Origin of the sequence: Halosimplex halophilum, assembly GCF_004698125.1 — an archaeon.
Lineage (GTDB): Archaea > Halobacteriota > Halobacteria > Halobacteriales > Haloarculaceae > Halosimplex > Halosimplex halophilum.
Genome location: NZ_SRHV01000006.1, coordinates 224,073 through 268,102, shown reverse-complemented (window position 1 = coordinate 268,102; position 44,030 = coordinate 224,073). Strand labels below are relative to the sequence as shown.

Sequence of the window (44,030 nt, the reverse complement as noted above, 5' to 3'; positions counted from 1 at the left end):
TGCTGTCCTTCGCGTCGCGCGTCGTGCTGTCCTTCGCGTCGCGCGTCGTGCTGTCCTTCGTGGACTTCACGGACCTGTTCGGGTCCGGGCCCGGTCCCGAACCCCCGTTTCAACTGCACCCCTCCCCCACCCCGATCCCCCGTTTCACCGGAAACCCGGTGTGTGTGTCTCACCACTCTCCTCACCCATCCCCCACCGAATTTCCGCGCTCTAGGAAAGAATAAAGTGATTTCACCGGAAACACGGTGTCACAATCGCATGTCAGGCTCCGACGATCTGTTCATCAGGGAAGACCCGATTTTCGTCCAGAAGGAACTGCTCGAGATCAACCACCTTCCGGACGAGGGCCGGATCGTCGGCCGCGACGAGGAGATCCAGAACCTCGCGAACGCCGTCAATCCCGCCATCTTCGGACAGAGCCCGAGCAACGTACTCATCTACGGCAAGACGGGCACCGGGAAATCCCTCTGTGCGAAACACGTCTCGCGACGGCTCACGTCGACGGCGAACGACGAGGGAGTGGCCGCGACGTTCGCCTACGTCGACTGCGCCCAGGACTCCACGGAGACGCAGGCGGTCCAGACCATCGCCGCGACGCTCAACGACCGGTCGCGGACCGACATCAAGATCCCCGACAAGGGGATCGCCACCTCGACGTACTACAAGCGGCTCTGGCGGATCCTCGACGAGTGCTACGACGTGGTCCTCGTCATCCTCGACGAGATCGACAAACTGGAGGACGACGACATTCTGATGCAGCTCTCCCGCGCCGGCGAGGCCGGCAAGATCGAGGGCTGCAAGATCGGCGTCATCGGCATCAGCAACAAGATCAAGTACAAGGAAGAGCAGCTCAACGAGCGGGTCAAGTCGAGCCTCTGCGAGCGGGAGTTCGTCTTCCCGCCGTACGACGGCACCCAGCTCAACCGGATCATGGAGGCCCGGCGGGACGCCTTCCGGGACGGCGTCCTCGAGGACGGCGTCATCCCGAAGGCGTCGGCGCTCGCCGCCCGCGAGCACGGTGACGCCCGGCAGGCTATCGATATCCTGCGGTACGCCGGCGAGATCGCACAGTCACGCGGGGCCGACCGCGTCACCGAGGAGTTCGTCGTCGACGCCCGCGAACGGGCCGAGACCGACCGGTTCCGCGAGCTCATCCGCGGCTCGACGCCCCACTCCCGGTACGTCCTCCAGGCGCTGACGGTCCTCTCGCTCAACGAGGACAACCAGGACGGGTTCCGAACGACCGAAGTCTACGACGTCTACAAGGAGATCTGCCGCCAGGAGAGCTCGGACACGCTCTCGCTGCGGCGAGTTCGCGACCTGCTGAAGGAACACGCCTTCCTCGACATCATCGAGCAGTCCCGCCACAGCGGCGGGAGTGCGGAAGGCAGTTACACGAACCACAAACTCCTGGAGGACCCCGAGGTCGTTCGCGACGTGCTGGCCGACACGATCGAGTGAGGCACCGGCTGTCTCTGTGCACCCGTCCTGTCCCGTCGGCTCCCCTCCTTGGTCCCGTCCACTGACTGTCCGGCCTACCACCCGTTCGTTCCACTAATCCCACATTACTGCCCGATTCACCGGAAATCCGGTGTGTTTCGGTCGAGTAACGGGCTGTTACTCGGGTTTCACCGGAAATCCGGTGTCCCCGAACGGCGGTTCGACTATCCTCACCCTCGGTTCACCGGAAACACGGTGTCCGTGAAGTTGGCGTCGGTCCTCCGGAGCGGTCTGGCGATTCCCCCCGGGGGCCGACAACTGCACGGACGGCTGTCGAGCTAAGAGTCGATGTCGGGTGACCGGTCAGGTGTTCGACGGGCCGTGATCCCTGCGCGTCGGGTCCTTCCTACTCGTCGCCGGAGTCAGCCCTGAGCACACGCACGTCCGTTCGCTGGCGGATCGCGAGAAACCAGGAGGCCTGTGCACACGCCGGATCGTAACCGTCGGAATCTTGCGCCTCGTCGGCGCGGGAGGACTGCAACCGGGCGATCTCCGAGGGGAGTCCCGAGGAAGGAGCCGACGAACGGTCGGTCGAAGACCGTCCCATCTGGGACTGCATTCCGATGCTCTCCCGGGCGCCGTCCGGTTTCGAACGCTCGTACTCCTCGAGCGGATGGACGTACGCGACGGGTTCCGTCGGGCCCGCGTCGGCGGAGCGTCCCTCGGCGGTCGCCGGTCCGGGCTCCCGCTCGTCGGCCGCGTCGGGAGTCGCTCGTTCGCCGGCGCTGACGGTAGACTCCCCGGTGTCGGCTCCGGTCGATCCGTCGGGTCCACCGCTCGATGGCGACCGGTGGCTGGCCGCTTCCGGAGCGGCGGCGCGGTCGCTCTGACCGCTCGCCTCCGGGCTGTCCCGAGGGAAATCGTTGCGTTCGCGATTCGAATCCCGTCCGCCCGAGATTTCGTGTAAACTCATGGTGTGTCTCGCTGGGGCGCGTCGCCTGCGTCGCGGTCCATCCTACGAGGCGGGTCGTGATAAACCGGCGATACCGTTCTTTCGCTCCCGACGGGGAAAGTCACCGTTACTCGCAACAGCGGAGCACACGGTCCGATTACTCGCTCCGAGACTCCGGTTACCCACTGTCGTCGAGCGTTCGTCCCCGTCGCATTCGCCCCTTCTCCTTCGCGCGAACTCCCCGAGCGATCCGCCGGTACCCGAGCGACCGGTCGCCCGGATCGCGGAGAGACGACCGTAAATTACAGAGATACGACTGTAAGGGGGGCGATGCCGGGCAGGGAACGGCTCTCGGAGGATCACCCGGTCGTGACTGTCGCGTATCCGATCCCTGTCTGATACTATATTCAGATACCGACAGACATCTATCCGGCGTGGTGACCTAGATCGGCAGCTATCGAGGGAAGAAAACCGCAAATCGACGGGGAGAGTGCCGATCGGAGGGTTCGGGTCGAGTGATCGCGTGTGAACCGACTGTATCGGCCGCAGCTGGTCAGACCCGGACATTCTCGTCCTTACAGCCCGAACACGGGTCGATCGCTCGCCGACGAACCGATCGGATCGTCGGCCGGAACAAACGATGCGTTTCCCTTCATTTCGAAGGACAGAAATCTGATATATAGTTCCCGGAACGATCGTCGGAGCCCCGGTTCGAGGAGGTGTCCCGTCGCTCCGTTCGCGACACCACAGATTTCATGCCGGTCCGCGGAGAGGGCCGGGCATGGAGTACGTCTGGATCGCCGCCGGGACGGGCCTCGTGGTGGTGTCGCTCGCCGCGATCGCGGTTCGGCGTCGTCGGTCGTCGGAGAGTCGAGCGTCCGAGCGGGCCCACGAGGCGGCACAGGAGCGGGAGCCACCCGTCGAGATCGGTGAGTCATACACGGTCGGGGTGACCGAGTTCTCGGACCACCACTCGGGCGGGACGGTCGCGGTCGGCAAAGTCGAGGGGTTCGTCCTGTTCGTCGAGGACGTTCCCTCCGGGGTTTCCGTCGGCGACCCCATCCGCGCGAAGGTGGTGTCGTTCAACAGGGGACACACGTCGGCCGACGCGGTGTTCGTCGAGCGCGGCTGAGGCCCGTTTCCCGACGGGTCGTCCGGTTCGGTCGGTGTCGACCCCGTCTTCACTGGCGCTCGGTCTCGGTCCGGACCCGGGGGTCGAGCGAGCCGTAGAGCACGTCCTGGAGGAAGTTGCCGGTGATCCCGATGAAGACGACGACCAGCGTCGTCCAGATGACCAGGGCGGTGTCGCTCTCGCGGATGGCGCGCAGGCTCGCCTCGGCGAGGCCGGGGATCCCGACGACCGCCTCGATGATGTAGATGTTCAACACGAGGACGGCCAGCAGCTCCGTCATCGACAGCGAGACGATCGGGATCGCCGCGTTCCGGAGGACGTGACGCGCCAGGCGGAGGCGGTCGGCGCCTTTCGCGCGGAGCATCTTCACGAACGCCCGACCGGTCTGTTCGAGCGCGGACGCGCGAGCGAACCTGACCTGTCCGGCCAGCAGGCTCGCCGCGACGGCGGTCGTCGCGAGCGCCCAGCGGCCGAGGCCGACGGGGATGATCCCCTCGCCGGAGAGGTACCGGAGGTAGATCACGAACATGAACACCGGGACGCCGAACAGCGCGTAGGCGACCAGGCGGACCGACCAGTCGAAGGCGCCGTCCTTCGCGAGCGCGGCGAACAGCCCCAGCAGCACGCCCGCCAGGACCGCGACGGCGACGCCCGGGAGGACGTAGCCGAGCGTCGCCTGGACGCGGCCGTCGAGGACCGCGATCACCGGGCGGCCGTAGGCGAACGAATACCCCCAGTCGAGGGTGGTCACGTCGACCAGCCAGCCGACGTAGCGCTCGTGCATCGGCGTGTCGAGGTCCCGCGCGGCGACGAACCCCTCCCGGATCGATTCGAGTTCCTCCTCGGTCGCCCCTCCCCACGACGCGAGCGCGAGGCGCTGTTGCAGCCGCAGCCTGACCGTACTCGCGATGACGAAGAAGGTGATCGTCACGACCAGATACGCGGACAGGACGGCGAAGGCGGCGCGCCGGAGGAGATACCGTGCGTAGCTCATCGGACCCGTCCCTCCTCCGAGGGGAACACCGGGGGGACGGGCCGATTCGCGGCGAAACCGGGGCAGGAGGGACCGTTGCGTGCGGACGGTAGCGGGGCCATCTGTCGTGCCGTGTTTTGTCATCACACGGTATAAAATTTGATTTGGCCGGGTGTGCCATGAGTGGGCATGCCCTCCAGCGATTCCGATCCCCCGGAGTTCGCGCGGGTCGACTGGGACGCGACGGCGCCCGGCCGGCGGCGGCCGTCCGCGAGGACGACCGGGTTCGCGCTCGCGTTGCTGGCGGTTGTCGGCCTGCTCGCCTACGACCTGGTGGTCGAACCCGAGAAGACGATCCCGTTGGTCGGGTGGGACGTGAACCGGTCGGGCTGGCTGGTCGTCGCCGCGCTGGTCGTCCTCGCCCGGTACGTCCTCGTCCCGCTGGTGGCCGACCGCGACCGGACCGCCCGGCACGTCCGGGCGTTCCTCGCCCGGCCCGCGGGCGTCCTCGCGCTCGGGTACCTCGTCCTGTTCGCCCTGCTCGGCGTGCTCGGGCCGGAACTGTTCCAGTTCACCTACGCGAAGCTCGACGCGCGGCTCCAGCCGCCGGTGTTCGCCGGTGTAAACATGGGCGCCACCGACGGCTACTCCTGCGTCGGCCCGGTCGTCGACGGCGTCTGTCGGGGCACCTGGCAGTACCCGCTCGGGACGAACCGCATCGGCGAGAACGTCGTCGAGGGACTCATCGGCGGGATGCACGTCGCGGTCAAGGTCGGCGTCGCAACCGCGGTGGTGATGGCCGCCGTTGCGACGACGGTGGGGACGGTCGCCGGCTACTACGGCGGGTGGGTCGACGACCTGGTGATGCGCTACGTCGACGTCCAGCAGACGATCCCGGCGATCGTCGTCTACATCGTCCTCGCGACGCTGTTTTTCGGCAACGTCGAGGGCATCTCCGACGGCGGCGCGTTCGCGTTCGTGCTCGTGTTCGGGCTGCTCGACTGGGGCGGGATCGCCCGGCTGGTCCGCGGCGAGGCGATGCAGCGGCGGAGCGAGGGGTACGTCCGCGCCGCGAGGGCGGCCGGCGCGAGCGACCTGCACGTGGTCCGCCGCCACGTCGTCCCGAACTCGACGGCCACCATCGTCACCGCGCTCACGCGGCGGATCCCCCTGCTCGTGCTCGCGCAGGTCGGCCTCGCGTACCTCGCGCTCAACTCGACGCGGCCGGCCTCGTTCGGCGAACTGCTCCGGGTCAGCCTGCAGGGCCGGCACATGCCCTGGCACGTCCAGTGGTGGACCTCGGTCCCCGCCGTCCTCCTGCTGGTCGGGCTGGTCGTCTCGTTCAACGTCTTCGGCGACACGGTCCGGGACGTGCTCGATCCCCGGGAGGAGGTGCGGTAGATGGCCGACCCGCTCCTCGACGTCCGCGACCTGCGGGTCCGCTTCGACACCGACGAGGGCGTCGTCCGCGCGGTCGACGGCGTCGACTTCGACGTGGGCGAGGGCGAGACGGTGTGTCTCGTCGGCGAGTCCGGGTCGGGCAAGACCGTCGCCTGCGAGTCGATCACCCGGTTGCTCCCCGACTCCGCCGCCGTCGACGGGGAGATCCGCTTCGACGGGACCGACCTCACCGACTGCTCGGTCTCGGAGCTCGAATCCTACCGCGGCGGGCGCATCGGCCACGTCTTCCAGAACCCCCAGGACGCCCTGGACCCCGTCTACACCGTGGGGGAGCAGGTCGTCGAGGCGATCCGCATCCACCGCGACGTGTCGAAGGCGGCCGCCCGCGAGGAGGCCGTCGCGCTGCTCGACCGCGTCGGGATCGGCGAGGCCGCGGCGCGGTTCGACGACTACCCCCACCAGTTCTCCGGCGGGATGAAACAGCGGGTCGTCGTCGCGATGGCCCTGGCGGCCGACCCCGACCTGCTGATCGCCGACGAGCCGACGACGGCGCTGGACGTGACCATCCAGCGCCAGGTATTGAACCTCCTCGCGGACCTGCAGGCCGAGCGCGGGATGGCGCTTCTGTTCGTCACCCACGACCTGGGCGTCGTCGCGGAGATCGCCGACCGCGTCGTCGTCACGTACGCCGGGAAGGTGATGGAGACGGCCGGCGTCCACGACCTGTTCGACGACCCGGCCCATCCGTACACGCGGGCGCTGCTGGCCTGTCTCCCGGGGCGCGGCGCGGCGCTGGAGACCATCGGCGGGTCGATCCCGGAGCCGACCGACCCGCCCGACGGCTGCCGGTTCCACCCGCGCTGTCCGCACGCGGTCGACGACTGTATCGGGGGCAACCAGCCCGCGTTCCGGGCCGTCGACGGGGGCCGTGCCGACACCGACAGCGGAGGGCAGGGAGGTCCGGAGGGGGACACCGATGCGGGTGCGACCGACCACGGGGTCGCCTGTCTGCTCTACGGCGAGGACCACGCGCTCCCCCCGGAGCTGGGGGTGAGCGATGACTGACGCGCCGCTCCTCGAAGTCCGGGACCTCGAGAAGCACTACCCGGTCCGGTCGGGGCTGCTCCGGCGGGTGACCGGCCACGTCGAGGCCGTCGACGGCGTGAGCTTCGAGGTGCGCGCGGGGGAGACGGTCGGGCTCGTCGGGGAGTCGGGCTGCGGCAAGTCCACGACCGCGACGACGCTGCTGGGCCTTGAGGAGCCGACGGGCGGCGAGGTGCGCTTCGACGGCCGGCCGGTCGCCGACCTCGCGGGCGACGACCGCGACCGCTTCCGCCGGCGCGCCCAGGTCGTCTTCCAGGACCCAAACTCGGCGTTCGACCCGCGGCTCACCGTCGGCGAGTCGGTCGCCGAGCCGCTGGCGATCCACGGTCTGCGCGACGCCGACCGTCGCCGGGAGATCGTCGCCGACACGCTCGAACGCGTCGGACTGACGGCGGCCGACGCCGACCGCTACCCCCACGAGTTCTCCGGCGGGCAGAAACAGCGGATCGCCCTCGCCCGGGCGCTCGTGCTCGACCCCGACCTGCTGGTCGTCGACGAGCCCGTCTCCGCGCTGGACGTGAGCGTCCAGGCGGAGATCCTCTCGCTCCTCTCGGACCTGCAGGACGACCTGGGCCTCGCGATGGTGCTCATCAGCCACGACCTGGGGGTCGTCCGCCAGGTCTGCGACCGCGTCTGCGTCATGTACCTCGGCGAGGTCGTCGAGCGCGGGTCGGCCGAGGCGCTGTTCGCCGACCCGCGCCACCCCTACACCGAGGCGCTGCTGTCGGCCATCCCCGAGCCGGACCCGGACGCCCGCGACGCGGCCGTCGAGCTGACCGGCGACGTGCCCGACCCGTCGAACCCGCCCGCCGGCTGCTCGTTCCACCCGCGGTGTCACCGCGTGATACCCCCCGAGGGGTTCGAGTTCCGGGACGGCGAGTTCCGGGGGGTGCTCGACCTCCGGCTCGCCGTCGAGCGCGGTGACGTGGGCGCCGACGAGTTCGACGACCCCGAGGCCGTCCGCGAGGCGTTCGGCGTCCCGGACCCGCTCTCCGACGGCGAGGCCGAGCGGCTCCTCGACGATGCGGTCGACGCGGCCGCGGCCGGTCGGACCGACGAGGCGGCCGACCGGCTCGACGCCTTCGAGAGCGTCTGCGAGCGCGAGGACCCCGCGCTCGAACCGACCGACGGAGACGGGGGCGGGGACGAGCGCGCGGATCACCCTGCGGCGTGTCTACGGAACGGCGAGTCGGCCGAGTCGGCACCACCGACGACCGAGTGATCGACTGTTCGTGTGGCCCCCGCCGCGGGTCGAGGCGCCGTCAGAACGGGAGCCGTCCTTTCACACGTCCGTCCGCCTCGTCGGACAGTGTTTGAGCTCTCGAAACGAGGTAAGTACCACGAAGCCAGTCGTTCTGTGCTCGGATTCCAGTCGGATCTATCGAACGGTCGCTCACTCCACTATCTCTCCCAGCGCAGACCGCAGTGCCTGCTCGACGATGCGCTCTTTGACCGTCGCGCGCTCGCCCTCGAAGCGGTGGTGTTCGACGGTCGCGTAGGGGTCACGGCCGTCGCCGCCGGCGTACGCGATGCCGATGTAGACGGTGCCGACCGGGGTGTCGGCGTCGCCGCCGCCCGGGCCCGCGTAGCCGGTCGTGGAGACGCCCCAGTCGGCGCCGGTCTCGTCGCGGATGTGCCGCGCCATCGCGCTGGCGACCGTCTCGCTCACCGCGCCGTGGCGCTCCAGGCTCTCCCGGGAGACCGCGAGCAACTGGCGCTTTGTCCGCTCCGTGTAGGCGACGACGCCGCCGACGAAGTAGTCGCTCGACCCGGCGACGCCCGTGATCGTCGACCCGAGCAGTCCCCCGGTACAGGACTCGGCGACGGCCAGCGTCTCTCCGCGCTCGCCCAGTATGTCGCCGATCCGCGCGGCGGGTGCGTCGTCGTTCATGCGAGCGAGTACGACGCCGGGCGGGAAAACACTCTCCCCGCTCCGATCCCCGCGTGCGGGCCGAGGGCCGATCCCACGACTCGGATGCCGGATCCCCTCCAGACGACTTGACCGTCCCGGCGCGGGTCTTATGTAACACTAGCCCGGAGCACGCCTCCGATTGTTACATAAGATCAGCCCGTGAGCAGTGCGGGCCGAACCGGGCTTCCGAGTACTACTCCGCGCTCGGCCGCTCACATCGCTGGACCCTGCGGTAGCCGCGATGACCCGGACGACGGGGATCAGACGAGGAGCTGGATGTCGGCGTCGGCCATGTCCTGGAGGGCGGTGGCGGCGCCGACGCCCGCGGTGACGCCGTCGTAGAAGTCGTCCTCGTCGTAGTCCATCAGGTCGATGGTCATCTGACAGGCCTGGAACTCCACGCCCATGTCCAGGCTCGTCTCGACGAGCTCTTCGATGGTTGCGGTGTCGTTGTCGTCGATCTTCTTCTCCATCAGCTTCGTCGTCACCCGATCCATCCCGGGCAGGGCGGCGACCGCGTTGGGCACGGGCATGTTGGGGTTGCCGACGGAGCTCAGCTTGAGGTCCTTCGAGCGCTCCTCGTGGAGGATATCCAGGCCCCAGAACGTGTGGAAGACCGTCACGTCGTAGCCGAACGCGGCCGCGGTGCTGGCGAGGATCAGCGGCGGGTAGGCCATGTCCAGCGTCCCTTTCGTCGCAATGATCGACATCTTCTTCGGGTCGTCGTCGTCCTCCGACTCGGCGAGCGACTCCTCCAGCTCGGCGACGCGTGCGGCCAGCTCCGCGCGGGAGGGGGCGTCACCCTCGGCCGCGTCGGGGGCGTCCTCGGCTGTCGTGTCTGAGGTGTCCGTGCTCATTTTCACTCCGTCTTGCGCACGTAGTGTTTGTACACGTCACCGCTCTCCTCCTGTGCGAGCAGTTCCACGCCGTCCGTGCCGTCGGCCCAGCCGTCGATGTCGCTCATGCTGCCCGAGTCGGTCGCGAGTACCTCCAGAACCTCGTCGGCGGCGAGGTCGTCGATGGCCGATTTGGTCTTGACGACCGGCATCGGGCACGATGCGCCTTTCACGTCGAGCGTCTCCGCGATGTCGTATTCTGCACTCATTGTTGTGTCCGCTCCGTTGATTTGTCTTGGAGCTAACGCACAATATTGACTCCGTAGTTAAAAGATTGCTGGTTCTTGTGACTGACGCCAACTACTGGTCAGTGGCGAAATCGTAATTTCCCTCAGTATCGGGTATGTAGTCGTATACACCGCTCCAGACAGAGTCGCAGGGGGATACTATATTGTGCATAAGATGGAATACTATGCAAACCCTTTAGTACGTCCATCCGATAGACGGGGGTGCACGACATGAACGCGGAAGACTTCCCAACTCCGGACGCCGACGTGGAGACGGTCGCCCCGGAGACGCTAAAAGAGCGCATCGACGCGGGCGAGGACGTGACACTGCTCGACGCGCGAATGAACTCGGACTACGAGGAGTGGCGCATCGACGGCGAGAACGTCACGTCGATCAACGTCCCGTACTTCCAGTTCCTCGAGGACGACATCGACGAGGACGTGCTCGACCGGATCCCCGACGACCGCGAGGTAACCGTCCTGTGCGCGAAGGGCGGCGCCAGCGAGTTCGTCGCGGGGACGCTCGCCGAGCGCGGCTACGACGTGAACCACCTCGAAGACGGCATGAACGGCTGGGCGCGCATCTACGAGGCCGTCAAGGTCGAGAACTACGACGGCGCGGGGACGCTCGTCCAGTACCAGCGCCCCTCCTCGGGCTGTCTCGGCTATCTGCTCTACGACGACGGCGAAGCCGCAATCATCGACCCGCTGCGGGCGTTCACCGACCGCTATCTCGCCGACACCGACGACCTCGGCGTCGACCTGCAGTACGCGCTCGACACGCACATCCACGCCGACCACATCTCGGGCGTGCGCGACCTCGACGACGAGGGCGTCGAGGGCGTCGTTCCCGAGGCCGCGGTCGACCGCGGCGTGACGTACGCTGACGAGCTGACCACGGCCGCGGACGGCGACACCTTCGAGGTCGGAGACGCGACCGTCGAGGCGGTGTACACGCCCGGCCACACGACCGGAATGACCTCGTACCTCGTCGACGACAGTCTGCTCGCGACCGGCGACGGACTCTTCGTCGAGAGCGTCGCCCGCCCCGACCTCGAAGAGGGCGACGAGGGCGCGCCGGACGCCGCGCGCATGCTCTACGAGTCGCTGCAGGACCGCGTCCTACCGCTGCCCGACGACACGCTCGTCGGTGGCGCGCACTTCAGCGACGCCGCCGAGCCCGCTGCGGACGGTACCTACACCGCGCCCATCGGCGAGCTCGTCGATGAGATGGACGCACTCACGATGGACGAGGACGACTTCGTCGAGCTGATCCTCTCGGACATGCCGCCGCGGCCGGCCAACTACGAGGACATCATCGCGACGAACCTCGGGCAGAACGCCGTCGACGACGACGAGGCGTTCACGCTGGAGCTCGGGCCGAACAACTGCGCCGCCAGTCAGGACTCGCTCGCGGGTGACTGACGACGCCGATGGTCACTGACCCAGTACTGCTCCAGGCGGCCGCCGACCTGTTCCCGAACGGGATCAGTCGCTACGCCGTCGGCGGCCTGCTCGTCGGCCTCGGGACCGTCCTGATCTACGTCGGGACGGGTATCCCGGCCGGGGCGAGCACGTTCCTGGAGTCGACGCTGTCGTACGTCTCCGACCAGTCGCGGTTCCAGCAGTACGTCGCCTCGCGGGACTGGCGGCTCGTGTTCACGGCCGGCATCGTGCTGGGCGGGCTAGCGTTCGCGGCGACGGTTCAGTCCGGCCTGGTCACGAGTTCGCTGTACGAGCCCGGAACGACCGGCCAGCTCTACGAGGTCGCCGGCGTGACGCTCTGGCAGACCGACGTCCAGCCGTGGCGGCTGTTCGTCGGCGGTATCCTGGTCGGCATCGGAACCCGGATCGGCAAGGGCTGTACGTCCGGCCACGGCGTCTGCGGCGTCGGTTCGGCGTCGAAGACGTCGCTGGCCGGCGTCCTGACGTTCCTGACCGTCGCCATCGGGACGGCACAGGTCGTCGCCGCGCTGGGGGTGAGCCCATGAGCGACCGGCACCCGCTGTTCAAGCCGCTAGTCTTCGTCGGCGGCATCGTGTTCGGGTTCGGGCTCGGGTTCAGCCACATGGCGCGCCCGGAGGTGGTGCTGAACTTCCTCCAGTTCGAGGATCTGGGCCTCCCGTTCGTGATGTTCGGGGCCGCCATCGTCTCCGGGATCGCGTTCGCCCTGTTGCCCCGTATTCGGGACGCGGCACCCCTCACGGGCGACCCCTACGAGCGCCGCCTGAAGCCCTTCGACCGGAACGTCCTGGTCGGCGGCGCCGTCTTCGGCGTCGGCTGGGGCCTCTCGGGCATCTGCCCGGGCGCGGCGTACGCGAGCCTCGGCGTCGGCAACGTCACGATCCTCTGGGCGCTCGCCGGGATGTTCCTCGGCGCGTACGCCCAGGGCTACTGGCGGAGTCGGAACCACGCGCGAGATACCGCCCCCACGGGCGCGGACTGACCCGCTTCAATGGACCCCGCTCTCGTCGTCCTCTTCGCCGGTGCAGCGCTCGCCAGCCTGTTCATGGCGTGGGTGATCGGCGCCGGGTCGAGCGGCGCGACCCCCTTCGCTCCCGCCGTCGGCGCGAACGCCATCGCGACGATGCGGGCCGCGCTGCTCGTCGGCATCTTCGGGTTCGCCGGCGCCGTCACACAGGGCGGCAACGTCTCGGAAGCCGTCGGGAGCGGCCTCGTCGGCGGCATCAGCCTGCCGATCGCCGGCGTCATCCTCGTGCTCGTGCTGGGCGCGGGGCTGATGGCGGTCGGCATCACGACCGGCTATCCGATCGCGACGGCGTTCACCGTGACCGGCGCCGTCATCGGCGTCGGCCTCGCCCTCGGCGGCACGCCGGTCTGGTCGAAGTACCAGCAGATCGCCGCCGTCTGGGTATTGACGCCGTTCGTCGGCGGCGGCATCGCGTTCACCATCGCGAGTCTCCTTCCGCGCCCCGATGTCCCCGAACGGTACAGTATTCCCGTCCTCGCCGGCCTCGTCGGGGCGGTCCTCGTGAACGTCCAGTTCAGCTTCCTGGGTGAGGGAGGCACGTCAGGAACACTCCGCAGTATCGGACAGCAGGTGCTCGCAGTCGACGGGCTTGCCTCGGCAGTCAGTATTACCGGCCTCGCAGCGCTAGCGGTCGCGGCGGTCGTCTGGTGGGATGTCAGTCGCGACGAACCCGGTGGCTTGCGGCGCGTGCTGCTGGCGCTCGGGTCGCTCGTGGCGTTCTCCGCTGGGGGGAGTCAGGTCGGACTCGCCGTCGGACCGCTGCTCCCGCTCCTCGACGAGGTCGGGATGGTCTCGACGTTCGCCGTGCTCGTCGGCGGCGGGCTCGGGATGCTTGTCGGCTCGTGGACGGGTGCGCCCCGGATGATAAAGTCGCTCGCCCAGGACTACTCGTCGCTCGGGCCGCGCCGCTCCATCTCGGCGCTCGTCCCCTCGTTCCTGATCGCGCAGCTGGCAGTCCTGCTCGGCGTCCCGGTCTCGTTCAACGAGATCGTCGTCAGCGCCATCATCGGGAGCGGCGCGGCAGTCGGCGGTCGGGAGGCTGTGGATGCCCGAAAAATCATCCTGACGGTGGGAGCGTGGGCAGGGTCGTTCGGCCTCTCGTTCGCGCTCGCGTATGCCGCCGGCGTCGCAGTGTTGTAGACGCCGCCCGGCGGGCTCGACGCCGGCTCGGCCTGAGATGACGGGCTCCACCCCAGGTGGAGGGACTTTCGTTCGTCGATACGGACCGGGAGTCCGGGTCACGATCTGCCCGATATTGTGCTGTCGTTGGAGTGCTACAACATTCTATTCATTGTTATCAGCCCCCTCTCACTGTTCTATGAGGCGACGCACCTATCTCGCCGGGCTGTCGACGGCAGCGGCGGGAGTCGCGGGCTGTGCAGCCGGTGACGGGAATCCCGACGTGGTCCTGTCCGAACCGGACCGGGAGTTCGAGAGTGCCGACCTGCCGTACCCCGCGTGGGGCGAACGGGTGCCGGACGTGTCCCTCCCGGCCGTCCGCGCTGACGGGACTGTCGACCTCCGGGCGGTCGAGCGCCCCGCACTGTTGACGTTCTTCTACAGCCACTGCAGGACAGTCTGTCCGGTACTGGTCGGGACGCTCCGGAACGTCCAGACGCACGCGCTGAACGAGGGGTACGGCGGCGCGGTGCGGTTCTACCCGGTGACGTTCGACCCCGCTCGCGACGACGCCGACCGCCTCCGCGCGTACGCCGACGAACGAAACGTCGCGCTCGGGGCGGCAAACTGGCAGTTCCTCCGGCCGGCCTCCGCCGAGCGGGCGGAGGCGGTCGTCGCGGACGCGTTCGGCGTCGCGTTCCAGCGGACCGAGCCGCCGGAGACGGACGGCTACATGTTCACGCACACGGCGATGACGATACTGGTCAACGCCGACGGCTACGTCGAACGCGCCTACCGGACGAAATCGCCCGATCCGGACGAACTGATCGACGACCTGGCGGCGGTCCGCGAGGCATGAACCGGCGAACGGCGGTCGCGACCATCGCGGGCGTCGGACTCACCGGTGGCAGCGCGTTCGCGCTGGGCGGCGCCGGCCCGTTCAACGACGGCGACGGGCTGCCGGTCCGCGTCGAGGGGATCGACGCGCCCGGATCCGACGCCGGGCGACTGCGAGTCCCTCGCCCGGACCGACCGACACTCGTGGACTGCTTCGCGACGTGGTGCGGTCCCTGCGACCGACAGATGGAGACGCTGACGGCGCTGTATCCGGAGTACGAGGGCCGCCTCGACTTCGTCTCGGTGACGAACGAGCGCGTCGGCAGCGGCCTCTCGCGGGCGGACATCGCCGACTGGTGGGCGCGCCGCGACGGCGACTGGGCGGTCGGAGTCGACCCCGAGAGCGCCGTCATGTCGGCGATCGGCGCCGACGGCCTCCCGTACCTGGTGCTGACGGACGCCGAGGGCGTGGTTCGGTGGCGACACTCGGGCGTCGCGTCCGGCGAGCGCCTGCGGTCGGCGTTCGAGGCGGTGCTGGAGGGATGACGGGCGCGCTCGGCGGCGCGGTGGGGTTCGCGGCCGGTGCCGGCGTCGCGACGTTCTTCGCGCCCTGCGCGTTCCCGCTCGTCCCCGGCTACGTCGGGTACTTCCTCGAACGCGGCGGCGACGATGCACCGGGAGCGGCGGCCGCCGCGGCCGCACTCGGCTCGCTCGGTGCGTTCGCGCTGGTCGCGGGGGCCGTCTACGCGCTCGGACGCCGGCTCACGTCGCTCCTGCCTGCGTTCGAGCCGCTCGTGGGCCTCGCGCTGGTCGCGTTCGGCGCGGCGGCGCTGTCCGGCCGCGGGGCGGCGACGGTCCCGCTCCCGAACCGGCCCGACTCGGTGGTCGGGTTCGGTCTCTTCGGCGGCGCGTACGCGCTCGCGGCGGCCGGCTGCGTGGTCCCGGTCTTCCTCGGCGTCGTCGCGCAGGCGCTGACCCTCCCCCCGGCGGGGGCGACGGCGGTACTGGCGGCGTATGCAGGCGCAGCGACGGCACCGCTGGTCGGCGTGACCCTGCTGGCGAGCGCGGGTGTGGACGCCTGGCGGTCGCTCGGTCGCTACGGGGGCGCCTTCGAACGCGTTGCGGCCGTCGTCATGATCGCCGCCGGCCTCGGACAGGTCGCGCTGTCGGTCGCCGTGCTGGACGTGGTCTGACCGGTCGAGCGGACCGATGCGCTCGCGCTCAGAACGACTGCGCGAACGTCAACAGGTCCACGGCGACGATGAACAGTACGACGAGGACCGCGACGAGGATGATCGCTTTCAGGAACCACGGCATCGATCGGTCGGCTGCGGGCGTATCGCTCATACGATCAGTAGTCGTGGCGGTCCCCTCAACCCACCGTTGGCACACGACAACGGCGGAGACAGATCGCGGTACGAGCGGGGCGCGACAGCGCGACCGAAACTGACTGGCTACTGGCCGAACAACTTCGGGGTAGATGCGGGAGTTCGTCTTCACGCTGACGTACGAGACGGGGGTCGACCCGCTGATGGACACGCTCGCGGGCGCGCCGGACGCGCGCTCGACGGCGCTGGTCTGTCCGGTCTCCGAGTCGGAGGTCCGGCGGCTCGACACGGTCACGGGACCGCCGGAGACGGTCGAGCGGGCGGCGGCGCTGATCGCCGACGAGGAGCGGGACCTGCTGTCGGTCAGCGACCGCGGCTGCGCGGGGCGGCGATACAGCGACGTGCTCGCGGCCTCGGCGCGGCGGGCCGTCGTGTACACCCGCGTCTCAGAGGCCACTCGCTGCGACGCCGTCTCGCTGATCGCCAGCCGATACCTCGAGGGCGGCGTCTTCGCGGAGGTGACCCGCCGCGAGTCCGAGGCGCGCTGGCGGGTCCTCGCGGAGAGCGACGAGAAGGTCGGGATGCTCTACGACACCCTCGGGGGGACGCTCAGAGGGGGGATCTCCTTCCGGTTCGAGCACTTGGAGGACGCGACCGAGCCGCCGTCGAACCCGTTCGCCTCGCTGTCGCTGCGGCCCGAGCAGCGGCAGGTGCTCGAACTGGCCGCGGAGAAGGGGTACTACGAGACGCCGCGGGAGACGACGCTCGACGACCTCGCGGCCGAACTCGACTGTCCGCGCTCGACCGTCTCCTACCGGCTCAGGCGCGCCGAGGCGGAACTCGTCGCGGGGTTCCTCTCGGCGACCTGAGGCCGGTCGTCGCGGGGGAGTCACGGAATGACGGAGTCGACGAAACCGCACTCCTCAGCCGAGGAAGACCCCGAGCGCCGCGTCGACGACGCCGACCGGGACGGGCGGCGCGGCGGGGTCGAACGGCCCGTCGGCGACCATCGAGAATATCGGGAAGCCGTAGGCGATGGCGACGAGGACGACGGCGATGGCCGCCCACAGCCTGAAGTTGTCGAGCACCCGCGGGGCGTCCTCGGGGCCGGAGATCGGTTCCGGGAGGTGGCTGTCGACGCGGAGGCGCCCGCGGCCGCGGTCGGCGAACCACGTCGCCAGCATCACCGCGGCGAACAGCGCCGCGCCCAGCGTCAGCAGCGCCCCGCCGACGGCGATCTGGAGGCGCATCTCCGGGATCGACCCGAGCGCCGCCTCGAAGGAGACCTGGTCGTACTGGGGTTCGGCGGTCCGCCGGGGGACGCCCGCCAGGCCGGCCCGGTGCATCGCGTTGGACATCAGCGCCATCCCGATGAACCAGACGTACGGCTGGACCTGCGCGACCCCGTAGAGCTGGAGGCGCTTGCCGGTGACCTGCGGGTACAGCCAGTAGCTGAGCGCCATCATCGTCAGCGCGCTGGCCGTGCCGACGGTGAGGTGGAAGTGGCCCGGCACCCAGAGGGTGTTGTGGACCAGCGAGTTGATGTTCATTCCGGCGTTGACGATGCCGGAGAACCCGCCGGCCGCGAACATCAGCCCGGCCAGCGCCATGCCGGCGAAGGCGGGGTTGGCCCACGGCAGCGCCTTCATCCACCCGAAGTAGCCGCTCCCGCCGCGCCGGCGGGCGCCGTACTCCATGCTGGCGACGACGGTGAAAGCGGTGAGGAAGCTCGGCAACAGGAGGAACATCGTGTTCGTCATCGCGACGAACTTGAAGCCCTCCGCGACCCCGGGGTCGGCGTACTGGTGGTGGAAGCCCACGGGCGTCGAGAGGATCAGGAAGAGGACGAAGACGACCCTGGCCAGCGGGTCGCTGAACAGCCGGCCGCCGGCGAGTTTCGGCAGGATAGTGTACCACGCGAAGTACGCGGGCATCAGCCAGAAGTAGACGACCGGGTGGCCGAAGTACCAGAACAGCGTCCGGGTCAACAGCGGGTCGACGCTCTCGATGAGCCCCATCGACAGCGGCAGCAGGAAGACGAGCACCTCGACGGCGACGCCGACCGTCGAGATGTACCACATCAGCATCGTCGTCAGGACCATGAACGTCTGCAGCGGCACGCGCTCGCCGCGGTTGTCGCTCCGCCAGCGCAGATACGAGCGGATCCAGTCGGCGCCGGCGAGCCAGGTGCCGACCAGCCACGCCGCGAGGCCGGCGTAGAACAGCGGATGGGCCTGCAGCGGCGCGTAGAAGGTGTAGAGCACGTCAGCCTCGAAGGGGATCTGCCCGACGAAGCCGCCGAAGATGGCCGCCGCGACGGCGGCGGCGCCGCCGAGCTGGAGACCGAACCAGGCCAGCGAGAACCGCGGGTTCGGGAGGTCCCGGCCGAGGCTGCGGCTCGTCCCCCAGGTGAACGCCCCCGAGAGGAAGAATATCGTGAAAAACAGCGCGAGCAGGACGCCGTGGCCGGTCAGCACGGAGTAGTAGTCGCTCGAACTGATGACGCCGCGGAAGACGTTCGTCCGGTGAAGCGCCTGGACGATGCCCAGTACCGCCCCGATCAGCAGTGCGGTGAACGAGACGCCGAAACAGAGACGGGTGACACGGGCGGCCGCAGGGTACTGGTCGACGAACGCGAGGCGCTCGCCGGCGGCCAGTTCGCGCCCCTCGGCGGTCCCGGTCGCCCGCTCGTCGTGTGCGTGGGCCATCTACGCGCTCACCTCCGCGGTCGCGTTGAACTCGCCGGGCGGGACCACTTCGAGCGACCCCGCCATCGTGTGGTGGCCCTCGCCGCAGTACTCGTTACAGACGATGCCGTACTCGCGGGCCTCGTCGAACTCGGCGGTGACGACGGCCTTCTGGCCGGGGATCGCCATCGTGTTGATGTTCGTGCCGGCGACCTCGAAGCCGTGGAGCACGTCGACGCTGACGACGTGGAACGTCACGGTGCTGCCGGCGGGGACGCGGATGGGCTCGGCCGTCCCGGGGACGAACGCGAACCGGCGCGTCTCGACGTACACGTCGTAGTGCCCGGGCTCGCTCCCGTTGTAGACCCCCGGCTCGCGGAAGTTCTCGCCGTCCGTCGGGTCCGTCGCGTCGACCTGTCCGCCCTCGGCGTCGACCATGCCGTACCCGGCGACGACGGCGCCGTACGTGACCGTCCCGACGAACAGGACGATCATCCCGAGCGCGGCGACGAGCCAGATCCGCTCGAACCTGTGGACGTGCATCTCAGCCCACCACCGTCGGGCCGTTCCCCAGGAACTCGACGAAGTACATGAACAGCCACGTCAGCGTGACCACGAGAAAGTAGACGGCCAGCAGCGCCGCCGCCCCGACCGGGTCGAACGCGTCGTGGTCCACCGACTCCGTCTCGGCCTCGGGCACCTCCGACTCGTACATCGGGCCGCCGCGATTGGCGACGACCGTGGCGGCCGGATCCGCGCTCTCTTCGCGTCGTACCCCTTCGAACGCCGGTTCCGGCGGCGTTCGCCACCCGTAGAAGTACACGGCGCCCGCCGCGAGCACGGTGACGAGCCCGCTCACGACCGTCGCGGCCAGGAGCGACCCGCTCCCCGACCCGGTCGCGAGCACGAAACTGGCTTCAAGACCCTGCATATTGGGTGTCGTTCGGGTGCAGTCGGTTGTAATCTGGTTTGTCGCAGGACAACCGGCGAGCGCCCCCCGCGAGGGTTGTCGCGGGACAAGCTGGTACTTATTCCCGGTAGTTCCGTCGGTGAGTGACACCTCGCGGCCGCCGGCGCGGAACGGCCTGCGGTCGCCGAACACCCATGACCGGCAACACGCTGCTATCCGAGCGGTCAGACGCGCTCGTCCCCCCGGAGTGGGTCGCCGAGCGGCTGCCCGAGGCCCGGTCGGACGACCCATCGTTGCGACTCGTCGAGGTGGACCTGAACACCGCGTTCTACGACGAGGGGCACCTCCCGGGAGCGGTCGGGCTCGACTGGCGGTCGGACCTGCGACACGACCGGCGGCGGGACGTGCCGTCGGCACGCGCGTTCGCGGACCTGCTCGGCGCGCACGGCATCACCGAGGAGACGACGGTGGTCGCGTACGGCGACAACGCCAACTGGTTCGCCGCGCACTTCTACTGGCTGTTGCGCTACTACGGCCACCAGGACGCGTACCTGCTCGACGGCGGGCGCGAACACTGGGTCGAATCGGGCCGACCGACGACGACGGAGGTGCCGTCGTTCACGCCCCGCAGGTACGAGCCGGCCGGTCCCTTCGAGCACGTCCGCGCGTACCGCGACGACGTGCGGCGAGCGATCGACGACCGGACTGCGCTGGTCGACGTGCGGCTGCCCGAGGAGTTCGACGGGACCGTCGTCGCGCCGCCCGGGATGGACGAGTTCGCCCAGCGCGGCGGCCACGTCCCCGGTGCGGTCAACGTCGTCTGGTCGGCGAACGTCGACGCGGACGGCCGGTTCAAGCCGCGAGCCGACCTCGCCGCGCTCTACCGCGACCGCGGCGTCACCCCCGACCGGAGCGTCGTCGTCTACTGCCGCATCGGCGAGCGCTCGTCGCTGACGTGGTTCGTCCTCTCGGAGCTGCTCGGCTACCCGTCGGTCCGGAACTACGACGGCTCGTGGACCGAATGGGGCAGTCTTGTCGGCGCTCCAATCGAGACCGGCGGACCCGGGTCGGACGACCGTGGCGGCTAGTCGCCGACCGGGCGCGTCGAGTTGAGGACGACCAGCAGGCTGCTGGTCGCCATCGCGACGGCGGCGAAGAGGGGATTGAGGACGCCGGCGACGGCCAGCGGGAGCGCGACCGCGTTGTACAGGAACGCCCAGCCGAGGTTCTCGCGGACGCGTCGGCGGGTCCCTTCGGTCGTCGCGAAGACGTCGGGCAGCGGGCCCAGCGAGTCGCGGGTGACGACCACGTCGGCGGCGTCGACAGCGAGGCGCGTCCCGCGTTCCATCGCGATCCCGAGGTCGGCGGCGGCCAGTGCCGGCGCGTCGTTGCTCCCGTCGCCGACCATCGCGACCGGCCCCTCCGCCGCGAGGCGGTCGACGACCGCGGCCTTCGCCTCCGGCGGGACGCCGGCGAACACCTCTTCGACGCCCGGGTGGGACTCGAACCGGCTCGCCGCCGACCGGTCGTCGCCGGTGATCACGACTACGCGCCGGTCGGCGGTCAGGTTGTCGACCACCGCCGCCCAGTCGTCGCGCACTTCGTCGCCGACCACGACCGCCCCGTGGACGCGGCCGTCCCAGCCGACGTAACTCGGGACGGCGTCGGCCGGCGCGTCCTCGTAGGTGGTCGCGACCCCGTCGGGCACGGGCCAGCCGCGCTCGTCGAACAGCCCGGCGTCCCCGACGAGGACGCGCCGGTCGCCGACGGTCGCCTCGACGCCCTGTCCGGGGTGGGTCTCGAAGTCGGTGACGGCGTCGTCCGGGAGCGTCCCGGCCGCGACGACGGCCTCGGCGACCGGGTGAGTCGCGAACTGCTCGACGGCCGCCGCGAGCGCGAGCGTGTCTTCGTGGCCGACCACCTCGCGGACGGTCATCGACCCGGTGGTCAGGGTCCCCGTCTTGTCGAAGGCGACCGTCTCGACCTCGGGGGCGGTCTCCAGCGCCGAGCTGTCGGTGATGACGACGCCCGCCGCGAGCGCGTCGCGGATGCCGGCCGCGACGGCCATCGGCGTCGCCAGCCCGAGCGCGCACGGGCAGGAGACGACGAGGACGGTCAGCCCGGTCAGCAGGGCGGCCGTCGGCCCGTCCCCGAGCAGGAGGTGGACGGCGGTCGTCCCGACCGCGAGGACGAAGACCAGGGGGACGAACGCGGCGGCGATCCGGTCGACGAGCCGCTGGGCGCCGGCCGAGCCGCTCTGGACGGCCCACAGCGTCTCGACGAGGCGGTCGGCTGTGCTCGTCGGGTCCGCGTCGGCGCGGACCACGAGCCCGCCGTCAGTGACGGTGCCGCCGCCGACCACCTCGTCGCCGGGTTCCTTCGAGACGGGCAGCGACTCGCCGGTGACCAGCGACTCGTCGACGGCTGCGGTTCCCTCGACGACGGTGCCGTCGACGGGGACGCGTTCGCCCTCGCGGACGACGAGTTCGTCGCCGCCCGCCGCCGCGTCGGTCGACACGGATTCGGTCCCGCCGGCGGTCCGGCGTCGCGCCGTGTCGGCCCGTTCTTCGGCTGCCTCCGAGAGCCGGCCGGTCGCACGCCGGCGGACCCGGTCGCGGTAGTAGTCGCCGACCGTCACCGCCAGCACGACGACGACGGCCACGTCGAAGTAGAGATCCGTGTGACCCAGCACCATCGCGAGCGTGCTGTATGCGTAGGCGGTGACCGCGGCGACGGCGACCAGCAGGTCCATGTTCGGCTCGCGGACCCGCAGGCTCACCGCGGCGCCGCGGAGCAGCGGGTAGCCGGTGTAGCCGACGACCACCGTCGCCATGGCCCAGACGTTCGCGAAGAGGAACCCGCCGGCCGGTCCGTCGAGGTCGACCAGCAGGGAGTCGGGCGCGACGCCGAGGTAGACGGGGTAGAGGAAGAGGACGTACCACGCCATGACCATCATCCCGAAGAAGCCGCCGACCAGCAGGCGCCCGACTGTCCCCTGGTCGTCGTCGCCGGCGTCGTGCCCGGTCGGCGCCGCCTCGTACCCGTAGTCGGAGACGCTGTCGGCGACGCCCGCCTCGTCCGTCAGGTCGTCGTCGTAGACGACGCGCATCATCCCGGAGGTGTAACTCGCCTCGGCCGCTCGCACGCCGGCCGCGTCGGTCGCTGTGGCTTCGAGGAACGACTCGCAGGTGGCGCAGTGCATCCCGGACACGTCGAGGTAGGCCCGCTCGCCGTCGACCTCCTCGACCGCGGGGCCGCCGTCGATCGCGTCGGGGTCGGCCTCGGCCGGCGCCTCGTCGAGCGTGCGCGCGACCTCCAGACAGCCGCGACAGCAGAAGGCGCCGTCCACGTCGTCGTCGGCGTGGGGCGAGTCGGGCGTCGGGAGCCCGCAGAGGGTACACTCGGCCATCGTCACCCCAGCGGCTGGTAGGCGGGCAGCGGCGGGTGGGGCAGGTGGATACCCAGTAGCATCAGCCCGTGGGCGAGCGGGAGGTAGCCCATGAGGAGAAAGGCGACGCCGAGCGCGCGATGGAGCGGTCCCTGGACCCGCGGCGAGACTGACTGGAACGCGACGCCGTAGGCGAACACCGCCGGGACGGTCGCCAGTCCCAGCGTCGCGAGCGAGAGCGCGCCGTAGACCGGCGACCCGGCGGCGAAGGCGTAGAGGAACGCGGGATACAGCAGCGGACAGGGGAGGAGCCCGTGGACGGCGCCCAGCGCCGCGATGCGCGGGCCGCGGACCCAGCGGTCGACGCGGGCCAGCAGCACGCTGCTGACCCGCTCGAAGGCCGAGGGAGTCCAGCCGCCCCCGAGGGCGCCGGCGGTCGACCCGGTGAGCGCGTACCGGGCGCCTGTCAGCACGATGAACCCGCCCACCAGCACGCCGGCGACCGCGCGCACGTCGTCGGCGACGGCCGCGACCCCCGCGGCGTCGTACAGTACGGTACCCAGCGCGCCCATCACAGCCCCGACGAGCGCGTAACTGACCGTCCGGCCGAGGTTGAACAGCAGGTGCTGGCGGATCTCGGAGAAGCCGACCGGCCCCTCGCCGCCCAGTCGGTCGGCGTACAGCGTCACCAGCGGCCCGCACATCCCCAGACAGTGGGCGCCACCGAGCAGGCCGACGAGCGCGAAGACGGCGAGTCCCGCCTCCGCGCCGCCGACCGGTACGGCGGCCTGGAGCGGCGCCATCACTCGCCGGTCAGACGAGCCGGGAGGTACCGCTCGTCCGTCGACCCGAACATGATCCGCACGGCGACCACGATGAGGACCGTGTTGAGAATCGCCAGGGCAGCGACCGGCTCGAGCCCGAGTGCGAACGCCAGCGCCGACGGGACCGCGAGGAGCCCGACCAGCGGCAGCCACGATAGCGGAATAGCGTCCATGAATCACGCTGTCCTCCTCAGCTGATTAAAATACGGGTTGTCACAGGACAACTTCCCGGAACCGGGAGCTGCCCGCCGACCGGCCCAGTTCGACCCCGGCCCGGCCCGCAACCCACCCGTGCGCTGCGGCGAGTTGAGAAGTTCTCGGTCGTGGGCACAGTCCGGACCCAAGGACCACACGAATCCAATCGTGGAAGGGGTCCCCACTGTCTCTCCGGGAGCCGTTCGGATGATGCGACTCTCTCTGTGGGAGTATCCCCCTGTTTCCGGAAGTCTGTCGACTTCGAATACAGCCCGCTCCCCGTGTGTTTGCTATAACGTACGGCGCACTGCTCTAAATAGAATTGTACTATAGTCCCAAAACCGTTAAGTGATGTAATGGATTAGGCGGGTTTGAGCAGAAACCCATGAACTACACAATACCAGTTGAGGTGCTGACGGATGTTCGGGCTTGAGAACGCCAGCGGCATCGACGGCGCCGTGCTCGTCGTCGGTGTCGTTCTGGTCGAGGCGATCGTCCTGTACGTCGGTTACGGGCTCCTGGAACGGGTCTTCGGACCGGCGATCGTCGACGCGGTGAGTGGTAAATGACGATGGAGCTGTTCGGAGTCGCCGCCTCGCTTCTCGCGCTGTTCGCGGGGTTCGGCGTCCTCATCGGGCTGCTGTTCGGCTTCTTCGGGATGGGGGGGTCGTTCCTCGTCACGCCCGCGCTGATGGTGATGGGCTACGAGACCGACGTCGCCGTCGCCTCGGGGCTCGCGTTCGTGTTCGCGACCTCGGTCATCGCGACGCTCAAACACCGCGACCTCGGACAGGTCGACTACAAACTCGGCGTGCTCATGATCGCCGGCACCACGGCCGGCATCGAGGTCGGGAAACTCGGCCTCCACGCGCTCCAGGCGATGGGGCTCGCCGACACCGTCGTGAGCGTCATCTACGTCGGCCTCCTGGGTGGCATCGGCGCGTTCATCACGTACCAAGCTACGAAGGGCGACGGTGGCGGCGGCGTCAGCCACGATGCGGACGCCGATGCTGATGCGGAGGACATCCCCGATATTGCGGAGAAGATTCAGTCCTACCGGGTGCCCCCGATGATAAGTCTCAGGGGCGGCATCACCGTCTCGCTGTGGATGATCCTCGCGGTCGCGTTCGCGACGGGCCTCCTCTCGGGGTTCCTCGGCGTCGGCGGCGGGTTCATCCGGATGCCCGCGCTGTTCTACCTCATCGGCGTGCCGGTGCCGGTCGCGGTCGGTACCGACCTCTTCGAGATCGTGTTCTCCGGCGGGATCGGAAGCTTCCTCTACGCGATGGACGGCGCGGTGAACCTCTCGATCGTCGTCCCGCTGCTCGCCGGGAGCGCGCTCGGCGCACGACTCGGCGCGGCCGCGACGAGTCTCGTCGACGAGGACGAGATCAAGGTCTACTTCGGCGTCATGCTGCTGCTGGGCGCGCTCGCCGTCGCAGTTCGCAAAGTCGGGAATTTCATGGATATCCCAGAGCTGCAGACCGTTTCGCTGGTCATCATTCTCGGTGCCGCGACGCTCGTCGCCGGTGCGGTCGTCGTGAGCTCGATCCGGGCGCTCCGCGCGGAAGGGCCGCCCGCGGCCAGCGCGGCGGACTGACGACCGCGTTCCCGACTCCACGCCCCGGTTTCCGACGACTCGTGCGTGCATTTGTGCGATCCGTACACAAATCTTTTAACGGCGTGGTGCCTACGTCGACCTGAAAACGATGCCAGATTCGATGTCAGAACAACTCCGCCGGGACATGGAGTGCGAGGGGCTGCTGGAGTGTTTCCACGGGCTCAAGGAACTCGACAAGGAGTGTTTCCAGGCGCTCGTCGAGGCCGAAGAACCGCTGACCGTCGACGAGATCGCCGAGGCCGTCGACCGCGAACGCTCGACCGCGTACCGGGGCGTCCAGCGCCTGCTCCAGGCCGGATTCATCGAGAAAGACCAGGTCAACTACGACCAGGGCGGCTACTACCACGTCTACTCGCCGGCGGACCCGTCACAGATCGCCGACGACATGCAGCGGCTACTCAACGACTGGTACGCGAAGATGGGCCAGCTCATCCAGGAGTTCGAAAACAAGTACGAACAGTCCGAACCCTCGGCTCCGCCCGCTGAAAGCTAACGCTGCTGTTTCTCTGCGTGGATCCCCGGTCCGCTCACCGATGAGCTGATCTGCGCCGGCCGTTCGTACCCCTCTCGGAATCCTGGTTTCAGTTTGTATTGGTTAGTATTGTAAGCATCATCCAAAACTCTTAATTGGTACTGGTACGTACAGTATGGTGATGGCAACCGATACTGCGACCGATGCCGGCACCGGGTCTACGAACGAACCGCTCCACGTTGATGGCGAAGCTCATCTCGACGAAGTCGTTGCTGAAAACGGGGTCGTCCTCGTGGACTTCTACGCCGACTGGTGTGGCCCCTGCCAGATGCTCGAGCCGGTCGTCGAGACGCTGGCCGCGGAGACCGACGCGACCGTCGCCAAGGTCGACGTCGACGCCAACCAGCAACTCGCTCAGTCCTACGGCGTCCGGGGCGTGCCGACGCTCGTCCTGTTCGCCGACGGCGAGCAGGTCGAGGAGGTCGTCGGGTTGCAGGGCGAGGAGCAGTTGCGCTCCCTGGTCGGGAGGTACACCGAGTAAATGACCGAGGAGAGACGGGACCTCGTCATCGCCGGGTCCGGGGTCGCCGGCCTCTCGGCGGCCGTCTACGCCGCCCGGGCCGACCTCGACCCGCTCGTGCTAGAGGGCGACGAGCCCGGCGGCCAGCTGACGCTGACGACCGATGTCGAGAACTACCTCGGGTTCCCCGAGGGCGTCGGCGGGATGGAGCTGATCCAGCGCGGCAAGGACCAGGCCGAGCAGTTCGGCGCCCAGTTCCAGCACGGCAGCATCGAAGCCGCCGACCTCGACGGACAGCCGCTGGAGCTGTCGCTCTCGACTGGTGAGACGCTCCGGACTCGCGCGCTGGTCGTTGCGACCGGGGCGAGCGCCCGCTGGGTCGGTGCCGACGGCGAGGACGAACTGATGGGCTACGGGCTCTCGACGTGTGCGACCTGCGACGGCGCGTTCCACCGCGGCGACGACGTGCTCGTCGTCGGCGGCGGCGACAGCGCGATGGAAGAAGCGCTGTTCCTCGCGAAGTTCGCCGACTCGGTGACGGTCGTCCACCGCCGCGACGAGCTCCGCGCCTCGGAGATCATGGCCGACCGCGTCCGCCACCACGACGATGTCGAGTTCGCCTGGAACACGGAACTCCTGGCGATCGACGGGTCACAGGAGAACGGCGTGACTAGCGCGACGCTCGTCTCCCACCCAGACGGCTACCCTGCCGAGAAGCACGAAGCCGGTGAAGATGTCGAGGTTGAGGAGGTCGACATCGGTGGCGTGTTCTACGCCATCGGCCACGAGCCCAACACCGACTTCCTGCGGGAGACGCCCGTTGATCTCGACGACAGCGGGTACGTGCAAACGTCCTCCGCCGGGGACGCGTGGGCGACGACGGCGACGGCCGCCGACGGCGTCTTCGCGGCCGGTGACGTGATGGACCGCGAGTACCAGCAGGCTGTCACCGCTGCCGGTATGGGTAGCATGGCCGCCCTCGACGCGGAGGAGTGGCTCGAATCAGCGGAAGCGGCCGCGAACGACAGCACTGGACCGATCCCGACGGGGGCTGACGACTGATGGGATCCGCAGAGAGACGCGACGTCAATACGACGGACCCGGCCACCGTCGAGGACCAGGCCGACCGGGTCGTGGTCTCGTTCCGGTCGCCGGAGACCGATCCCGACGAGGACGACGACTGGTGGGCCGCCGACAGCGAGTGGCTCCAGGAGAACATGACGGAACACACGTACCGACGGTACCTCCGGTGGGCCCACGCAGGTCCGGTCTCTGTCGGCGACGAGTGGGAGGAGTTCGTCAACTGCGGCTGTGCGAACCCAGAGGACGTGATCCTCCGCGTCGAGGCGGTCGAGGGCGGAACGGCGATCGGATCGGAGACGACTATCGAAGTGATCCCCCGGCAGGCAGTCGTCGAAGGCGATGTCGAAGAGATAGAGAACGACGCCCGTTAGTGGGTTATTGCGGTGCCACCGGTAACATCGGTCCTCTAAATCTCTTCTGTCTCACAGGAAGAGCGCGGGAATCGTATTCCGGAAGATATTGAGTGAGATGACGAACAGCAACGCGACGACGAACCAGTTGAACTTCTCCTCGTCAACTTCGAGACGGCGGAGGTACGTCCCGAGTAGAAGGCCGACGATAGTGACGACCGCGATCACCGATCCGAGCCATAGCCGATAGGTCGTCAACAGGTCCGTGAACAGCGCCATCTGGATGATTCGGACTGTGAAAATGGCGCCGAGGACCATCGAGAGGCCGCCGATGTACCGCTCTGTGTCTCGCTCAAACGTATGGAAGTACGCCGGAAGCAGCGGGCCGAGGTTCGCGACGGCCAGGAGGAATCCCTCGAGGAACCCCGCGACGCTGAGTCCGAGCGGATTGTGCGTCTCTTCGACGGTGACGAAGTCCTGAACGACCTGGAAGACGACGTAGCCAAAGATCACGAGGCCGATGAGGAACGGAACGATCGGGCCCGTGCTAAATTCAGCGAGGAACGCGACTCCGATTACCGAGCCCACGATAGCTAAAAAGACGAGAACCCATTCCTCGCGGATGAAGGATAGACCAGTATTGGTTTCTCCGATCTGGAACATATTGATCATCCACGGCGGAATAGCCAAGACGACGACTGCGAAGGTCGGATCGATCACGGAAGCGAAGATGGGCGTCGTGATGAGTGCATAGCCGAAGCCCACCATCCCCTTGACGACGCCAGCGACGACTGCAACCAGAACGAACGCCGCCAACAGGCCAGGCGAAATGTCGGCCTGCAAGCCCTTGCTAAGATTATCGAATCCGGGGAAGAAGACGATAGATCCTGTCACGACAGCAAGCGTCGCGAAGACCATCATTACCTCGCGGTACTGGAAATCGAGAAGGTTCGAGACAAACTGTTCGACATCTATCCGTGACTCTGGAGTACTCATAGGTACCACCGTTCAGGCGGATCCGAATTCAACACTTACTGGAGAGAAACATCGCGACACGTATCCCTGTCTCCGTCACGGCGATATCCACGGCTATTTGGGTTCCGTCAGATCGGCAAAGATATCGAGATCATCCGATGAGGGCGCTCAATGCCCCGTTCAGTTCATTCCGCGTGGCGTCTTAGATTAGGGCAATATTTGCATACGGAGACGAGTTCTAGACGATTTCATCTTCGAGCCCCTGATACGCAAGCTCCGGATGCAAGCTCCAAGAATTCGATACCGACGGAATTCCTTATCGAGCTTTTTGCGAATGCAGCTTGTATGTTGATATCACAAAGAACACTGAATCCTTCGTCTTTAAGAGCACTCGTGGTTATATCGGCGATCCCCCCGAACGATCCCGAGACACGTTTTTGAGTGGTATAGGGCGCAGATCTCGCACGGAGTCGGGTTCTGTCTTCAAGCAGATCGACTAGTCAATGAGTCGTGGGACCCAATCAGTGACAACGGCTGCTGATGACTCTTATTTATTCTCCCCCTCTATTAGCGAGGATCGCTACGGCGGAAACGGCAAGCAGTGTAGCTACGATTCCGAACCCGGGTCCTCGGGACCCCGAGGCATCATCACGATCACCGTCTAACTCTGAGTTCTCTTCTGTTTCTGATATAGTCTGCATCTGTGCAGAGTTTTCTTCTACGGTAGATCTCTCTGAATCGGTTACCGTTGGAGTAGCTGATTGTTCGGAGTCCGATTGCTCCGGCTGCTTGGGTGGAACACTCTCAGGAACGAGCCCGTCAAAACGGGACTCTCTCCAAGGATTGATATTTACAATTTCTCCCTGACTCGAAACGTTGCCGCCCTCTCCTTCTGGAAGGATAGCTGGGTAATGGGGGCCACTCGGTGCCCCCCAGTAGTTATTTTCCGCGATAACCTCTGCATCAGTCCCTGATTCGTATGTCAGAGCGGCCCCGTTATCATAAATATTGCTCTGGTTAACAGTGAAAACAGTTGCCGAATCAATAGCCGGTCCATCTGCAGCCAGCCGTATCCCCGTCTTATTGTTTCCAACGACGTGGTTCTGTTCTATGACAGTCGGTTTCCCTTTGATCAGTTCAATACCTAACGTATTATTCACAAGATGGTTCTCACTGATCACTGATTTGGCATCGTCGTCACAACAGATGTTCGCACTAGGCGAGTTAATAAAAATGCCAGCACCGCCATTTCGAGCAATCATGTTGTTCGAAATATTGGTACCGGTCACGTCCCCTACGCTGGGGTGGTTTGTTTTAATATAGATTCCCGCCGATTCCGCCCAGTAGATTCGGTTCTGAGTCAACTCAGCCTTCTCGACTTGATGTTCAGCAATTAATTCGATTCCTCGACTGCCCCCGAAAAGCGTGTTCTCGCTAGCTTGAATGTTTGAGAGGGAGGAACCGCGGAGCTGAAGCCGTGTATTTTGGAACTTGTTCCCTCGAACAGTGACATCATTGAGATTGTCCCCCCCGATGATCTTGATGACACCGTTCTTTCCAGTGTTTGATTGAACCCGGACGTGCTGGGTTGTACCTGAGGATGAAATCAGGAAGCGGCCGTTAGTCAGATTGTTTTCCGTGACGGTGACATCAGAGAGAGTGTCTATAACTGAAATCGACACTTTCCCAGCAGAGGTGATCGTGTTCTGTGTAAAGACGAAACCGCTTCCACCGCCGTATCGCCGCTCAAATATTATCTCATCTCTGATTAGGTTATTTTTGAATGTTACCTCATTCGTTCTGCCTGAAAACGATATTTCCCCTCGAAAATCGTTATTTATCGCCGTGAGATGGGTAACTCCGGCGCTATCGGAGTGGCCGCTGATCCCATGCGGGACGACAGAGGAACGGATCGTAAGCCCACCCGCGCCCTCGAAGGATATGTCTGAAGGAGTGGTCCCATCGCTGATCTCTCCGAACTTTGCATCAATTAAAACTGCGGTACCGCCAGAGTCGAGTACGACGGCGGAATGTTGAGTCTCATGGAACTGTATGCTAGTAGCCTCAGCGGCACCGCCATTGTTTATAACAAGACCATTTGTCGGCTTGTTGATTGACACATCGTTCAATTCGGCGGACCCCTGGATGATCAATCCATCCCAATTACCTGCACTGGCATCATCATACAAGGTTGTAAATTGAACGTTCTCGCTATTATTCTGGCCGGCAACTAGTTCTCCTTTGATTATAAGCGAACCGCCCTCCACAAATTCAACAGTCGTCCCTGGTTCTATTGTCAGCTGAGTTCCGTTAGAAACCGTGATATCGTCTGTAACACGATAGGGGCCTTCCCCGGGTGTCCATGTTTCGTCAGTAGAGATCGGCTCCTCAACGAAGGTCGGGTCGTCACCGGCCGCGACGCCACCGAACAATGAAATCCCAATAAGAGAAAAAATCGCAATACAAGTAAACGTTGTACTCCTATTTGATTCACTCATGTCCCCATCGTTCTATTTTGGATTGATAAATCTTCGGAAACCTCTGTCACTGTGTCAAATTCAGCAAATGATCCGCTGAGTAAGGCCCGAGCGACAGCCATGGATTCGATCACCCCTCCCGAGCAGTCACGTGTGCTGCCGAAATCTGATCGGCAGTCCCCCCATAGCGGTCGAACACCCGGGAGAGAATATCCCGCTCGGCTCGGCGGAGCAGGACCGATGCAGTGCTCTCCGCACAGTTGAGTTCGTCCGCGATGTCCGCAAGCGTCGCGTCACGGGGCACCTCGTAATAGCCGAGTCGGAGTGCCGTTCCCATAGCGACGAGCTGCCGGTCGGTGAGCGTACCGACCAGCGTTCCCCCGCGGCGGTCGTAGGTGCCGATCTCGTCGATAGTCACGTCCACCGCAGGGGGAATCGTCTCGATCGTGTCGTGGATAGCACCCCCATCACCGACGATCGTCAGCGCCATCGTGGCCCTCTTGTCGAACCGGATCGGCGGCACCACGATCAACTGCCGGTCGGCGAAGGCGTCACGCCACGCGCGGGTCTCGGGACGCGTCTCCTCGCACGCCCAGACGTGCGCGGCCCCGTCGTCGACCGGCGTGATCTGACACTCGACGACCGTCTCGATATCGTGCACTGCTTCCCGGTACGCCTCCAGGTCCGCCTCGACGTAGTACAGGGCGTACTCGACGTCCGCGTCGGGGCGGACGCGCCACGCGAGCATCTCCTCGTACTGGACGGCCTCCTCGTGGCGGATGAACGCCTGCATCGGATGCAGCATCCGGTCCGGCAGATCGATTCGGACATCGAGGTACTTCATGCCGGTGCGGTCGCAGCCATTACGTAAAAAGAAGCTAGGCACTTCGCCACAGTATCGAACAGTTTGGCGGTCGATTGGTTATTCATGACTGCCCAACGGATGGCTGCCGACACGACGGCCTCGCCGCCGACACCGGACGGTGTTCCACTGTTCGGTAACGGCCTCGCGTTCGCTCGGAACCCGGTCGACGCCATGGAGCGGTGGGCGACACTCGGCGACATCGTTCGCCTCGACATCCCCGGCCAGGAGATGTATCTCGTGACGGGCCCGGCCCTGATCGAACAGATTCTCGTCGACGACCACGAGTCGTTCACGATCAGTCCCGCCCAGCGCGAGACGTTCAGCGGGGTCGAGGACCACGCAGTCACCACGACGACCGGCGAGCGATGGGAGCGCCTCCGGCGGGCATTGCACCCCGCGTTCACCCGCGACGCGATGGGCCGCTACGCCGACCGGACGGTCGAAACGACGGCGGCCTGCATCGAAGCGTGGGACGACGGCGAGCAGATCGACCTCTACGAGGAGATGCGGCGGCTCACCGTGACCGTCCTCGCCGACGCGCTCCTCGACGTGGATATTCGTGGCCGCGAAGCGGTCGTCATGGCTGCAGCGGACGCGCTCGTCGACCGGGCGAACTTCCGCAGACCCGGCCAGCTGCTTCCCGACTGGGTGCCGACGCCGACGGACCGGCGCTTCGAGCGAACGGTGACCGAACTCGACGCGTTCGTCGATGACATCATCACCGAGCGTCGGGGGACGGACCGGGGTAAGGACCTCTGTTCGGTCCTGCTGGACGCCCACGATGCGGGCGACCTGTCGCTGGCGGAAGTCCGGGAGAACGTGGTCGCGATGTTGCTCGCGGGCCACGACTCCCCCTCGGTCGCGCTGACCCACGTCTGGCGGGTGCTCGACGAGCATCCGGACCACCGGGCGATGCTGACCGAGGAGGCTCAAACTGTCGTCGGGAACGAGCAGCCAGCCAGCGAACTGCTCCCGGGGCTCGAACACACCCGACACGTCGTGGCCGAGACACTGCGCCTGTATCCACCGACGCTGGGCGTCATGCGGCAGGCGACCGAACCGGTGACCCTCGGCGGCTACGACCTTCCGGCGGGGGCACAGTTCCTGCTCCCGCAGTGGCCGGTCCATCGCGACGACCGGTTCTGGGACGACCCGACGACGTTCGACCCGACTCGCTGGGAGCGGGCCACCAACCGGCCCGAGTACGCCTACTTCCCGTTCAGCGGTGGCCCGCGCAACTGCGTCGGGATGCACTTCGCCAAGCAGGAACTGGCGCTCGTCGTGGCGACGATCCTCGCCACTGTCGAGTTGGCCGTCTCGGTCGACGGCCCGCTGACGTTTACCCCCTCGCTACAACTACGGCCCGAACCGGCGATCGAAGCGATTGTCACTCGACGGTAGCTGGCTGCCGGTAGCTCGGACAGGCACGCTCTCAGAGACGACTTCCAGCGTCGGCGCGCCTCAGACAGTTCTCACCGTATTCCCCACTCGTCCGGTGACCACGAGTCATCAGTGTCGGAGGCTGTCGGTGGAACGCTTCCGTAGCGTGTTTTTTCCGGGCCCGAACGGGTGACCTCTCGAACCGGTGGGGTCACGAATGAGTCTCGAAACGATCGACCGTCATGGCGAATCACTCCTCGCATTCAAGGTGGCTTGAGAGTGCCGCATCAAGGTTGAGGGTTTCGCGTATCGCAGTGACGAGTGCTCGAATCAGCGTGTTGTACGCATCAGGCCGTTCGATCATTGCCACGTGCCCGGTTCGCTCAACCCGACAGAACACACCCTTGGGAATTCGGATCGCCGTGTCACGTCCTACTTCCACTGGGACGATCCCGTCTGCAGGCCCGTGGATGACGAGCGTCGGCACATCGATTTGGTCCATAGTGCTTCGACCGTCATACCCCCAGAACCCCTCAGTAACGGTCGTCCATGCCGATCGCCGATGCGGTAACGGGTTCGATTGCAGGAAGTCCTCGACCACAGCCGGCGATGTTTCCTCGTGGAATCCCACAGTGTAGGCCAGTTGCCGGATGAGCGCGTCGTTAACGGGTATTCGATAGAGGCGAAGTGCGAGAAACAGACGTAGCAGTGGCTTTTCCCACGCCGGCGTGAGGTCGTGATCGCCACCGGCGTGGAGAACGACGCCCGCTATCGGGTGGCGCTTGGCGTATTCGATGGCGACGGCGGTACCGTAACTGTGGCCGTGAACGATCGGCTGATCAATCTGAAGTTCGTCGAGCAATTGCCGAAGGTCAGAGACGTGGCCAGCAAGGGATTGCGTCGGTCTGGCCGTCGAGTTTCCGTTCCCCGCGAGGGAATAGGTTACCAATTCGTGTTCCCCTTCGAAGGCAGCCAGTTGGGGATACGGGTTCCAGAGCGAGCCAAGGCCACCGTGGACAAACACGATAGCCGGATCTGGACCGGACAGATGCAACGTCTCTAACTCGACCGAATCGGACACCTGAACCTGTCGTGGTATCGGGAGCGATTGACGGACATCCTCGAACGGAACGTACCCAGGTGGGAACTGTGCGGTCGTCACGGGTGTTTAGAAGGGGAATTTGTCGCGAGCCGACTGGACGGCGAGCCGAGACACCAGCCGCGAAGGCCCGCGTTTCGGGAGGTCACGGAGCGTTTCGACCGTGTCTGGGGGCTCGGCACCACCGAGGTGGAGCTCCCAGCCAGTCTCGTCGGCGAAGCGCTCGACCGCTCGTTCCGCTCGCTCCTGGACTGCGTCGACGTCCATCGTGATCGGTTCCCCACCCCGCATCACGACGTCGCCGTCGACGAGAACCGTCTCCACGTCGGCCGGTGCGGCGTTGTTCACTACGTGAGCGGGCACGTTCGTCAATGGGGTGAACTTCGGCTTATCGACATCGAGGACGAGGAGGTCCGCTCGCTTGTCCGGTTCGATACTTCCGATTTCGTCGCCGATGCCGAGGGTGCGGGCACCCTCGATCGTGAGCATTCGGACCAGTTCCATCGACGAGTACTGGCCAGTCGTCCGCTTGACGTTGGCCGCGAGGCGGGCCTGCCGCGCTTCACCGAACATGCTGTAGGAGTCGTGCCAGTAGTGGTCGTCGATGCCTAGCCCGACGTCGACGCCCGCGGCCCGAAGTTCGGGAACGGGTGTCCATTGCATCTCGGCGTCAGGGTTCCAATAGGCGAACACCGACGGGCAGTGTGCGACGGACGCCTCCGCCTCGGCGGTGCGTGCGATGTCTTCGTCATCGGCGACGCGGAAGTGAGCGGCGACCAGACGGTCGTCAAGGAGACCAACATCGTCGAGGAGTGCCAGCGAATCCTCGGCGCCGTTTGATCTGGCCATCGTGTTGCTCTCCTCTAGTTCGAGCAGGTGCGTGTGGACGAGCAGGTCGGGGTACTCGGCCGCGAGATCCGCGGTTTGCTCCCACAGTTTGCGGGTACACGACCAGTCGTCGTGAGGACAGACCGTCGCCCGGATGCGTCCGTCGTACGCGTCGTGATACTCGTCGATAAATGCGCGGGCACGGGCGAACTGCTCGTCGACGGGAACGTCCCAGAAGAGGTCCGTGATCGCCTGGCCGAAGAACCCGCGGAGGCCGGCCTCGCCGAACGTCTCCGCGCCCGCCTCGGGCCGTACGTCCATGGAGTTGACCGTCGTCACGCCACCGATGAGGAAGTTCAGAGCGGCGAGTTCGTACCCCGTTTCCGCGAGGTAGTCGAACTCACCCTCGCCGAGGCGTCCGTAGAGGGCCGTCATGCTCCCCATCATCTCCAGCAGGCCGAGGTCGCTGAACGCGCCGATCAGCGGCGTCAGTTCGAGATGCGTGTGGGCGTTGATCAGTCCCGGCATCACCAGTTTCCCGTCGCCGTCGACGACGTGTTGGGCTGTGATGTCCGCGTCGCCATCTCGTGATTTTCGAACTTCGGTGATCTGACCGCCGTCGACGAGGACCGTTCCGCGCTCGTACAGTCGGTTGCGGTCGTCAACCGTGAGCACGAGCGCGTCGTGGATCACAGTCTCAACGGCCATGGGTCGTCACCTCCGGTTCGAGGGAACTTCGGAGCATCTGCCTCGCAGTGTCCGACCGTTTCGGAGGGGATATCTGCTGTGGGCCGACGTGTGGAAAGCCACCGACCCCGGAACTCGACATATCTATTTCAGTGATGATCATCGCTCTGAGGAGGGTCTGCACTGGATTCAAGGCGGTCACGTCGCCGCTCGTACTCCTCCTCGCTCAAATCGCCGCGAGCGTAGGCGAGGCGGAGTTCTTCGAGCGCCGGGTCGGTCCCATCTCCGTCGCGGCCGACGACCACGCGGTAGACAAGGTAGACGCCACTGATGAGCGCGGCGAGGAAGAGCAACTGCATCAGGAGCCCGACGAGGAGCAACCAGCCCGGCGCCATTCCGGTTTCCCCCCACATCCCGTGGCCGCCCATCATCGGGCCGAAGCCCATCACCCCGAATCCCATCCCGAGAGAGGGAATCACGACGAGAGCGGCGACGACGGCGAGCGCTATCCAGACGACGCGTCGGTCGGTGTTGTCGGTAGCCATGGAATCACTGGTCCACATCAGTGGAGCCTGACCTATCCTACGACGGCACCATTCAATGCGATTGCCGTTCGGAATACATAGCAGATCGGCATCGTATATTTTATATCGAAACCCTGACTGCCCGCTCCCTTACATTCCGATCGACGGGCTAAACTGCTGCGTATGAGGGATTGGCACGGGTTCTCGGCCAGGCAGCCGTCACTGGAGCGGTGCCTCTCCGGAAGATGTGACCGCCTCGTGTGGCCGCCCGGTCGGGGCACAACGGACCAGGAGTTTCGTATCGAAATTTTTGGCAGCGTTCAGGGCCGCTTCGACAAGGGAAATTCGGTTGAAATATGGTTTCGTTGTTAGATGTGTGATGACCACGGACCGAACCGGCGGCGCGCGCGCCACCACGGCCGAAGACGGATCGCGAGACGCGGTCGTTCGAGCGACCGGCGTCGAGAAGACCTACGACTCGCGGCTGCCGTTCGCCCGGTCAGTCGAGGTGCTCGACGGGGCGACGCTCCATGTCGAGCATGGCCAGGTCGTCGGGATCATGGGTGAGAATGGGAGCGGCAAGTCGACGCTCATGGGGATCCTCGCCGGCGTCCTCGACCACGACGCCGGCGAGGTCGAACGAGCCGGCTCCGTCGGCTGGTGTCCGCAGGAACCGCGGCTGTACGACCGGCTGACCGTCGACGAGACCTTCGAGCTGTTCGGGACGGCCTACGGGATGACCGACGACGAGATCGTCGAGGCGCGCGAGTGGTTGACCGACGTGCTGGACTTCGACCGATTCCGCGACCGGCAGATTCGTCACCTCAGCGGCGGCAACCGACAGAAAGTTAACCTCTCGGTCGCGCTGATGCACGAGCCCGATCTCCTCCTGCTGGACGAACCGTACACCGGATTCGACTGGGAGACGTTCCTTGCGTTCTGGGACCTCACCGAGGAACTGCGGGCCCGTGGCGTCGGCGTCGCTATCATCTCCCACATCATCAACGAGCGCGATCGGTTCGACGTCGTTTACGAGCTCCACGATGGCCACCTCCACAGACAGGAGATCGGCAACGACGACAGCCTGGACCCGGAACCGACCGACGACGCAGTCGCCTGTGAGCGGACCGCCTCGTTCGTCGACGGAGCCGACGCTGGAGGTGGGCAGCGAGCGACCGCCGGGCAGGAGGAGGGCGAATGAACGGTGTCACCCGGACCGTCGCGGGCATCCGGGCGAGCACGCGCTCGTTCGTCCGGGAACCGTTCACCGTCGTCATGTTGGTCGTCCTGCCGGCGCTGTCGATCCAGATCTATGGCGTCGGCATGGGGCAGTTCCCCGACGTGGGGATCTTCGCGGTGACCGGATCGGTCGCGACGGTCGGCCGGGTCACCGGCGCGGTGTTCGCCACCGGCGCGCTCGCGGGCGTCCTGGGGCTCTTCCAGATGATCAGCGCCCGCCACGCCGACCGCCGGCTTGCGATCTGTGGCTTCCGCGGCGTCGAGCTGGTCGTCGCGCGATTTGCGACCGTCGCCGTGGCGAGCGCCGTCGTCGGGGTCGTCGCCACACTTTCGCTGGTGGTCCTCGTCGACGATCCGGTCGGAGCACCGGCCGCGGCGTTCGCCGGGCTCGCACTGGCCGGTGCCATCTATGGCCTGCTGGGCATCGTCGTCGGGAGCGTACTCCCCAGGGAACTGGAGGGGTCACTCCTACTGGTCATCTTGGCCGACGTGGACAACGTCTTCGCGAGCGGCCTGTTCGGCATCGAGGACAGCATCACGAAGTTCGCGCCGCTCGCGCATCCCCACGCCATCGTGACCCAGGCCGTCGTCGATGGCTCGCTAGCGACCGACCACTTGGTCCCGGCCCTCGGCCACCTCTCGCTGTTCGCGCTCCTGAGCGTCGCCGCCTACACCTACCAGGTCGAGTCCGGAGGTGACGCCTGATGAACCGGCGCGTCGCGACCGCCGTGACGATGGGGATCCGGGAGTTCCGTCGGACCCCGGTCCTGCTGGCACTCCTTGCATTCCTCCCGGCGTACATCATCGGTGCGTTCGTCCTGCTGGTCCCGGACGTGAACGTTCCGGCGATGATCGACGGGACGACCGTCACCGTTCCCATGGCAAACTTCGCGGCGGCGTTTATGACGCCCGTGACCGTCGCCATCCTCTCGGGCATCGTGGGGCTGTTCCTCGTCCAGGCGTCGCAGGCGGCCGACGACAGGCTTCGACTCGCCGGCTACAGCGCGACAGACCTCGTCGTATCGCGGGTCAGTACGCTCGGACTCGGGACCGTCGTCGTGACGGCCGCGTCAGTGCTCGTCGCCGTGCTGGCGTTCACGCCCGAGTCGATCGCCCCGTTCGTCGCCGCGACGCTGCTCGTCGGCCTCACCTACGGCATCCTCGGCGTCGTCGTCGGCCTCGTCCTCGGCCGACTCAGCGGCGTCTACGTGATGCTGTTCGCGCCGATGGTGGACGTTCTCATGTTCCAGAACCCGCTCGCGACCGACGCGCCCGAATGGACGAGGTTCCTACCGAGCCACTATGCGACGAACGCGCTCTTCGACGCGGCGTTCACGTCCAGCGTCGACGCGTTGGATTTCGGCGGCGCCGTCGCGTACGCCGTCGTCCTCCTCGCTATCGGCATACTGGTGTTCTATCGGGCGACGGATGTCGAGTGACCGTCGCTCACTCACTCGGGAGACCACTCGCAGGCATTGCCAGTCGTGAGGTCACTTTCGTCGATGTGTGCCGAGAGGCACGCGTAGTTGCAGAAGTAGGTCGGCGAACCACAATCGTCGGTGCAGTCCCTGACGCAGATCGGGTCGTGGTCGAAGATCCGGGCCCCGCAGTACGTACAGCCCTCGTCCGCATCGGGCGTCGAAACAGTCGTGGACACACCGATACTACGGAGACGATTCAGGAAATAGTTTCGTCGCCGGCCGCCTCCGGTGAGTGCCGATTGTGAACCGTCTTGGGGCTTGACCCCGAGCGGTTCACGTCTCTCTCTCTACTGCCATTGAGCTATCCACGGCTAAAGCCGTGAATTTTCGCCTCGCACGCCCTCCAATTCAACGGATTGTACTTGGGTCTACAATGTTCAGGTGGGCTATGAATTTGGAATCAAAGTAGAAAGCGACAAAGAATAGGCACTCGTATCTCTACCTGTATGAGCGAAACAATCTCCGTCGAGGGGATGACCTGCGAGCACTGCGAGCGGACCGTCGAAGAAGCGCTCGAAGATGTCGACGGCGTCTCGAGCGCGAAGGCCGATCGCGAGGCCGAATCGGCGACCGTGGAGGGCGACGCGGACACCGACGCTCTCGTCAGTGCAGTCGACAAGGCCGGCTACGACGCCTCAGCATAATCGGAACGGAGACCACACCGTTTGGGCGTCTCACACTGCTACCTCTGATTGCAGAGGTTTCGGCGCGCGTCACTCGGGGTTGAGGTGTCACGCTGAATTGACTCCCCGGGGATACACCAAATAATCAAAACGAGTCCGAGGCCGCCTTCCAAACCGATATCTATGACCAGCCACCCAATTCGGCCCGGGCGATCAGGATCAACCGCCACCGAGCCGACGCTGCCGTTGGTCTCGTCGTCGGGATAGTCCTCGTCGTCGGAAGCCTGCTCAACTGGCAGGCCTCCCAGCGACAGCACGCTTTCGACGGGATGATGGGGCGTCAATGGGGTCCGTTCACTGGACAAATCCACTCTGGTTCGTCCTCGGGATTGTCGTCGTCTCCGTCCTCGTCGGTGGTGGATATCTAGTCGTCACAGACAACCTTCTGGCATCTGGGCCAAGCACTCTGTCTCACCCAGATACGGCTGGGGTGGTTTCCGGAGAGAGAAATGAAATGTCGTACGGCACTTCATCGCCAAACGACGAGGTTGACCCACCGGTACAATCATGCACTCGGGTCCTCGACAGCCTGCCAGAAGACGAGCGTCGTGTCCTCGAACCGGTGATTAGCTCACTGTATCGCGAGCGTCAAGGTCGGACATACCGCATCTACCCGAGTGACGAATTGAAAACGGGAGAGAACAGGCCCTCAGTCAGCAGTGTGAACGTGTTCGCCGTGTTTGCCCGCCTCACCGACTGAATCTTGTCGGTGTAGCCAATAGAGGAACAGGAAGAGTACGGTGGCGAGGACATTCAGTACCATCTTGTAGTTCATTTCGATCGATACCTCGGCGAGCTGCACGCTGGAAGGGTCCGGGATCAGACCCGCGCTGAGGAATAGGAAATGCATGAGGACACCGGTGAAGACAGCGGACACGAAGATTAGCCCCGAGAGGATCGCTGCGAACTTCGTCCCGTAGTACTCCCGGTAGGCATCCATGATTGGTGGGACGATGAGGTCGGCGTAAATGTACGAGAGGACTGACCCGAAGGGGAGGCCGTTACTGAAAAGGACCGCGCCGAATGGCACGTTCCCGACCGAGCAGACGAACGTCGCGACGCCGATAACGGCCCCAAGGATCGCCGTCCAGAAGACGTACACCGGCAAGCCGAACGTCGCGCCAGAGAACACTGACGTCCAGACCTGGTCGGGGATGAACCCGGCGATGAGGCCAGCGAAGATGAACCCGATAGCAATCTCGTCCCAAAGCATTCCCCACTCCTTCCACTGTTTATCCGCGAGTGCTTTCCATCCCGACAGCGACGTTGCCTTCTCACGGACGGTTGTGTTGGCTGCTTCGGGGTCGAAGCTCTCCTTACAGGACTGTGAACAGAAGTAGTAGGTTCGCCCGTCGTGTTCGATTGAGTGATCGGTCTCGTCGGGGTCGACCTCCATCCCGCAAACGGGATCCTGAACGTCCTCTGTGCCCTCATCGCGGACGTTCTGTCTAGCCTGTTCGACGACCTCGTCGGGAACCACGTAAACGAATCCCACTGCCATCAGGCCGATGAGCGTAATTCCGCCAACGATGTCCGCGAGGAGGAACTGCCAGCCGAGCAGGATCCAGATGACCGCGCCGATCTCGATGACGAGGTTGGTCGAGGCGAACATGAACGCCCCGAGTGTCGCCGCCGCGGAGCCGCCCTTCTTGAAGAGGTTCTTCGCCGTGGCAATGGCACTGTAGGAACACGACGACGAAACGAACCCGAACAGTGACCCATAGCCGATTTCGCGAGGGCCGTGTCCCTCCAGCAGCTCCGACACCTCCTCGTTTGAGGTCCACGCCTCAACGCCGCCAGCGATTGCAAACCCGATGACGAGCGCCCACCACGTGATCCACGCCATTGCCGCTGTAGTAGTCAGGAATTCCTGGGTGCTCTCGACGAAGAACGTCGAGAGTGGCTCAGAAGTGGTGAATACGCCGATTCCGACGGTCGCTAGCGCGATGACCGCGAGGATCGCGTATTCCGTCCGCTCCATATCGACTAGATGGGGTTCCGTTCCTAACGGGATTGTGACTAGAGAACCAGTATCTCTACGGCGGACGTGTCTTGTTGTTCAAATCAATGAGTGAGTGATCCTTTACAGAACGAACTGCTTTCGTGCGCCTTCCCGGCTGGACAGCGGCCGACAGTGACTGAGCGAATCTTTCCGCACCTGCATTCAACTGTTTGTCCGGAACGCGACGGTTCTCGCGGTACCGGTCGCTCGCACGCTCAGTCCCTCCTGTTTTGGAAAACTAGGTTGCTGTTATGGGGGGTGACCTTCCCAAATTTCGTGGGGACAAACAGTCTGATTCAATAGAAACGGTTAGCTCACTCGATACACCTTTTCGAACCGTCTCCTGTGTCGATTCGCACCCTTGCGGATAACCCTCGAGCCATCCTACGAGTAACCAAAGAGAGGGACAATGACCAACTTCAACATCGGCCGCTGGCTGCTCGTAGCGCTCGCAATCGTCGGCCTCACCCTGGTTACTCCCATCGTCAGCGCGCACGGCGACGAAACGACCGCAGCTGACGCACCCAAGGCCAACGGAACTGTAGCTGAGTGGCCCACTTGGATGGAAGGGCACATGATTGACCACCTGAGTCCGGGTGCTGTCGAATGGACGGAATCGCACATGGGTGTGACCGTCGACGGGATAGCTCAGGACGTAGCCCACGGTGACAACGGCGATGGGATGTACGGCCAGAGACGCGGTTGCTAGACGTTCTTGGCCAGATACTCCCGATTCGGCGCACGGTTAAGACGGTCCCAGGACTACCTTCTGTATGGCATATACAATTCAGACGACGTCGACTGGAGACTTCGACCGTCTGGTTGACGCGACGATCGACGCACTCGAAAGCGAGGGATTCGGGGTGCTCTGTGACATCGACGTGCAAGCGACGCTCGAAGAGAAACTCGACGAGGAGTTCCGGCAGTATCGGATTCTCGGTGCGTGTAATCCCTCGCTAGCGCTGGCGGGGCTCAACGAGGAAATCGAACTCGGCGCACTCCTCCCGTGTAACGTCATCGTCTACGAAACCGACGACGGCGAGATCGCGGTGAGTGCCGTCAACCCAGCGCAACTCGTGGGCATAGCGGACAACGACGCGCTTGGTCCCATTGCGACCGACGTCCGGGAGCGATTCGAGCGCGTCTTAGAGAGTGTCGGCGACGGAAGCGGGGGCTCGTCGGACACCTGAGGAACAGTGTCTGCTCGCTCCGGTCGTCCACCGGCGAGCGCCCGTTCCAGTTTCTACCGCATTCGCGAAGGGTCTCAAGGCCGACGTCCGAGTGTTCGCGCCCGTTCTCAGGATTCTGGAATTCCCGCGGGACAGTAGTCGTCTTGGGACGAACGATAGACCGAATGAGTTCCCAACGGACGCGCCGGCAAGTTCTCGGGGCAGGCGTGACGGCCCTCGCTATCGGACTGGGGGGCTGTCTGGGCGGCGGTCGAACGGCTACATCAGGCGACGATGTTTCCCTCGAAGTCGGTGAGGTCCACCAGTACAGTGCCCCCGGCTGTACCTGTTGTTCGGAGTACGCGACGTTCCTCGGAGAGCAGATAGACGGGACGCTTACTGAAACCACACCTGACGATGTCTCGGCGGTCAAACGGCGACACGGCGTCCCTGACGAACTGCGGAGTTGCCACACGCTCGTGGTCGAGGACTACGTCGTCGAAGGGCACGTCCCCACAGCCGTCATTGCAACACTCCTAGATGAGGAACCCGCGATAGACGGCGTGGCATTGCCAGGGATGCCCGCAGGGTCGCCTGGGATGGGCGGGTCGAAGCAAGGACCGTTTACTGTCCACGAGTTCGATGACGGCCGGGCGAATGGTGTCTACGCGGAGTATTGATCGAGAGACGCTAGTTCGCCGGACGAGCCTGCTCGCCCGCCGAGATGCCCGACAGACTCGGGACCGAGAGGTCGACACG

48 protein-coding genes (1 of these 48 only partly in view) are annotated in these 44,030 nt (G+C 65.9%); 28 read left to right on the top strand and 20 right to left on the bottom strand.

The features are described 5' to 3' along the window. Nucleotides 1-258 precede the first annotated feature (258 nt). The gene (locus E3328_RS21495; RefSeq protein WP_135366494.1) at nt 259-1,461 is read left to right on the top strand and encodes a Cdc6/Cdc18 family protein; all 1,203 of its coding nucleotides are present in this window, start codon (nt 259-261) and stop codon (nt 1,459-1,461) included. 1,712 nt (nt 1,462-3,173) lie between these two features. Next, nucleotides 3,174-3,524: a TRAM domain-containing protein gene (locus E3328_RS21490; protein ID WP_135366493.1), complete on the top strand. Its 351-nt coding sequence runs from the start codon at nt 3,174-3,176 to the stop codon at nt 3,522-3,524. A gap of 49 nt (nt 3,525-3,573) precedes the next feature. Here the strand turns inward: E3328_RS21490 and E3328_RS21485 are convergent, their stop codons facing one another. Further along, the gene (locus tag E3328_RS21485) at nt 3,574-4,518 is read right to left on the bottom strand and encodes an ABC transporter permease (RefSeq protein ID WP_167837499.1); all 945 of its coding nucleotides are present in this window, start codon (nt 4,516-4,518) and stop codon (nt 3,574-3,576) included. 168 nt (nt 4,519-4,686) lie between these two features. On the opposite strand from E3328_RS21485, the gene E3328_RS21480 reads away from it, so the two are divergent. The 3 genes from E3328_RS21480 to E3328_RS21470 are packed head-to-tail and all read left to right on the top strand — an operon-like array spanning nt 4,687 to nt 8,224. Beyond that, nucleotides 4,687-5,898: an ABC transporter permease gene (locus E3328_RS21480; protein WP_135366491.1), complete on the top strand. Its 1,212-nt coding sequence runs from the start codon at nt 4,687-4,689 to the stop codon at nt 5,896-5,898. Then, complete coding sequence (locus E3328_RS21475; RefSeq protein WP_135366490.1) at nt 5,899-6,963, top strand: ABC transporter ATP-binding protein; 1,065 nt, start codon at nt 5,899-5,901, stop codon at nt 6,961-6,963. Next, nucleotides 6,956-8,224, top strand: a complete 1,269-nt coding sequence (locus tag E3328_RS21470) for an ABC transporter ATP-binding protein (protein ID WP_135366489.1) — start codon at nt 6,956-6,958, stop codon at nt 8,222-8,224. Before E3328_RS21475 ends, E3328_RS21470 begins: the two co-directional genes overlap by 8 nt. A gap of 171 nt (nt 8,225-8,395) precedes the next feature. Here the strand turns inward: E3328_RS21470 and E3328_RS21465 are convergent, their stop codons facing one another. The 3 genes from E3328_RS21465 to E3328_RS21455 all read right to left on the bottom strand — a co-directional run bounded on the left by E3328_RS21465 (nt 8,396) and on the right by E3328_RS21455 (nt 10,019). Continuing rightward, nucleotides 8,396-8,893, bottom strand: coding sequence for a CinA family protein (locus E3328_RS21465; RefSeq protein WP_135366488.1), 498 nt, complete (start codon nt 8,891-8,893; stop codon nt 8,396-8,398). A gap of 281 nt (nt 8,894-9,174) precedes the next feature. Beyond that, a complete protein-coding gene (locus tag E3328_RS21460) occupies nt 9,175-9,771 on the bottom strand; it encodes a DsrE/DsrF/DrsH-like family protein (RefSeq protein ID WP_135366487.1) in 597 nt (198 codons plus the stop codon). A gap of 2 nt (nt 9,772-9,773) precedes the next feature. Then, nucleotides 9,774-10,019 (bottom strand): sulfurtransferase TusA family protein, encoded by a 246-nt coding sequence (locus E3328_RS21455; RefSeq protein ID WP_135366486.1) that lies wholly within the window; start codon nt 10,017-10,019, stop codon nt 9,774-9,776. 249 nt (nt 10,020-10,268) lie between these two features. Between E3328_RS21455 and E3328_RS21450 the strand changes: the two genes are divergently transcribed. The 7 genes from E3328_RS21450 to E3328_RS21420 all read left to right on the top strand — a co-directional run bounded on the left by E3328_RS21450 (nt 10,269) and on the right by E3328_RS21420 (nt 15,677). Continuing rightward, a complete protein-coding gene (locus E3328_RS21450; RefSeq protein WP_135366485.1) occupies nt 10,269-11,462 on the top strand; it encodes an MBL fold metallo-hydrolase in 1,194 nt (397 codons plus the stop codon). An 8-nt stretch (nt 11,463-11,470) separates the two neighbouring features. After that, nucleotides 11,471-12,028, top strand: coding sequence for a YeeE/YedE family protein (locus E3328_RS21445; protein ID WP_135366484.1), 558 nt, complete (start codon nt 11,471-11,473; stop codon nt 12,026-12,028). After that, a complete protein-coding gene (locus E3328_RS21440; protein WP_135366483.1) occupies nt 12,025-12,483 on the top strand; it encodes a YeeE/YedE family protein in 459 nt (152 codons plus the stop codon). Before E3328_RS21445 ends, E3328_RS21440 begins: the two co-directional genes overlap by 4 nt. A 9-nt stretch (nt 12,484-12,492) precedes the next feature. After that, nucleotides 12,493-13,668 (top strand): inorganic phosphate transporter, encoded by a 1,176-nt coding sequence (locus tag E3328_RS21435; RefSeq protein ID WP_135366482.1) that lies wholly within the window; start codon nt 12,493-12,495, stop codon nt 13,666-13,668. Nucleotides 13,669-13,846: 178 nt separating this feature from the next. Next, nucleotides 13,847-14,506, top strand: a complete 660-nt coding sequence (locus E3328_RS21430) for an SCO family protein (RefSeq protein ID WP_135366481.1) — start codon at nt 13,847-13,849, stop codon at nt 14,504-14,506. Further along, nucleotides 14,503-15,030, top strand: a complete 528-nt coding sequence (locus E3328_RS21425; protein ID WP_135366480.1) for a TlpA family protein disulfide reductase — start codon at nt 14,503-14,505, stop codon at nt 15,028-15,030. The genes E3328_RS21430 and E3328_RS21425 overlap by 4 nt, the downstream gene beginning before the upstream one ends. Next, nucleotides 15,027-15,677: a cytochrome c biogenesis protein CcdA gene (locus E3328_RS21420; RefSeq protein WP_135366479.1), complete on the top strand. Its 651-nt coding sequence runs from the start codon at nt 15,027-15,029 to the stop codon at nt 15,675-15,677. The genes E3328_RS21425 and E3328_RS21420 overlap by 4 nt, the downstream gene beginning before the upstream one ends. 28 nt (nt 15,678-15,705) lie before the next feature. Here E3328_RS21420 and E3328_RS22790 read toward each other — a convergent pair whose 3' ends face one another. After that, nucleotides 15,706-15,831, bottom strand: coding sequence for a hypothetical protein (locus tag E3328_RS22790; RefSeq protein WP_281275821.1), 126 nt, complete (start codon nt 15,829-15,831; stop codon nt 15,706-15,708). A gap of 133 nt (nt 15,832-15,964) precedes the next feature. Here E3328_RS22790 and E3328_RS21415 point away from each other — a divergent pair, with 133 nt between their 5' ends. Then, on the top strand, nt 15,965-16,681 hold the full coding sequence (locus tag E3328_RS21415; RefSeq protein ID WP_135366478.1) for a helix-turn-helix domain-containing protein: 717 nt from the start codon (nt 15,965-15,967) through the stop codon (nt 16,679-16,681). 54 nt (nt 16,682-16,735) lie between these two features. Here the strand turns inward: E3328_RS21415 and E3328_RS21410 are convergent, their stop codons facing one another. Genes E3328_RS21410 through E3328_RS22870 form a run of 3 tightly spaced genes read right to left on the bottom strand, consistent with a single transcriptional unit; the run spans nt 16,736 to nt 19,214 of the window. Next, nucleotides 16,736-18,520 carry a b(o/a)3-type cytochrome-c oxidase subunit 1 gene (locus tag E3328_RS21410; RefSeq protein ID WP_135366477.1) on the bottom strand — a complete coding sequence of 595 codons (1,785 nt, stop codon included), beginning with the start codon at nt 18,518-18,520 and terminating at the stop codon, nt 16,736-16,738. Continuing rightward, complete coding sequence (locus E3328_RS21405) at nt 18,521-19,042, bottom strand: cupredoxin domain-containing protein (RefSeq protein ID WP_135366476.1); 522 nt, start codon at nt 19,040-19,042, stop codon at nt 18,521-18,523. 1 nt (nt 19,043) lies between these two features. Next, a complete protein-coding gene (locus tag E3328_RS22870) occupies nt 19,044-19,214 on the bottom strand; it encodes a cytochrome oxidase (RefSeq protein WP_135366669.1) in 171 nt (56 codons plus the stop codon). 389 nt (nt 19,215-19,603) lie between these two features. On the opposite strand from E3328_RS22870, the gene E3328_RS21395 reads away from it, so the two are divergent. Next, nucleotides 19,604-20,497, top strand: a complete 894-nt coding sequence (locus E3328_RS21395) for a sulfurtransferase (protein WP_135366475.1) — start codon at nt 19,604-19,606, stop codon at nt 20,495-20,497. Here the strand turns inward: E3328_RS21395 and E3328_RS21390 are convergent. Genes E3328_RS21390 through E3328_RS21380 form a run of 3 tightly spaced genes read right to left on the bottom strand, consistent with a single transcriptional unit; the run spans nt 20,494 to nt 23,794 of the window. Then, entirely contained in the window at nt 20,494-22,818 is a 2,325-nt protein-coding gene (locus E3328_RS21390; RefSeq protein ID WP_135366474.1) for a heavy metal translocating P-type ATPase, read from the bottom strand. The two genes, E3328_RS21395 and E3328_RS21390, sit on opposite strands and share 4 nt — an antisense overlap. Before the next feature lie 2 nt (nt 22,819-22,820). Continuing rightward, the gene (locus tag E3328_RS21385; RefSeq protein ID WP_135366473.1) at nt 22,821-23,600 is read right to left on the bottom strand and encodes a sulfite exporter TauE/SafE family protein; all 780 of its coding nucleotides are present in this window, start codon (nt 23,598-23,600) and stop codon (nt 22,821-22,823) included. Beyond that, nucleotides 23,600-23,794 (bottom strand): DUF8131 family protein, encoded by a 195-nt coding sequence (locus tag E3328_RS21380; protein WP_135366472.1) that lies wholly within the window; start codon nt 23,792-23,794, stop codon nt 23,600-23,602. The genes E3328_RS21385 and E3328_RS21380 overlap by 1 nt, the downstream gene beginning before the upstream one ends. A gap of 441 nt (nt 23,795-24,235) precedes the next feature. On the opposite strand from E3328_RS21380, the gene E3328_RS22300 reads away from it, so the two are divergent. From E3328_RS22300 to E3328_RS21360, 6 genes are all read left to right on the top strand, one after another. Further along, nucleotides 24,236-24,385, top strand: a complete 150-nt coding sequence (locus E3328_RS22300; RefSeq protein WP_167837498.1) for a DUF7512 family protein — start codon at nt 24,236-24,238, stop codon at nt 24,383-24,385. A 2-nt stretch (nt 24,386-24,387) separates the two neighbouring features. Beyond that, nucleotides 24,388-25,416 carry a sulfite exporter TauE/SafE family protein gene (locus tag E3328_RS21375; RefSeq protein ID WP_135366471.1) on the top strand — a complete coding sequence of 343 codons (1,029 nt, stop codon included), beginning with the start codon at nt 24,388-24,390 and terminating at the stop codon, nt 25,414-25,416. Nucleotides 25,417-25,525: 109 nt separating this feature from the next. After that, nucleotides 25,526-25,930, top strand: coding sequence for a helix-turn-helix domain-containing protein (locus E3328_RS21370; RefSeq protein WP_135366470.1), 405 nt, complete (start codon nt 25,526-25,528; stop codon nt 25,928-25,930). Between the two features lie 160 nt (nt 25,931-26,090). Next, nucleotides 26,091-26,450 (top strand): thioredoxin, encoded by a 360-nt coding sequence (gene trxA, locus E3328_RS22425; RefSeq protein WP_135366469.1) that lies wholly within the window; start codon nt 26,091-26,093, stop codon nt 26,448-26,450. Then, nucleotides 26,451-27,491, top strand: a complete 1,041-nt coding sequence (locus E3328_RS21365; protein WP_209452261.1) for an NAD(P)/FAD-dependent oxidoreductase — start codon at nt 26,451-26,453, stop codon at nt 27,489-27,491. Beyond that, on the top strand, nt 27,491-27,883 hold the full coding sequence (locus E3328_RS21360; RefSeq protein WP_135366668.1) for a DUF7968 family protein: 393 nt from the start codon (nt 27,491-27,493) through the stop codon (nt 27,881-27,883). Before E3328_RS21365 ends, E3328_RS21360 begins: the two co-directional genes overlap by 1 nt. A gap of 51 nt (nt 27,884-27,934) precedes the next feature. On the opposite strand, the gene E3328_RS21355 is transcribed toward E3328_RS21360, so the two are convergent. The 3 genes from E3328_RS21355 to E3328_RS21345 all read right to left on the bottom strand — a co-directional run bounded on the left by E3328_RS21355 (nt 27,935) and on the right by E3328_RS21345 (nt 32,158). Beyond that, nucleotides 27,935-28,858 carry a sulfite exporter TauE/SafE family protein gene (locus tag E3328_RS21355; protein WP_135366667.1) on the bottom strand — a complete coding sequence of 308 codons (924 nt, stop codon included), beginning with the start codon at nt 28,856-28,858 and terminating at the stop codon, nt 27,935-27,937. Between the two features lie 530 nt (nt 28,859-29,388). After that, nucleotides 29,389-31,335 (bottom strand): right-handed parallel beta-helix repeat-containing protein, encoded by a 1,947-nt coding sequence (locus E3328_RS21350; RefSeq protein WP_135366666.1) that lies wholly within the window; start codon nt 31,333-31,335, stop codon nt 29,389-29,391. Between the two features lie 109 nt (nt 31,336-31,444). After that, nucleotides 31,445-32,158: a helix-turn-helix domain-containing protein gene (locus E3328_RS21345; RefSeq protein ID WP_135366665.1), complete on the bottom strand. Its 714-nt coding sequence runs from the start codon at nt 32,156-32,158 to the stop codon at nt 31,445-31,447. 84 nt (nt 32,159-32,242) lie between these two features. Here E3328_RS21345 and E3328_RS21340 point away from each other — a divergent pair, with 84 nt between their 5' ends. After that, nucleotides 32,243-33,580, top strand: coding sequence for a cytochrome P450 (locus tag E3328_RS21340; protein ID WP_135366664.1), 1,338 nt, complete (start codon nt 32,243-32,245; stop codon nt 33,578-33,580). A gap of 229 nt (nt 33,581-33,809) precedes the next feature. On the opposite strand, the gene E3328_RS21335 is transcribed toward E3328_RS21340, so the two are convergent. The 3 genes from E3328_RS21335 to E3328_RS21325 all read right to left on the bottom strand — a co-directional run bounded on the left by E3328_RS21335 (nt 33,810) and on the right by E3328_RS21325 (nt 36,718). Beyond that, nucleotides 33,810-34,640 carry an alpha/beta fold hydrolase gene (locus tag E3328_RS21335; protein WP_167837510.1) on the bottom strand — a complete coding sequence of 277 codons (831 nt, stop codon included), beginning with the start codon at nt 34,638-34,640 and terminating at the stop codon, nt 33,810-33,812. Between the two features lie 87 nt (nt 34,641-34,727). Further along, nucleotides 34,728-36,194 carry an amidohydrolase family protein gene (locus E3328_RS21330; RefSeq protein ID WP_135366662.1) on the bottom strand — a complete coding sequence of 489 codons (1,467 nt, stop codon included), beginning with the start codon at nt 36,192-36,194 and terminating at the stop codon, nt 34,728-34,730. Nucleotides 36,195-36,322: 128 nt separating this feature from the next. Next, the gene (locus E3328_RS21325; protein WP_135366661.1) at nt 36,323-36,718 is read right to left on the bottom strand and encodes an SHOCT domain-containing protein; all 396 of its coding nucleotides are present in this window, start codon (nt 36,716-36,718) and stop codon (nt 36,323-36,325) included. A gap of 358 nt (nt 36,719-37,076) precedes the next feature. Here E3328_RS21325 and E3328_RS21320 point away from each other — a divergent pair, with 358 nt between their 5' ends. From E3328_RS21320 to E3328_RS21310, 3 genes are read left to right on the top strand one after another with little or no spacing between them, the layout of a single operon-like run. After that, nucleotides 37,077-37,898 carry an ABC transporter ATP-binding protein gene (locus E3328_RS21320; protein ID WP_135366660.1) on the top strand — a complete coding sequence of 274 codons (822 nt, stop codon included), beginning with the start codon at nt 37,077-37,079 and terminating at the stop codon, nt 37,896-37,898. Further along, on the top strand, nt 37,895-38,641 hold the full coding sequence (locus tag E3328_RS21315; RefSeq protein ID WP_135366659.1) for a hypothetical protein: 747 nt from the start codon (nt 37,895-37,897) through the stop codon (nt 38,639-38,641). Before E3328_RS21320 ends, E3328_RS21315 begins: the two co-directional genes overlap by 4 nt. After that, complete coding sequence (locus tag E3328_RS21310; RefSeq protein WP_135366658.1) at nt 38,641-39,375, top strand: hypothetical protein; 735 nt, start codon at nt 38,641-38,643, stop codon at nt 39,373-39,375. Before E3328_RS21315 ends, E3328_RS21310 begins: the two co-directional genes overlap by 1 nt. Nucleotides 39,376-39,386: 11 nt before the next feature. Here the strand turns inward: E3328_RS21310 and E3328_RS21305 are convergent, their stop codons facing one another. Beyond that, entirely contained in the window at nt 39,387-39,593 is a 207-nt protein-coding gene (locus tag E3328_RS21305) for a hypothetical protein (RefSeq protein ID WP_135366657.1), read from the bottom strand. A 270-nt stretch (nt 39,594-39,863) separates the two neighbouring features. Between E3328_RS21305 and E3328_RS21300 the strand changes: the two genes are divergently transcribed. Further along, nucleotides 39,864-40,061, top strand: coding sequence for a heavy-metal-associated domain-containing protein (locus E3328_RS21300; RefSeq protein ID WP_135366656.1), 198 nt, complete (start codon nt 39,864-39,866; stop codon nt 40,059-40,061). Nucleotides 40,062-40,749: 688 nt separating this feature from the next. Here E3328_RS21300 and E3328_RS21290 read toward each other — a convergent pair. Next, nucleotides 40,750-42,081 (bottom strand): permease, encoded by a 1,332-nt coding sequence (locus E3328_RS21290; RefSeq protein ID WP_135366655.1) that lies wholly within the window; start codon nt 42,079-42,081, stop codon nt 40,750-40,752. Nucleotides 42,082-42,511: 430 nt separating this feature from the next. Here E3328_RS21290 and E3328_RS21285 point away from each other — a divergent pair, with 430 nt between their 5' ends. The 3 genes from E3328_RS21285 to E3328_RS21275 all read left to right on the top strand — a co-directional run bounded on the left by E3328_RS21285 (nt 42,512) and on the right by E3328_RS21275 (nt 43,951). Continuing rightward, on the top strand, nt 42,512-42,811 hold the full coding sequence (locus E3328_RS21285; protein ID WP_135366654.1) for a hypothetical protein: 300 nt from the start codon (nt 42,512-42,514) through the stop codon (nt 42,809-42,811). Between the two features lie 64 nt (nt 42,812-42,875). After that, nucleotides 42,876-43,292, top strand: a complete 417-nt coding sequence (locus tag E3328_RS21280) for a DUF302 domain-containing protein (protein ID WP_135366653.1) — start codon at nt 42,876-42,878, stop codon at nt 43,290-43,292. A 164-nt stretch (nt 43,293-43,456) separates the two neighbouring features. Then, a complete protein-coding gene (locus E3328_RS21275) occupies nt 43,457-43,951 on the top strand; it encodes a DUF411 domain-containing protein (protein WP_135366652.1) in 495 nt (164 codons plus the stop codon). 10 nt (nt 43,952-43,961) lie between these two features. Here the strand turns inward: E3328_RS21275 and E3328_RS21270 are convergent, their stop codons facing one another. Then, nucleotides 43,962-44,030, bottom strand: the final stretch of a protein-coding gene (locus E3328_RS21270) for a copper-translocating P-type ATPase (protein WP_209452260.1). 2,151 nt of this gene lie beyond the right edge of the window; the window shows 69 of its 2,220 coding nt (coding positions 2,152-2,220); its start codon lies off the right edge, out of view — the gene reads right to left on this strand; it ends in the stop codon at nt 43,962-43,964.

Bases quoted from the DNA above. Each gene is read 5' to 3' on its own strand.
- E3328_RS21495 (WP_135366494.1), top strand. From the start codon at position 259: ATGTCAGGCTCCGACGATCTGTTCATCAGGGAAGACCCGATTTTCGTC.
- E3328_RS21490 (WP_135366493.1), top strand. From the start codon at position 3,174: ATGGAGTACGTCTGGATCGCCGCCGGGACGGGCCTCGTGGTGGTGTCG.
- E3328_RS21485 (WP_167837499.1), bottom strand. From the start codon at position 4,518: ATGAGCTACGCACGGTATCTCCTCCGGCGCGCCGCCTTCGCCGTCCTG.
- E3328_RS21480 (WP_135366491.1), top strand. From the start codon at position 4,687: ATGCCCTCCAGCGATTCCGATCCCCCGGAGTTCGCGCGGGTCGACTGG.
- E3328_RS21475 (WP_135366490.1), top strand. From the start codon at position 5,899: ATGGCCGACCCGCTCCTCGACGTCCGCGACCTGCGGGTCCGCTTCGAC.
- E3328_RS21470 (WP_135366489.1), top strand. From the start codon at position 6,956: ATGACTGACGCGCCGCTCCTCGAAGTCCGGGACCTCGAGAAGCACTAC.
- E3328_RS21465 (WP_135366488.1), bottom strand. From the start codon at position 8,893: ATGAACGACGACGCACCCGCCGCGCGGATCGGCGACATACTGGGCGAG.
- E3328_RS21460 (WP_135366487.1), bottom strand. From the start codon at position 9,771: ATGAGCACGGACACCTCAGACACGACAGCCGAGGACGCCCCCGACGCG.
- E3328_RS21455 (WP_135366486.1), bottom strand. From the start codon at position 10,019: ATGAGTGCAGAATACGACATCGCGGAGACGCTCGACGTGAAAGGCGCA.
- E3328_RS21450 (WP_135366485.1), top strand. From the start codon at position 10,269: ATGAACGCGGAAGACTTCCCAACTCCGGACGCCGACGTGGAGACGGTC.
- E3328_RS21445 (WP_135366484.1), top strand. From the start codon at position 11,471: ATGGTCACTGACCCAGTACTGCTCCAGGCGGCCGCCGACCTGTTCCCG.
- E3328_RS21440 (WP_135366483.1), top strand. From the start codon at position 12,025: ATGAGCGACCGGCACCCGCTGTTCAAGCCGCTAGTCTTCGTCGGCGGC.
- E3328_RS21435 (WP_135366482.1), top strand. From the start codon at position 12,493: ATGGACCCCGCTCTCGTCGTCCTCTTCGCCGGTGCAGCGCTCGCCAGC.
- E3328_RS21430 (WP_135366481.1), top strand. From the start codon at position 13,847: ATGAGGCGACGCACCTATCTCGCCGGGCTGTCGACGGCAGCGGCGGGA.
- E3328_RS21425 (WP_135366480.1), top strand. From the start codon at position 14,503: ATGAACCGGCGAACGGCGGTCGCGACCATCGCGGGCGTCGGACTCACC.
- E3328_RS21420 (WP_135366479.1), top strand. From the start codon at position 15,027: ATGACGGGCGCGCTCGGCGGCGCGGTGGGGTTCGCGGCCGGTGCCGGC.
- E3328_RS22790 (WP_281275821.1), bottom strand. From the start codon at position 15,831: ATGAGCGATACGCCCGCAGCCGACCGATCGATGCCGTGGTTCCTGAAA.
- E3328_RS21415 (WP_135366478.1), top strand. From the start codon at position 15,965: ATGCGGGAGTTCGTCTTCACGCTGACGTACGAGACGGGGGTCGACCCG.
- E3328_RS21410 (WP_135366477.1), bottom strand. From the start codon at position 18,520: ATGGCCCACGCACACGACGAGCGGGCGACCGGGACCGCCGAGGGGCGC.
- E3328_RS21405 (WP_135366476.1), bottom strand. From the start codon at position 19,042: ATGCACGTCCACAGGTTCGAGCGGATCTGGCTCGTCGCCGCGCTCGGG.
- E3328_RS22870 (WP_135366669.1), bottom strand. From the start codon at position 19,214: ATGTACGAGTCGGAGGTGCCCGAGGCCGAGACGGAGTCGGTGGACCAC.
- E3328_RS21395 (WP_135366475.1), top strand. From the start codon at position 19,604: ATGACCGGCAACACGCTGCTATCCGAGCGGTCAGACGCGCTCGTCCCC.
- E3328_RS21390 (WP_135366474.1), bottom strand. From the start codon at position 22,818: ATGGCCGAGTGTACCCTCTGCGGGCTCCCGACGCCCGACTCGCCCCAC.
- E3328_RS21385 (WP_135366473.1), bottom strand. From the start codon at position 23,600: ATGGCGCCGCTCCAGGCCGCCGTACCGGTCGGCGGCGCGGAGGCGGGA.
- E3328_RS21380 (WP_135366472.1), bottom strand. From the start codon at position 23,794: ATGGACGCTATTCCGCTATCGTGGCTGCCGCTGGTCGGGCTCCTCGCG.
- E3328_RS22300 (WP_167837498.1), top strand. From the start codon at position 24,236: ATGTTCGGGCTTGAGAACGCCAGCGGCATCGACGGCGCCGTGCTCGTC.
- E3328_RS21375 (WP_135366471.1), top strand. From the start codon at position 24,388: ATGGAGCTGTTCGGAGTCGCCGCCTCGCTTCTCGCGCTGTTCGCGGGG.
- E3328_RS21370 (WP_135366470.1), top strand. From the start codon at position 25,526: ATGCCAGATTCGATGTCAGAACAACTCCGCCGGGACATGGAGTGCGAG.
- trxA (WP_135366469.1), top strand. From the start codon at position 26,091: ATGGCAACCGATACTGCGACCGATGCCGGCACCGGGTCTACGAACGAA.
- E3328_RS21365 (WP_209452261.1), top strand. From the start codon at position 26,451: ATGACCGAGGAGAGACGGGACCTCGTCATCGCCGGGTCCGGGGTCGCC.
- E3328_RS21360 (WP_135366668.1), top strand. From the start codon at position 27,491: ATGGGATCCGCAGAGAGACGCGACGTCAATACGACGGACCCGGCCACC.
- E3328_RS21355 (WP_135366667.1), bottom strand. From the start codon at position 28,858: ATGAGTACTCCAGAGTCACGGATAGATGTCGAACAGTTTGTCTCGAAC.
- E3328_RS21350 (WP_135366666.1), bottom strand. From the start codon at position 31,335: ATGAGTGAATCAAATAGGAGTACAACGTTTACTTGTATTGCGATTTTT.
- E3328_RS21345 (WP_135366665.1), bottom strand. From the start codon at position 32,158: ATGAAGTACCTCGATGTCCGAATCGATCTGCCGGACCGGATGCTGCAT.
- E3328_RS21340 (WP_135366664.1), top strand. From the start codon at position 32,243: ATGACTGCCCAACGGATGGCTGCCGACACGACGGCCTCGCCGCCGACA.
- E3328_RS21330 (WP_135366662.1), bottom strand. From the start codon at position 36,194: ATGGCCGTTGAGACTGTGATCCACGACGCGCTCGTGCTCACGGTTGAC.
- E3328_RS21325 (WP_135366661.1), bottom strand. From the start codon at position 36,718: ATGGCTACCGACAACACCGACCGACGCGTCGTCTGGATAGCGCTCGCC.
- E3328_RS21320 (WP_135366660.1), top strand. From the start codon at position 37,077: ATGACCACGGACCGAACCGGCGGCGCGCGCGCCACCACGGCCGAAGAC.
- E3328_RS21315 (WP_135366659.1), top strand. From the start codon at position 37,895: ATGAACGGTGTCACCCGGACCGTCGCGGGCATCCGGGCGAGCACGCGC.
- E3328_RS21310 (WP_135366658.1), top strand. From the start codon at position 38,641: ATGAACCGGCGCGTCGCGACCGCCGTGACGATGGGGATCCGGGAGTTC.
- E3328_RS21300 (WP_135366656.1), top strand. From the start codon at position 39,864: ATGAGCGAAACAATCTCCGTCGAGGGGATGACCTGCGAGCACTGCGAG.
- E3328_RS21290 (WP_135366655.1), bottom strand. From the start codon at position 42,081: ATGGAGCGGACGGAATACGCGATCCTCGCGGTCATCGCGCTAGCGACC.
- E3328_RS21285 (WP_135366654.1), top strand. From the start codon at position 42,512: ATGACCAACTTCAACATCGGCCGCTGGCTGCTCGTAGCGCTCGCAATC.
- E3328_RS21280 (WP_135366653.1), top strand. From the start codon at position 42,876: ATGGCATATACAATTCAGACGACGTCGACTGGAGACTTCGACCGTCTG.
- E3328_RS21275 (WP_135366652.1), top strand. From the start codon at position 43,457: ATGAGTTCCCAACGGACGCGCCGGCAAGTTCTCGGGGCAGGCGTGACG.